The sequence below is a fragment of the Herbidospora solisilvae genome (genome assembly GCF_009901565.1).
In the GTDB taxonomy this organism is placed as follows: domain Bacteria; phylum Actinomycetota; class Actinomycetes; order Streptosporangiales; family Streptosporangiaceae; genus Herbidospora; species Herbidospora solisilvae.
The window spans coordinates 169,263-224,771 of record NZ_WXEW01000006.1 but is presented as its reverse complement, the minus strand read 5'-3'; the positions used below and the strand labels follow the sequence as shown (position 1 = coordinate 224,771).

The window sequence follows — 55,509 nt, the reverse complement described above, 5'->3', positions numbered from 1 at the left end:
CGGCCCCGCGTCCCCACGAACCGGCGGGCACCCGGACGATCCTGGTCCGGTGGGGCGCCAGCGGCGGGAGCCTCAGCGCGGGCGTGCTGCCGTCGTCGGCGACGACGACCTCGGTCAGGTCGGCCGGGTAGCTCTGCGCCGCCAGCGCGGCGAGGGTGCGGTCAAGGGCGTCCTGACACTGGTAGGCCGGGATGACGACGCTGACGGACAGACGCGGGGTCCAGGCGCCCAGCGGCGCCGGACGCAGGGAGCTCCAGTCGTTGTGCCTGACCCGTGCCGTCAACGCTCGCCCACATCGGTCCTCACCCGGGGCGGCGCCCCGGTGATGCGGCGGATCTCCTTGATTTCTGCCTCGACCTCGTTGCGCAGGAACATCGCGTTGACGCGGTCTTCGCCGAGGGCGGCCAGCACCGCGCGCAGGTCGTCGTCACGGCGGGCCGCGCCCTCGGCCAGCAGCCGGGAGGCCTCGGCCAGCTCAGCGGAGACCGTGCCCAGTGTGTCGGTGACGCGGGCGAGGTTGGTCTCGAGCTTCTTCACGCGGGTGTCGATCCGCTGGGTCTTGCCGTCGAGCCGCCGCACGCTGAACAGCACCAGCGCCAGCGCGGCCAGGCATGCCCCCGACAGCACCAGCGACAGGGCGTCGGCCACGGGAAGCGCGCCCATCAGGACGAGGGCGGCGAGGGCGGCCAGGACGACCGTTCCGGCTGCTGCGCCGAGCATCGCCAGACGGCGGAGCGTGGGCATCTTTTGTCAGCCTCCGTGTCAACAAGGAATGGATCGGGATTCTATTGGAAGATCTCTCATGATTCGTTGGCGGGAATGCTGAAATCTTGCCGTTGAATCGACATGTCATGACGTCAAACGGCGAAACAACCCTAGCCCTCGCCGCTTCTCCTGGGGCACGTCGGAGCCGGGATCGGGACCGGGCCAGAAGACCGCGGGAGGAGTCCGCCTGACCCCGTGTGTCTGGCGGATGACATCGTGGGGGGTTTCGCGAGGACCGGCCAGCAGCAGGGCGCGCGAAACCGCTTCGGTGCGTTCCATCACGGCCTCGGTCCCGGCGGGGGATTCGGTCACCAGGACGCCCAGCCGGCCGTCTGTCATCGTCCGTGTCATGCGTTCGAGGGTCTCGAAGGCGAGCGGCGCGTGCACCGACCCGCGGTAGCGGAACGGGACGGGAAAGGCCGTCGCCGGGGCCGTGTCGGCCAGGTGGACCCGGGGGTCGCCGCGCATGCTCTCGCTGATCAGCCGCAACTCGAACTCCTGGCCCGCCATGGCCTCGCCGCGCCCCGTCCTGATCGACGACCACGGCCCGATGAGCAGCACCCGCACGTCGGTGATCGACCCGGTCAGCGCCGACTCGACGGCCTCGCGCACCTCCCGCTCGCTCGCCTTCGACACGTCGAACACCACTTCGACGTACGGCGTGTGCCACGTACGCCCCCGCTGTTTGCGCAGGTCACGGCGGAGCGGGATGCGCTGCGCGTGATAGGGCTCGACGGCCTTCACGATGGCCGCCCGGTTGCGCTTCTGGGCCGGCACCCCCATGTGGACGGCCTTCGCCGACAGGTCGGGCACGAACACCGCGCCGCCTTGGGCCAGCCGGTAGGCGAACTCGGTGTCCTCGCCCCGGTGCACCTCGGCGTCGAGCCCGCCGACCGCCTCCAGCAGGGTGCGGTGCAGCGACAGGGTCGGGCCGGTGACGACGTGGTAGGGGTTGCGGCTCTTCTTCATGCCGTCGAGCCGCAGGATGGTGCGCTCGGTGCTGCTCGGCGTCGCGGCCGACAGGTCGATCAGCTCGCCAATCCGGTCGGCGGCCACCGCCTCGGCGACCTGCTCGGGGGTGAGCACGGGCGGCTCGACGAAGACCTTGGCGCCGATCGTGACCAGGTAGTCGGTCAGGTGGTGCCAGCGCAGCAGCCGTTCCAGGTGGTCGCGGTAGACGACCATGTCGGCGTCGAGCCGCTGCACGACCGTGCCCTCGGTGACGGCGATCCCGGCGTTCAGCGCGAACGCGGGCCCCCAGCCGCCGGGCCCCGAGCGGATGACCCGGGTGTTCTCCGGCCGGATTTCCGGCAGCCGCAGCGGCGGCAGGCTCCCGTCGTCGACCACGACGACCTCGGTCAGATGGGCGGGATAGGTCTGCGCCGACAGGGCGGCCAGGGTGAGGTCGACGAGCGCCTGGTTGCCGTGGGCCGGGATGACCACGCTGACCGGGAGGCGCGGCGCCCAGTGGCCGGCCTCCGGCGGCGACAGCGGCGAGTAGTCGTTGTGGCGGATCCGGGGCCGGGCGGCGGTGCCCGTCACGATGCCATCTCCTTCACGCGTACGCCGGTCTGCTGCGGAACGGTGATCGACAATAGTCAACCTCCCTGGCAGATTCCTGAGAGCGTATTAGGCGGACAAAAAGGGCGCGCTACCCCGTATTCGGGTGGTCGTCCCACCTGGCGGACGCCGAATCCCGGATCTCGAACGTTTGCCCGTAGACTCGGTGCCCGATAACGCAGGTGACATGGAGGATCCGCATGTCCAGGGTTTGGCGTGGACTCATCGAGGAATACCGCGACCGGCTTCCCGTGAGCGCGACGACGCCCGTGGTCACCCTTCTCGAAGGCGGCACGCCGCTGGTGCCGGCGCCGAAGGTCTCCGCGCTGGTCGGCTGCGAGGTGTACCTCAAGGTCGAGGGTCTCAACCCGACGGGCAGCTTCAAAGACCGCGGCATGACCGTGGCCATCAGCAAGGCCGTCGAAGAGGGCGCCCAGGCCGTCATCTGCGCCTCCACCGGCAACACCTCGGCCTCGGCGGCGGCCTACGCCGTGCGCGCCGGGCTCACCTGCGCCGTGCTCGTGCCGCGCGGCAAGATCGCGATGGGCAAGCTGGCCCAGGCGCTCGTCCACGGCGCGAAGCTGCTCCAGGTCGAGGGGTCCTTCGACGACTGCCTCGAGATGACCAAGAAGCTCGCCGAGAACTACCCGATCGCGCTGGTCAACTCGGTGAATCCGCACCGCCTCCAGGGCCAGAAGACGGCCGCCTTCGAGATCGTCGACGCCCTGGGCGCCGCGCCCGACGTCCACTGCATCCCGGTCGGCAACGCGGGCAACATCTCCGCCTACTGGATGGGCTACCAGGAATACGCCGCGAAGCCGCCGAAGATGTTCGGCTTCCAGGCCAGCGGTTCGGCGCCGATCGTCAACGGCTCGCCGGTCACCCACCCCCACACCATCGCCACCGCCATCCGCATCGGCAACCCGGCGTCGTGGAAGCTCGCCGAGGCGGCCCGCGACGAGTCGGGCGGCGTGATCCAGGCGGTCACCGACCGCCAGATCGCCGCCGCCTACAAGCTGCTGGCCCAGGGCGAGGGCGTGTTCGTCGAGCTCGCCTCGGCCGCCAGCGTCGCCGGCCTGCTCCAGGCCCACGAGCAGGGCCTGCTCCAGCCGGGCCAGCGGGTGGTCTGCACGGTCACCGGCAACGGGTTGAAAGACCCTGATTGGGCGATCTCGGGCGCGCCCGCGCCCGTGACCATCCCGATCGACGCCTACGCGGCGGCGGCCGCACTGGAACTGGCATGAGGCGCGGAATGCGAAAGACCCACCCTGTGGTGACGGCAGATCTCGGTGGTCCCGCGCCCGTGACCATCCCGATCGACGCCTACGCGGCGGCGGCCGCACTCGAACTCGCCTGATCTGCGGGAGCACCCTTTGACCGTTCTGGTGCGCACACCGGCGACCAGCGCCAACCTCGGCCCCGGATTCGACACCCTCGGCCTGGCCCTCGACCTCCACGACGAGGTGACGGCCTCGATTGGGGGTCACCCGACGGCCGTCGAGGTCGAAGGCGAGGGAGCCGGGGAGGTCGACACCGGCGAGGGGCACCTGATCGTGCGGACGATGCGCCGCACCTTCGACGAGATCGGCGTCGCGCAGCCCGAAGGGATCCGGCTGACCTGCGTCAACCGGATCCCCCACGCGCGCGGCCTGGGCTCGTCGTCGGCCGCGATCGTGGCCGGCATCCTGGCCGCCCGCGCGCTGGCCGAGCGGCTGTCGGGCGCGGTCTTCGACGACGACAAGACCCTCGCGCTGGCCACCGCCATCGAGGGCCACCCCGACAACGTCGCGCCCTGCCTGCGCGGCGGGCTGACGATCTCCTGGGACTCCGGGGTGCGCAGGCTCGTTCCCCACCCCGGCATCCGGCCGGTGGTCCTGATACCCCCGTTCCGGTTGTCCACAGAAGAGGCACGCGGGCTTCTTCCGGATCAAGTCCCGCATTCCGACGCCGCCGCGAACGCGGGCCGGGCCGCGCTGCTGGTCGCCGCGCTGACCGCCGAGCCGGACGGCTCGGTGCTGCTGGCCGCCACCGAAGACCGTCTCCACCAGCGATACCGCGCGCCCGCCATGCCGCGGACCGCCGATCTGGTAGAACGTCTGCGGTCGAAAGGGGTCCCCGCGGTCGTTTCGGGAGCGGGTCCCACGGTTCTTGCGTTTTCCACGCCGGATACGCAGGATTTGATCGAGCCCGAAGTGGGTATCGACTGGCAAATCCAGCCACTGAACGTCGACCCTTCCGGTGCGACCGTTCAGTTTCCCGAGACACGCTGATGCCTCTTCGACCTTCAGGGAATAGCTGTGTGCGCCGGTGATGTTAGGCTGATAGCCGCACCAGGTGCCCCCGTGTTGGGTGCGTGCTTGTCATTCGTACATCGCGGTTCCTCGCACAGCCGAAGCCGCCGTGGCGATTTCCCTGAACTCACCTCCTCCATCCGCCGACGCGGCAGGGGGTGGCGTGTTCGGAGACATGCGCGTTCGAGCCACCTCGACATCTGGTCGGTCGTGGCATCCCAGGGGGTCTCCCCTGGAAGCCTGCCGCTCGTGATTCTCGGCACCCGGCTCGACCGCACGAGATCCACGAAGCCCGACCCGGTCTGTCCCGCCGGGTCGCATAACCGGGACGGCGGAATCAGACAGTCCGGCGCCCGACCCCTGGGAAGGACCCTTAGTTGAGCGACACCACCGAACTCCTCGCCGACGCACCCGTCGGCGACGCCCCCACGACCGCGCGCCGTCGCCGCTCCGGCACCGGCCTGTCGGCCATGGTGCTCCCCGAACTGCAGGCGATGGCCTCCGGTCTCGGCATCAGCGGCACCGGCCGTATGCGGAAGAGCCAGCTCATCGCGGCCATCCAGGAGAAGCAGGGGGCGGCGGCGCAGCCCGCCGCGGAGAGCAAGCCCGAGCCCAAGAGCGAGCCCAAGGCGGAAGCCGCCCCGGCTGAGCGGCCCGCCCGAGCCCGTCGGGAACGTTCCTCCCGCGCCGCCGCCGCGGCGCCCGCCGAGGCCCCGGCCGAGGCTCCCGCAGAGCGTGTCGAATCCGCCCCGCCGGCATCCCTCGAGCCTACGGTGCAGACGACCCCGACCGTCGTGGAGCAGTCCGAGGCCCCGTCCGAAGGCCGTGAGCAGCGCGGCGACCGCCGCGAGCGCCGTGGCCGCGGGGAGCGCGGCGAGCGCCGTGAGCGCGGCGACCGTGGCGACCGCCAGGACCGCGGCGACCGTCAGGACCGCAGCGAGCGCGGTGACCGCCAGGACCGTCAGGACCGGGGCGACCGCAACGAGCGTGGCGACCGTGGGGGCCGCAACGACCGCCAGGACAACCGCCAGGACCGCCAGCAGGACACCCGCCAGGACCAGGGCCAGAACCAGGGCGGTCCCGGCCAGGGCGGCCCGCAGGACGACGACCCGCGCGGCCGTCGTGGCCGCTTCCGCGAGCGCAACCGCCGCGGCCGCGACCGTTTCGGCGACGCCAGCGAGCCCGTGGTCAGCGACGACGACGTCCTGATCCCGATCGCCGGCATCCTCGACATCCTCGACAACTACGCGTTCGTCCGCACCAGCGGCTACCTGCCCGGCGCCAACGACGTCTACGTCTCGCTGGCCCAGATCCGCCGCAACGGCCTGCGCAAGGGCGACGTCATCACCGGCGCCGTCCGCCAGCCGCGCGACGGCGAGCGCCGCGAGAAGTTCAACGCGCTGGTCCGCCTCGACACCGTCAACGGCATGGAGCCCGAGCAGGCCCGCCAGCGCCCCGACTTCAACAAGCTCACGCCCCTCTACCCGCAGGAGCGCCTGCGGCTGGAGACCGAGCCCAACATCATGACCACGCGGATCATCGACCTGGTCAGCCCGATCGGCAAGGGCCAGCGCGGCCTGATCGTGTCGCCGCCGAAGGCCGGCAAGACGATGGTCCTCCAGGCCATCGCCAACGCGATCACCCGCAACAACCCCGAGTGCCACCTGATGGTCGTCCTTGTGGACGAGCGTCCGGAAGAGGTCACCGACATGCAGCGGTCGGTCAAGGGCGAGGTCATCCACTCGACCTTCGACCGCCCGGCCGAAGACCACACCACCGTCGCCGAGCTGGCCATCGAGCGCGCCAAGCGCCTCGTGGAGCTGGGCCACGACGTGGTCGTCCTGCTCGACTCGATCACCCGCCTGGGCCGCGCCTACAACCTGGCCGCCCCCGCGTCGGGCCGCATCCTGTCGGGTGGTGTCGACTCCACGGCCCTCTACCCGCCCAAGCGCTTCTTCGGCGCCGCCCGCAACATCGAGAACGGCGGCTCGCTGACGATCCTGGCGACGGCCCTGGTCGAGACCGGCTCGAAGATGGACGAGGTCATCTTCGAGGAGTTCAAGGGCACCGGCAACATGGAGCTCAAGCTCAACCGCTCCCTGGCCGACAAGCGCATCTTCCCCGCGGTCGACGTCGACGCGTCCGGCACCCGCAAGGAAGAGATCCTCATGGGCAAGGACGAACTCCAGGTCATCTGGAAGCTGCGCCGCGTGCTCCACGCACTCGACATGCAGCAGGCCCTGGAGCTCCTCCTGGAGAAGATGAAGGAGACCAAGAGCAACGTCGAGTTCCTGATGCAGGTCCAGAAGACCACCGTCAGCAACGACCGCGACTAGCCCTTGACCTGAAGCTCACACGGCGATCTCCGCGATCGCCGGGAAAAAGACCCCGGACCCCGTCCGGGGTCTTTTTTCTTGCTTCCGTTACGGCTCTCGCCCACCCTGCCCCGCCCGCCGCCCCCGAATCCCGCCGTAACCGGCGCCAACCGGCCGCGCCCGCCCATCGCCGCGACGACGCCATGCGATCAGCAGTATTCGCCGGCCACCCGCTCCCGGAACTCGTCCTCGGTGACGGTGTTCCCGTCGGCGTCCATGAAGACCCCCATACGCGCGCCCGCCCGGCCGATCTCCTCGACGGTGGAAGCGGACCCGAAGCCGAGCCCGTCCGTCAGGCCGACCGACACATTGAAGATCTCCGGCAGGGGCGTGGTCATCGGTATGTCGACCGTCGCGAACCCCCGCGAGTCGCCGACCGTGATCCGGTCACCGGGCCCCGACGGCCGGGAGACCCGCCACACCGGCGTCGACGTCATCCAGTCGCTCACCGTCACCGACGCGATCCGTTCACCGGGACACAACGCGACCACCACCTTGACCCGGCCGTCGTCGGCCAGGCCGAGCCCCACGGGCCGCGGCATGGGGTCGCCGAGAACGGGCACACACGCGGCCACGGTCATCACCAAGAACGGCAGCCCGAGTAAGAGGCCGGAACGATCGCTCATGGACCGATTGTCAAGCCGCGGAGATCGGCACAGAAGGAGAAGAGGATCTCGGTTCGGCACTGACCTTCATCGCTTCGTCCTGGCTGCACAGCCGCCCGGCAGGGCGGTATACGCCTATGCGCCCTGGAGGGCGGTGCGGCTACGCCGGCCGCCGTGAGACCGGACCCGTTTCCAGGAGCAAAGGGATCCGTCGCGGTCATGTCTGACATCAAGGGGCAAATCGGGGGGTTAGCCCCACCCCGTTCGCTCCATACCCTCGGCGGCCTGCACTTTGGCATCCTCGACGCATGGAGCGAAGGTTGCGGGACAGGGTCCCCTTCGGCCCATGGGGCCCCCTGGGCATCGCCGTCGACCCGGTCACGTGGAAGGCGGCGCCCTACTTCGTCGTCGCCCCCGCCGTGGGCACCGCCTGTTTCGTCGGCCTGGGCCTGGCGTTGCCGCTCTCGCTGGTCCTGGTCCTGATCTGGGTCGGGCTGCCCATGCTGGCGGTGCTGATCCTGCTCTGGCGGGCCGTTGCCTTCGCGGAGCGCCGGTTCGTGCGCTGGACGCTCGGTGTCGACATCCCCGACCCCTACCGCCCCCGCCCCGACGGCGGCCTCTACGCCCACCTGCGGTGGCTCTTCGTCGACCCGGCCACCTGGAAGGACCTCGGCTACGTCCTGCTGCTCTGCCCCCTGGGCCTGCTGGAGTTCTTCGTCGTCTTCGGCCTGTGGTCGCTGGGCCTGGAGCTCCTCGCCCTCCCGTTGCCGCTCGTCCTGACCGACCGCACCATGACGGCCTGGTTCGTCGAGGTGTCGACCGTCCCGGAGGCCGTGCTGGTCATGCTGGTCGGCGTGGTCTCCCTGGTCGCGTCCCTGTACGCCCTCAGAGGCGCCGCACTGGCCCACGGCTGGGTGGCGCGGGCGCTCCTGGGCACCGATGACCGCACGCTGCTCCTGGCCCGCAACGAGGATCTGAGGGCCAGCCGGGCCCGGGGCGTGAACGCCGCCGAGGCCGAACGCCGCCGCATCGAACGCGACCTCCACGACGGCGCCCAGCAGCGCCTCCTGTCGGTCGCCCTCGATCTGGGCCGCGCCCAGGCCAAGTTCGACGACGACCCCGTACAGGCCAGAATCCTGGTCGAGAGCGCCGCGGCGGGCGCGAAAGCGGCGATAGCCGAGCTCAGAGACCTGGCCCGAGGCATCTACCCGGCCATCCTCACCGACAGGGGCCTGGACGCCGCCCTCTCGTCCCTGGCCGCCCGCGCCCCCGTGCGGGTCGAGGTCACCGTCGAGATCACCGACCGCCCCCCGGCCGCCGTCGAGAGCATCGCCTACTTCGTCGTGGCGGAGGCCCTCACCAACATGGCCAAATACTCGGAGGCCACCGAGGCGAAGGTGAAAGTGAGCAGAGCGGCCGACAGGGTCGTCGTCGAGATCGCCGACAACGGCGTCGGGGGAGCCGTCGTCCGCCCAGGTGGGGGCCTCAACGGCCTGGCCGACCGGGCGGCCACCATCGACGGCGTCCTCACCGTCGACAGCCCGCCCGGAGGTCCCACCCTCATCAGGGCCGAGCTGCCCTGCGTATGGTGACGGCATGCGTGTCGTGATCGCCGAAGACTCGGTGCTGCTGCGCGAGGGCCTGTCCCGGCTCCTGGCCGACGGCGGCATCGAGACCGTCGCCGCGGTGGGCGACGGCCCGTCGCTGGTCGAGGCGGTCGACGTACACAACCCTGACCTGGCCGTCGTCGACGTGCGCATGCCCCCCTCCCACACCGACGAGGGCCTGCGCGCCGCCCTGGAGATCCGGTCGCGGCGCCCCGGTTTCCCGATCCTGGTGTTGTCGCAGTATGTCGAGGAGCGCTACGCCACCGACCTGCTCGGCGCCGGCGCGCAGGCGGTCGGCTACCTGCTCAAGGAGCGGGTGGCCGAAGTGGCCGAGTTCCTCGACGCGGTGAGGAGGGTCGCCTCAGGGGGCGCGGTGATCGACCCGGACGTGGTGGTCCAACTCCTGGGCCGCCGCCGGCTGCCCCACGAACGCCTGACCGGCCGCGAGACCGAGGTCCTGGCCCTCATGGCCGAAGGCCGCTCCAACAGCGCCATCGCCGCCCGCCTGGTCGTCTCGGAGGGCGCGGTGGAGAAACACATCTCCAGCATCTTCCTGAAGCTCGCCCTCGACCCGGCGCCCGACGACCACCGGCGTGTTCTCGCAGTTCTGGCCTATCTCGGGCACCGGCCCTGAAATCTTTCCATCCGTTACGGCTCCGCCCACCCCGGCACCGCCCGCCGCTCATTCCTCGCCGCATCCGGCGCCAACCGGTCGCGCGTGGTGCCCGCCGAAACGGCGGAGAAGTTTGGCGCGAAGAGGCAATAGGGACGCGTGGGGACGAGCGGGCTCGACGTTCGGCCTTTGCGACGGACGCGGTCATGTGTGGCGATCAAGACGATGCAACCCTATGTCGGCCGCTTGAAGTCGGGGCCCACCCACCCGGGGGCCAGGTCATCTTCGTCCGCGCGGCTGACACTTTCGCCCGTGGGGACCAAGCCTTGTGGAAAACGCTGTCGCCGGCTTCGGCCGCGAGCCAGGGTCGTCAGGTCGGCGAGGAGTCGCTGCATCCGTGGTGTGCGACCTGGTTGCGGGGTGCGATGTGTACGTCCCACCACGAACACCCTCTCGCCATGCGCTACGTGGACGTCCTCGGCCGCCCCGGAGGACCTGATTCCGGTGCGCGCCCTGGCTGAGCTGCCGTTCAGGGGCCCGCCAAACTCGCGATGGGTTCGCACTCGCCTGCGCTTCTGAGGCTCTGCGGACACTGCCAAGCCCTGAGGGACGTACGTCGCCAACCTGGTCGTCAGGTGTGGGAGGAGTTGGCCGCTTGGGAGGTGCGCATCTTGGGTTGGGTGCCTTTCCGGGGCCCGCCCACCCGGATTCGGGGTCACTCTTGTCCTTACGACTGACGTCTGGCGGGACGTGGTCAAGCCCTGTGGAGAGGCTGTCGCCTGGGTTGTCAGGTGTGCGAGGAGTGGCCGCTGGGGAGGTGCGCATCTTGGGCCGGGTGCCGCTCCGGGGCCCGCCCACCCGGGTTCGGGCCAGTCTTGTCCGCACGACTGACGTCTGGCGGGACGTGGCCAAGCCCTGTGGAAAGGCTGCCGCCGGCCTGGTCAGCTCGTCGGCGGCATGTCGATCGCTTCGGTGATCCTCTTGGGCGGCCGCTCGTGAGCCCGCCCACCCGGGAGCCACGCCAGTTTCGCCGCCCGGACCGACGTTGCCGCCCAGCTCGCCACTCCCTGTGGAAAACGGCTCGCGTCGTCAAGAGGTCAGGCATCGCCCAGCCGCCCCGCGTCCGCATCGGCTCTGAGGCGACTCCAGGCGAAGCCCGCCCCTTTGGGCAGGCACGGAAAAGGGGCGCCCCGTGCGGGACGCCCCTTTCTCGTAGAAGCCTTGGTTCAGCCGGAGGACGTCAGCGGACGTCGACCAGCTTGTACGGCGACAGCGACGAGTTGGTCGCGCTGGTGCTGGTCGCCTGGAGACGCCAGTAGCCGTCGTACTTGGGCTTGACGGTCTTGCTGTACTTGCCCGTCGAGTTGGCGCCCACGTAGCCGACGAACTTCCAGGTCTTGGTGCCCTTCTTCTTGAAGTAGAGCTTGAGGATCTTCTTGGACCACGCGCCCCACTTGCTGGTGCCGCGGTAGACCGTGCCGTAGATCTTGACCGTCTTGCCCTTCTTCACCTTCGCGGGCGAGACGGCGATCGTGATCTTCGACTTGGCCTTGGCCGCCGCGGAGGCGCCCTTGACCGAGAAGCCCTTGACGAAGCTGTAGGTCTTGGAGCCACGCGTGACGGTGACCTTCAGCTGCCAGGAGCCCGCGGGGGCCTGGTAGTCGAAGGAGGCAGAGCCGTGGTAGCTGTCGTCGGCCTCGAGGCCGGTGGGCAGCGTGTAGTAGTCGCCCGAGGAGTGCTCGTAGCGGACGTTGGTGACCTTCTCGTCGCCGTACTTCTCAAGCTTGAAGTTGGCGAAGACGTCGACCTCTTCGCTCTTCTTCAGCACGACCGGGTCGGGGTCGACGTTCGCCGAGGTCACCCGGGTCGCCGTGGCGACGGTGATCGACTGCCAGGGGTTCGTGAAGGTCGGTGCGGCCGTCACGCCGTTCGCGGTGAAGGCCGTGCGGTACTTCCAGGTGCCCGGCTTGTCGCTCGCCGAGAGCGGGATGGAGGCCGCGACGGTGACGTCACCGGTGGGGGCGGGGGTGGCCGTCGAGGTCGGGATGTCCGCCGCGGTGCCCGCGTGGGGCGTCCCCGACTCCGCCTCGTCTGGCTTCAGGAACTGCACGTGGATCTTGCCGGGCTTGTCCGGCGCCGCGTAGACGTCGGTGGCCTTGATCTTGAAGGTGATCTTGTCACTCCCGCTCGGCGGGATGAACAGGTCCGCGAAGTCGGTACCGGTCGCCGACACGGACCCGGCGGCGAAAGCGGGCGAGGCGGCGACGATCCCGCCGGTGGCGAAGAGCACCGCCCCCGTGGCGGCCGCAACCATGAGCCGCAGGCTCTTGCGCATGTAAGGCCCCTTACATGAGTGAGTATTGGGAGAAAATAGAGCTTGTGAGAATAACGTGACATGGGCCCACGTGTGCACACATGGGCCCATTCGTCGCCTGTACGGCCTGCGCCAGGGGTTGGTGGCGCAAGCCGTACAGGATCAGCGAACGTCGACGAGCTTGTACGGCGAGTACGAGGACTTCGTGGCCGACGTCGAGGTCGCCGCCATCCGGTACCAGCCGTCGTACTTGGGCTTGACCGTCTTGCTGTACTTGCCGGAGTTGTTGGCGCCCACGTAGCTGACGAACTTCCAGCTCTTGGTGCCCTTCTTCTTGAAGTACAGCTTGAGGATCTTCTTCTTCCACGGACCCCACGACTTAACGCCGCGGTAGACCTTGCCGTAGACCTTGATGTACTTGCCCTTCTTCACCTTGGTCGGCGAGATGGACATCGTGATCTTCGACTTGGCCTTCGAGGCCGGGGCGGAGGTCTTGCTGACCTTGAAGCCCTTGGTGAAGGCGTAGGTCTTCGTGCCGCGCGTGATCGTGAACTTGATCTGCCAGTCACCGGCCGGAGCGTCGGTGCCCATGGTCACGAAGTTGTAGTAGCTCTTGTCGTCGCCCTCGAGCGAGGTGCCGAGCGAGTAGTACTCGCCACTCGACGGGTGCAGCGCGCGCACCTGCTTGAGCGTCTCGCCGCCGAACTTCTCGATCGTCGCGCTGAAGCCGACGTCGGTCGCGCCCTTGAGCACGACGGGGTTCGGGTCGATGCCGACGTTGGAGACCCGGGTGGCCGGGGTGACCGTGAAGGTCTTCACTTCCTGCCAGGTGTCCGGCGCGGCCGTCGCGGTGGGAGAAGGCGACGGAGACGCCTGGGTCGGCGCGGCGATCGGCTCGGCCGAGATCTGCAGCCTCCAGCGGTCACCGGGCTTGTCGTTGTTCTGCACGGTGAAGCTGCCGGTGACCCTCGAGGTCGCGCCGGGCTGAGTGGTGACCTTGGCGAGCTGGGTGACGTTGGCGGTGCGCCAGTTCACCGTGACTCCGGCGCCGGGGTTGTAGTCGGGGGTGACCCGCGCCCAGATCTTGTACTTGGGAGACCAGGAGTCGCCGAACTTCTCGTGATAGGCGCCGGCCAGATCGAACGAGAACGACATGGTGTCCTGAGAGACCGGCGGGATGAAGGTGTCGTTGACGACGCCGTTCGTCACCGTGACGGTCACAGCTGAAGCGGGGGAGGCGGCGATGGCCACACCGCTGGCGAAGAGTGCCACCCCGCTGGCGCCTGCAATGAGCAGTCGCAGGCCTTTCCTCATCGAATCCCCTAACTAAGGTAATTTTGAGGGAAAAGCTCGGGTTTGAGCAGGGCGAGCCTAGTGGGGCCCCTGTGACCAGTCCACATGCGCGGTGACCTTCTCACGGACTTCCCAGGCATCGTTCGGCGACGACCCCGGGAATGCGCCATGGCCTGGGACGGTTCTCCGATCTGGCACACTGGTAGCCGAACCGTTGCGGTTCCGGTTCCCGCCCCCCTGGTCTCCAGGCTGACAGAGGCGATCCGGCGACCGCGCCCCGGAGAGGAAAAAGGTATGAAGGCCGACATCCACCCCACGTACGTCGTCACCAATGTGACGTGTTCGTGCGGTAACACGTTCACCACGCGCAGCACCGCCAAGAACGGCGCGATTCACGCCGACGTCTGCTCGGCGTGCCACCCGTTCTACACGGGCAAGCAGAAGATCCTCGACACGGGCGGCCGTGTGGCGCGCTTCGAGGCCCGGTTCGGCAAGAAGGCCGCGGGCAAGTAGCTCCTTCCCAGACGCCGGCTCGGAACCGTCCTTCTCTCGCAGGGGGCGCGCCCGGGTCGGCGTTCGTGGTGAAAGGGCCTACTCGATTCGACCAGCAGGAGGGGACGCGCGGTGAACCTCGACGAGCTCATCAGCGAATACGCCGATCTCGAGCTGAAGCTCGCCGACCCGGCGGTGCACGCCGACCAGGCGAAGGCCAGGCAGTTCGGGAAGCGTTACGCCCAGCTCACGCCGATCGTCGGCACCTACCGCGAGCTCGGCCAGGTGCGCGACGACATCAAGGCGGCCCGCGAACTCGCCGGCGAAGACCCCTCGTTCGCCGAGGAGGCGGCCGAGCTGGAGGCGCGCGTCCCCGCGCTGGAGGAGCGGCTGCGCCACCTGCTGGTGCCCCGCGACCCCAACGACGACAAAGACATCATCATGGAGATCAAGGCCGGCGAAGGCGGCCAGGAGTCCATGTTGTTCGCCGGCGACCTGCTCCGCATGTATCTGCGGTACGCCGAACGCGTCGGCTACAAGACCGAGATCATCGACGCCCAGCATTCGGATCTGGGCGGCTACAAGGACGTCACGGTCGCCATCAAGGGCCGCGAAGGCGCCTGGGGGCGGCTCAAGTTCGAGGGCGGCGTCCACCGGGTGCAGCGGGTGCCCGCGACCGAGTCGCAGGGGCGCATCCACACCTCCGCCGCCGGGGTGCTCGTCTACCCCGAGGCCGAGGAGGTCGACGTCCAGATCGACCCCAACGACCTGCGGATCGACGTCTACCGCTCCAGCGGTCCCGGCGGCCAGAGCGTCAACACGACCGACTCGGCGGTGCGCATCACCCACATCCCGACCGGCGTCGTGGTGTCGTGCCAGAACGAGAAGAGCCAGCTCCAGAACAAGGAGTCGGCGATGCGCATCCTCCGGGCGCGGCTGCAGGCCATCGCCGAGGAGGAGGCCAACGCCGCCGCGATGGCCGAGCGCAAGTCGCAGGTCCGCACCGTGGACCGGTCCGAGCGGGTGCGCACCTACAACTACCCCGAGAACCGCATCTCCGACCACCGGGTCGGGTTCAAGGCCTACAACCTCGACCAGGTGCTCGACGGCGACCTCGACGCGGTGATCCAGGCCCTGCTCGACGCCGAACTGGCAGAGAAGCTCGCCGCCGCCGCGACCTGAGCCCATGACCTTCCTCCTGGACGAGATAGCGCTGGCCACCGCCCGGCTCGCCGAGGCAGGTGTGCCGTCGCCGCGCGCCGACGCCGAGGAGATCGCGGCGTTCGTCCACGGCGTGACCCGCGGCACCCTCCACACGGTGAAGGACTCCGAGTTCGACGCCCTCTTCTGGGAGGGGGTCTCCAGGAGGGAGTCGCGCGAGCCGCTGCAGCACATCACCGGCCGCGCCTTCTTCCGCTACCTGTCGCTCGAGGTCGGCCCCGGGGTGTTCATCCCCCGGCCGGAGACCGAGGTCGTGGTCGGCTGGGCCATCGACCGCCTCAACGAGATGGACGTCGCCTCCCCGATCGTGGTCGACCTCGGCACCGGATCGGGCGCGATCGCGTTGTCGATCGCCCAGGAGGTCGCGCTCGCGCAGGTGCACGCCGTGGAGATCGACCCGGCCGCCTACCGCTGGGCCAAGCGCAACATCCTCGAACACGGCCAGGGCCGCACCTCCCTCCACCCGGAGGACCTGGCCGACTGCCTGCCCGAGCTCGAAGGCCAGGTCGACCTGGTCATCAGCAACCCGCCCTACATCCCGCCGGGGGCGGTGCCGCGCGACCCCGAGGTGCGCGACTACGATCCTCGCCGTGCCCTCTACGGTTCGGGCGACGACGGCCTGGGAGAGGTCCGGGCGGTCGAGGCCACGGCCCGCCGGCTCCTGCGCCCCGGTGGCCTGGTCGCGGTGGAGCACGCCGACGAGCAGGGCAACGCGGTCTACTGGTTGTTCCCTGAGAGCAACGGCTGGCGCGACGCCCGCCTGCGTCAGGATCTGACCGGCCGCGACCGCTTCGTGACGGCCAAGTTCGGCCTGGAGTGACAAGGGAGATCACATGACCCGCCGATACCTCTGTTCCAACCCCGGCGAGCGCGAGTCGGGCCTCATCGACGCCGCGTCGGTCATCAGAGCCGGCGACCTGATCGTCCTCCCGACCGACACCGTCTACGGCATCGGCGCCGACGCCTTCACGCCCTCGGCCGTGCGGGCCCTGCTGACCGCCAAGGGCCGCGGCCCCGACATGCCGGTGCCCGTCCTCGTCGGCACCGTCCGGGCCGCCGGTGCGCTGGTCGAGTCGCTCGGCACCCATGGCCAGGACCTCATCGACGCCTTCTGGCCGGGCCCGCTGACGCTCGTCTTCAAGGCCAACCGCTCGCTCAAGTGGGACCTCGGCGAGACCAAGGGCACCGTGGCCATCCGCATGCCGCTCCACCAGGTGGCCCTCGACCTGCTCAAGGAGACCGGCCCGATGGCCGTCTCCAGCGCCAACCGCTCGGGCAACCCGCCCGCCACCACGGCGGCCGAGGCCGAGGAGCAGCTGGGCCAGTCGGTGGCCGTCTACCTCGACGCGGGGCCGTGCAACGACAACACCCCGTCGACCATCCTCGACCTGACCACCTCGGTGCCCCGCGTGCTGCGCAAGGGCGGGATCCCGGTCGACAAGCTCCGGGGCGTCGTGGGGTACCTCGCGACCGAGGAGTAGATCCATACCGTCTGGCTATCGCACCGGGTCACCGGGGGCGTGGCGGCCTAGCGTGAGTCGAGGTTTTCGACCCCGGGAGGCTGGCGCATGCCCAAGATCGATGGGATGGACCCCAAACTGGTCCGCGATCTCCTGGCCGAGCTTCGACGCGCGGCCAAGGAGATGGAGACCATCGAGGCCAAGGCGACCACCACGGTCCGCAACGCGGGCGTGCCCGCCGCGGTGACCTACCGTCCGTCGGCGGTGGCCGACGCCATCGCCGAAATGGACAAGGACGTCACCGCCCGCCTGGCCCTTTTGGAGAAGCGCGAACGCGAACCGCGCACCCAGCCCAACCCGACGACGTCCGGCGACGCCAACCCCGCCCCCAAGCCGACGGCGGGCGAGACCGAACCGCCGCCGAAGAAACCGGCCGGGGAGACCGAACCACCCAAGCAGCCGTCCGGCGACCCGGAACCTCCGAAGAAGCCGGCGGGCGAGACGGAACCTCCGAAGAAGAGCGACACCGAGACCTCCGCCCCGAACAGGGGCGACTCGGACCCGCCGCCCAAGAAGAGCGACACCGAGACCGAGCCGCCGAAGAAGGGCGACACCGAGACCTCCGCCCCGAACAGGGGCGACTCGGACCCGCCGCCCAAGAAGAGCGAGGGCGAGACCCCGCCGCCGAAGGGCGAGACGCCTCCTCCGAAGCAGGAGCCGATCGACACCCCGAAGAAGGACCATCCCGACGACATCGACCAGACGAAGGGCCGGGTCGTGCTCGACGTCGACGGGACCAAGGTGGTGTCCTACCCCCTCAACCAGGACCTCGACGTGGTCCGCCCGATCGACGACACCGCCCAACCCGCCGGTACGCAACCCTCCGGCGGCCCCCAGCCCGACGGCAAGCCCGGCTACGTCGAACCGCTGGAGCCCACGGTCAAACACCCCGCACCCCAGCCGGGCCTCGACCCGGGCGACCCCATGGGCCCCTACGTGGGCACGGCGGCCGACAACGTCACCGAAGACCCGTTCCTCAAGAACAACCCCGCCGCCGCCCAGCCCGCTCCCCAGCCGGGCCTGGCCCCCGGCGACCCGATGGGCGCGTATGTGGGCACGGCGGCCGACAACGTCACGGAAGACCCCTATCTCAAGAGCAACCCCGTGACCCAGCCCGCGCCGCAACCGGGCCTGGCCCCCGGCGACCCGATGGGCGCGTATGTGGGCACGGCCGCCGACAACGTGACGGAAGACCCCTTCCTCGCCTCCGCCCCTCAACTGCCGGCGGACACCACGCTGGTGAGCGGCGACGCCGTCGACCCGAAGGCCCTGGCCGCCGCCCAGCCCGGCGACGTGCTCTCCGCCCCGGCCAACCCGATCTCCGACCAGGCCCTCGGCACCCTGCTGAACAACGACTCGCAGATCGGCCCCCAGGGCATGCCGACGGTCACCGACGGGAGCGGCTCGGCCTCGGGCGCAGGCGGCAACCCGGGGGCAGCCGGTCATGGCCCGAACGACGGCGGCTCCCAGCAGACGTCTGCCGGTGGAAACTCGGGCAACCCGCACAGCGGTGGTTATTCCGGCTCGCAGGGCGGAAACGACGGCGGCTCTCAGCAGACGTCTGCCGGTGGGAACTCGGGCAACTCGCACAGCAGTGGTCCTTCGGGCTCGCAGAGCGGAAACGACGGCGGTGCCCAGCAGACCGGCAATCCGGGCGACTCATCCGGCCAGCAAGGCGGAAAAGAGGGTCAGTGCGGCCCGCAGGGCGGTAACAATCCGGCGGCGAATGGTTCGACCACTGGGCAGGCGGGGCTCACGACCGGCCCGACCATGGCTCACTACGGCCCCGCCGGTCTGTCGGCCGACGGCCACTACGGTGCGGCGGGTCAGCCGGGGTCTGCCGGCCAGCCCGGCACCGCCGATCAGTCCAGCCCCGCAGGTCAGGCCGGATCCGGGGATCACGGCGGTTCGGCCGGTCAGGCTGAAATCGATCCCAAGAAGCTGGCCGCCGAGCAGCCCGGTGACGTCCTGTCCGCCCCGGCCAAGCCGATCTCCGACCAGGCCCTCGGCGCGCTGCTGAACATCGACTCCCAGATCGGTCCGCAGGAGATGCCGTCCATGACCGGCGGAGGATCGGGGACCGAAGGCGGCCCCGGCCACGCCCCCTCCGACAATGGTTCAGACCATTCCGCGTCAGCCCCCCAGACCCCCTCGGCAAGCCAGGCCGGCGGCGACTTCGACCCGAGGCGGCTCGCCGCCGAGCAGGCCGGTGACGTCCTGTGGGCGCCGGCTGACACCATCTCCGACCAGGCACTTCGTGCCCTGTTCGGGTTCGACGACCAGATCGGGCCGCAGGAGACGCCGTCCATGGGGGCCGGTTCGGAGGGCGGTCCCGGGCAGGGGCCCGCCGGTGGCGGACCCGGCCAGGGCGCGGGCCCGGCGCCGGGGGCCGCGGGTGATGGTCCAGACCAATCCGACCCCAGGCGGCTGGCCGCCGAGCAGCCCGGTGACGTTCTCTCCGCGCCGGCGAAACCGGTCTCGGACGAGGCGATCCTCGCCCTGATGGACGTCCACGCACAGATCGAGCCGGTCGACATGCCGAGTGTCTCCGTACCGGCAGGGGAGTGGGGCACGGGCGAATGGGTGCCCGAGGACATCGAGCCCGACGGCCCCGCCGGTTCCGTCGCCCCCGGTCAGCCCGCGTAAGGAGATCCGATGAGCTATCTCGACCCACCCGCGCCCCGGCCGCTGCAGCCGGGGGAGACCCCGCCCGCCGCGAACGGGAACGACCTGCTGATCCCGGGCGGCCAGGCGACGACCTGGGTGTTCAACCCCGAATACCAGCGCCTGGTCGACCTGTGGTTCCAGGTCATGCCGTTGATGGAGAAGATTTCGACGTTGCTCGACCGGCCGTACACGCTGGCCAGGAGCCCCGACACGTGGGATGCCCCCGTCGCGAAACGGTATGTCGAGCAGATCTCCGAATGGCGCACCCGCCTGGGGCTCTACCGGCAGGCCGTGCTCACCTCGATCAGCGACGAGGCCGCCGACACCCCCCGTTGGGTGCCGAGCAAGGCCGGCGCGCCGCACGCCTACTCGTAAAGCTGCGCTAGCGTCGTCGCAAAGAGATGGTGTGGGTATTTCGCCCGTCTCAACTGGTCCGTTGATCCGGGAAACTGGTGCCGTGCGCGAATACTTCTTCGTGGGCCTTGTCACTGCCGTTGTCACCTACCTGCTGGTGCCTCCGGTCCGGGCCTTCGCGTTGCGCATCGGCGCCGCTCCCGAGGTCCGGGAACGCGACGTGCACAAGGTGCCGACACCCCGGCTGGGTGGCCTGGCCATGTTCGGCGGCATGGCCGCCGGGCTGCTGGCCGCCTCCCACCTGCCGTGGGTCGGGTCGGCGCTGGCCGGCGAACAGTCCGGTCAGACCACGATCGCGCTGCTCGCCGCCGGTGGGCTGATCGTGGTGACCGGCTTCCTCGACGACTGGCTGGGCATGGACGCCCTGGTCAAGCTGGGCGGCCAGGTCGCCGCCGGCGGCCTGCTGGTCTACTACGGGGTGTCGCTGCGGTCGTTGCCGCTGCCCGAGAGCATGGGCGGCAACGTGTTCCTCGACTCGAACCTGCAGGCCGTGATGACGATCCTGGTCGTGGTGGTCGCCATCAACGCGGTCAACTTCGTCGACGGGCTCGACGGCCTGGCGGCCGGCATCGTCGGCATCGCGGCGATGGCCACACTGGTCTACTCCATGGTGTTGTCACAGGACCAGCAGCAGACCCGCATCAACCTGACCGCCGTGGTCGCGGCCCTGCTGGTCGGCATGTGTCTCGGTTTCCTGCCCCACAACTTCAACCCGGCCAAGATCTTCATGGGCGACACCGGCTCGATGCTGATCGGGCTGGTCCTGGCCACCTCGCTGGTGACCATCACGTCGTCGGTGCCGACGACCGCGCTCGACGTCAACCGGTTCGCGCTGGTCCTGCCGCTGCTGCCGCTGGCGGTGGTCGTGTTGCCGCTGACCGACCTGATCATGGCGGTGATCCGGCGTACGAGCGAAGGTCTGTCGCCGTTCGCGCCCGACCGGGGGCACCTGCACCACCGGCTGCTCGACATCGGCCACTCCCACCGGCGGAGCGTCCTGATCATGTACGCGTGGACGTTCATCTTCGCGTTCACGATCGTGGGCCTGTCGCTCGAAGGGGTGCCGCTCATCCTGTTCCCGCTGATCAGCGTCGTCGCGATCGCGGTGCTGGTGGTGTTGTCGAGGCCGAAGGGGCGCAAGGGGGCGCACGCCGCCGACCGCCCGGGGGGCCCGCCGGCGAACCATCCCCCGGCGACAATCGGGTGAATTCGCCGCGAAAAGCCAGGTAAAGCCTGTGTCGCGGAGCTTGTGATAGCTTTCACTAACAGCAGCCCATAGTCTGGGCGAAGCAAACGCTCGGTTGACAACATGTTCTGGAGTCGTCCATGCAGGCCAACGACGTGCGCGTTCTGAAGGGCGCCGCCGTGCCAACGGTGGCGGTGGGGGTGATCGCGGCCATCGTGTCGGCGATCTTCGCCGGATTCACGGGCGCGCTCGGCGCCGTCATCGCGCTGGGCCTGGTGGCCGCCTTCTTCACCGTCGGGCTCATCGTGGTCACCTGGGCGGGCCGCATCTCGCCGATGGCCATGTTCGCCTCGGCCGTTTTGAGCTATCTCGTCAAGGTGATCGCTATCATGATCACACTCAGGGCATTCGAGACGACCACCGTCTTCGACCCCAAGGCATTCGCTTGGAGTGTGATCGTCCTCACCGTGGTGTGGACGTTCGGCGAGATGCGCGGCTTCATGAAGCTGAAGCTCCTGTACGTCGAACCGGACTCCAAAGTTCCCGGTCAGGGGAACTGATGGGGTCCGATATGACTAGTCCTTGCGGTGCCTGCTATCGTCGTGCCCGCGATGAGCGAGAAGCAGCGCAGGCCCGAGGACGACGGCCGCGACTTCGCCGACGCCGCCTGGTCAGTACCCAGCTATCTGCTGTCGGGAATGCTGCTTTGGGGTGGCCTCGGCTGGTTGCTGAGCCATTGGACGGGCGTGCACGCGTTCATCCCCATAGGTGTGGTTATCGGGGTAGGGCTGGCCTGCTGGCTCGTCTACCTCAAGCACGGCCGCTGAACGCGCCCGCACAAGCTCTGATTCTTCCAATGATGGTCCACGACGTTGAAGGGAACGCCGCGTGACTACGCTGACGCTCCTCGCCGCTGACGGAGAATTCCAGGCTCCCGGGCCGGAGATCTTCGATTTCCCCCCGCTTTACTCCGGGGCGCCCGTCTGGCTCACCAAGCCCGTCATCCTGGCGGTCATCGGTGCCCTGATCATCTGCGTGCTCGCCTGGACCGCTTTCGCCAAGCCGAAGCTGGTGCCGCGCGGCATCCAGAACATCGGTGAATACGGCTACACGTTCGTGCGCGACCAGTGCGCCCGCCCGTTCCTGGGCAAGGACGCCGAACGCTGGATGCCGCTGCTGCTCTCGCTGTTCCTGCTGATCCTGCTGTGGAACTTCTTCGGTGTGATCCCGGTGCTGCAGATCCCGGTGAACTCCCACATCGCCTACCCGATCATCTTCGCGGTCACCGTCTACGTGATCAAGATCTACCTGGGCATCAAGCACCAGGGCGGTCTCGGCTACTTCAAGAACATGATGTTCCCGCCCGGCCTGCCGAAGCCCGTGTACGTGCTGATGGCGCCGCTGGAGCTCATTTCGAACCTCGTTCTCGCGCCGTTCACCCACGCGGTCCGACTGTTCGCGAACATGTTCGCCGGCCACCTCATCCTGGCCTTCTTCGCGAGCGTCGGCTTCCACTTCCTCTTCGAGCAGCTCACCCCGCTTGGTGCGCCGCTCGGGCTGGTGGGCGTGGTCATGACGACGATCATGACCGGCTTCGAGATCTTCATCCAGTTCCTGCAGGCGTTCCTCTTCACGATGCTGGCCGCGATGTACATCGGCGGCTCGCTGCACGCGGACCACTGAACCATCCCACTGACGTGACCAGACCGGTGAGCAAGACAGCTCACCGGCCGACCAGTAAAGGAAACCGCAATGAGCGTTCTCGCTGAAGTCTCCGGCAACATCGGCGCGATCGGTTACGGCCTCGCGGCGATCGGCCCCGGCGTCGGCGTGGGCATCATCTTCGGCCAGGGCGTGCAGGCCATCGCCCGCCAGCCCGAGGCGTACGGCCTCATCCGTCAGAACATGCTGCTCGGCTTCGTTCTGACCGAGGCTCTCGCCCTCATCGGTCTCGTCGCGCCGTTCATCTACGGCTGACGCGTTAACCCATCTGACGGAAGGCTGCGCCCATGACTCTGGCAGCTAAGGTGCTGGCGGCGGAGGCGAACAATCCGCTTATCCCGCACGACTACGAGCTGGTCATCGGTGGTCTCGCGTTCCTGCTCGTCTTCATCGTCGTCGGTAAGATCCTCACCCCGCGCATTCAGAAGACGCTGGCCGAGCGCACCGAGGCCATCGAAGGCGGTCTGCAAAAGGCGGAGAACGCCCAGGCCGAGGCTCAGGCAACACTCCAGCAGTACCGCGACCAGCTCGCCGAGGCCCGCCAGGAGGCTGCCCGCCTCCGCGAGGAGGCTCGTGAGCAGGGCGCGCAGATCAAGGCCGAACTCCGCGAGGAGGCCCAGGCCGAGGCCCGGCGCATCGTCGAGGCCGCCCACGCCCAGATCGAGGCCGACAAGGCGCAGGCGCTCGCGCAGCTGCGTTCCGAGATCGGCCGCCTGTCGACCGACCTCGCCGGCCGCATCGTCGGCGAGTCGCTGGAGGACGAGGCCCGCCAGCGTCGCGTCGTCGACCGGTTCCTCGAGGAGCTCGAGGGCTCCGGGACGACGGCGGTCCGCTGATGCAGGGCCTGAGCAGGACCTCTCTGGTCGACGTCGAGGAGCGTTTCAACAGCGTGGCCGGGTCGGCCGACCTGGGCACGCTGGCCGACGAGCTCTTCGCGGTCGCCTCGCTCTTCGACCGGGAGCCCGGTCTGCGCCGTTCGCTCTCCGACCCGTCGCGTCCGGCCGAGCAGAAGGCGCAGACCATCCGCGCCCTGCTCGAGGGCAAGGTCTCGGCGGCGGCGATGGAGACGACGGTGGCCGCGGTCGAGGCCAAGTGGTCGCGCTCCGGTGACCTCGCCGACGCCGTGGAGCGGCTCGGCGTGATCGCCGCCGCGAGCGAGGCCGAAGGGGCCGGCCGTCTCGACGACGTCGAAGACGAACTGTTCCGGTTCGGCCGCATCCTCGCCGCCAACCCCGACCTGCGCCGCGCGCTGGCCGACCCGGCCGCGACCGGCAAGGAGTCGCTCCTCGCCGACCTGCTCGGGGCCAAGGTCGCGCCGACCACCCTGCGTCTCGTCTCCCAGGTCGCCGCACACCCGCGCGGACGTAGCCTGGAACGAGGCCTGGAGGAGTTCGGCCGCCTCGTCGCCCTCCAGCGGCAGCGACTGGTGGCGGTCGTCACCAGCGCGGTGCTGCTGTCCGACGCGCAGAAGCAGCGGCTGGCGAACTGGCTGCGGGCCACCTACGGCCGTGACGTCCACCTGAATGTCGAGGTGGACCCGAAGGTGCTCGGTGGGTTCTCGATCAAGATCGGGGACGAGATCATCGACACCACCATCGCCGCACGTATTGAAGAAGTCCGCCGCCGGTTGGCCGGCTAGGCGAATAGGGAGACAGGAAGAGATGGCGGAGCTGACGATCCGGCCGGACGAGATCCGGGACGCGCTTGAGCGCTTCGTCCAGGCGTACGAGCCGGAAGGCGCGGCACGTGAGGAGATCGGGACCGTCGTCGACTGTGGCGACGGTATCGCCCATGTCTCCGGCCTTCCCTCGACGATGGCGAACGAGCTGCTCGAGTTCGAGGACGGCACGCGTGGCCTGGCACTGAACCTGGACGTCCGGGAGATCGGTGTCGTTATTCTGGGCGACTTCAGCAAGATCGAGGAAGGCCAGTCGGTGCGCCGCACCGGCCAGGTCCTCTCGGTCCCGGTGGGCGACGGGTTCATGGGCCGCGTCGTCGACCCGCTGGGCAACCCCCTCGACGGCAAGGGCGCGATCGAGGCCGAGGGCCGTCGTGCCCTCGAGACCCAGGCGCCGTCCGTGGTTCAGCGGCAGCCGGTGAAGCAGCCGCTGCAGACCGGCCTCAAGGCGATCGACGCCATGACGCCGATCGGCCGTGGCCAGCGCCAGCTGATCATCGGTGACCGCGGCACGGGCAAGACGGCCATCGCGGTCGACACGATCCTCAACCAGAAGGAGAACTGGCTCTCCGGCGACCCCGAGAAGCAGGTCCGCTGCGTCTACGTCGCCGTCGGCCAGAAGGGCTCGACGATCGCCCAGGTGAAGGGCCGCCTCGAAGAGGCCGGCGCGATGGAGTACACCACCATCGTGGCCGCTCCGGCGTCCGACGCCGCGGGCTTCAAGTACCTCGCCCCCTACACCGGTTCGGCCATCGGCCAGCACTGGATGTACCAGGGCAAGCACGTCCTCATCATCTTCGACGACCTGACCAAGCAGGCCGACGCCTACCGCGCCGTGTCGCTGCTGCTGCGTCGTCCGCCGGGCCGTGAGGCGTTCCCCGGTGACGTCTTCTACTTGCACTCGCGTCTGCTCGAGCGCTGCGCCAAGCTCTCGGCCGACATGGGCGGCGGCTCGATGACCGGTCTGCCGATCATCGAGACCAAGGGCAACGACGTCTCGGCGTTCATCCCGACCAACGTCATCTCCATCACCGACGGCCAGTGCTTCCTGGAGACCGACCTGTTCAACGCCGGCGTCCGCCCGGCGATCAACGTCGGTGTCTCGGTCTCCCGAGTCGGCGGCTCGGCGCAGATCAAGGCGATGCGCAAGGTGGCCGGCACGCTCCGTCTGTCCCTGTCGCAGTACCGCGACCTGGAGGCGTTCGCCGCCTTCGCGTCCGACCTCGACGCGGCCTCCCGCGCCCAGTTGGAGCGCGGCGCCCGCCTCGTCGAGCTGCTCAAGCAGCCGCAGTTCTCCCCGTTCCCGGCCGAGAAGCAGGTCGTCTCGGTGTGGGCGGGCACCTCCGGTGAGCTCGACGAGGTTCCCCTCGAGGACATCCGCCGCTTCGAGTCGGAGTTCCTCGACTACGTCGGCAGCACCCAGAAGGGCGTCTTCGACGGCATCCGCGAGAGCGGTGAGCTCACCGACGACACCGTCACCGTGCTGAAGGACTCGATCACCGAGTTCAAGAAGGGCTTCACCACCTCCTCCGGCGACCTGCTGGTCAAGGACGAGCCGGTGGCCCCGCTCGGCGCCGACGAGGTCGGCCAGGAGAAGATCGTCAAGCACGTCCGGAAGCCTGAGGTGAAGTAGCCGATGGGCGCCCAGCTCAGACTGCTGCGGCGGCGGATCAAGTCGGTCAAGTCCACGGCGAAGATCACCCGCGCGCAGGAGCTCATCGCCTCGTCGCGCATCGTCAAGGCGCAGCAGCGCATGCAGGCGGCCGTGCCCTACGAGCGGGAGATCACCCGCGCCGTCACCGGCGTCGTCAGCAACACCTCCTCCGTCGACCACCCGCTCACGGTGGCCAAGGAGAACCCGGCCCGCGCCGGTGTGCTGATCATCACCAGTGACAGCGGCTTCTGCGGCGGCTTCAACGCCAACCTGCTGCGCGAGGCCGAGGCCCTGCGCGGCCTGCTGGAGTCACGCGGCATCCAGGTCACGCCCTTCGTCTCCGGACGCAAGGGCGTGGGCTGGCACGCCTTCCGCCATCGCGAGATGGGCGGTCAGTGGGTGGGCTTCTCCCGTCGTCCGTCGTACAGCGACGCCAAGGAGATCGCCGACGCGCTGATCGAGTCGTTCAAGGCCGAAGACGGGATCGACGAGATCCACATCGTCTCGACCGAGTTCGTCTCGATGCTGACGCAGAACGTGGTGGTGAACCGCATCCTGCCGCTGGAGGTCGTCGAGACGACCGAGGCGCCCAAGGACGGCCCGCTGCCCTACTTCGAGTTCGAGCCCTCGGCCGGTGCCGTGCTCGACTCGCTGCTGCCGCGCTACGTGGAATCGCGCATCTTCTCCGCGCTGCTGCAGTCGGCCGCCTCCGAAGAGGCCAGCCGGCGCCGCGCGATGAAGTCCGCGACCGACAACGCCAACGAGCTCATCCGGGTCTTCACCCAGCAGATGAACCAGGTTCGCCAGGCGGAGATCACCCAGGAAATCAGCGAGATCGTCGGTGGCGCCAACGCGCTGGCCGACGCCGCCGCGGGGAAAGAGTGAAATGACCGCACAGACTGTTGAGACCGGCGTGGGCCGTGTCGCCCGTGTCACCGGTCCCGTCGTCGACGTGGAGTTCCCCGTCGAGGCGATGCCGGACATCTACAACGCCCTGAACGTCGACGTAACCCTCGAGGTCGAGGGCGAGTCGCAGTCCAAGACCCTGACCCTGGAGGTCGCCCAGCACCTGGGCGACAACCTGGTCCGGGCCATCTCCATGCAGCCCACCGACGGCCTGGTCCGCGGCGCGGCGGTGTCCGACTCCGGCGCGCCGATCTCGGTGCCGGTCGGCGACGTCGTCAAGGGCCACGTGTGGAACGCCCTCGGCGAGTCGCTCGACGTGCCGACGGCCTCCCTCAAGGTCAGCGAGAAGTGGGGCATCCACCGCCCCTCTCCCGCCTTCGACCAGCTCGAGTCGCGCACCGAGATGCTGCCCACCGGCATCAAGGTCATCGACCTCCTCACCCCCTACGTGAAGGGTGGGAAGATCGGTCTGTTCGGCGGCGCGGGCGTCGGCAAGACGGTTCTGATCCAGGAGATGATCCGTCGAGTCGCGCTGAAGTTCTCGGGCACCTCGTGCTTCGCGGGCGTCGGCGAGCGCACCCGTGAGGGCAACGACCTCTGGCTCGAAATGGAGGAGGCCGGCGTTCTCAAGGACACCGCCCTCGTCTTCGGCCAGATGGACGAGCCCCCGGGCACCCGTCTGCGCGTGGCGCTGTCGGCCCTGACGATGGCGGAGTACTTCCGCGACGTGCAGAAGCAGGACGTGCTGCTCTTCATCGACAACATCTTCCGCTTCACTCAGGCCGGTTCCGAGGTCTCCACGCTGCTCGGCCGCATGCCCTCCGCCGTGGGTTACCAGCCGACGCTGGCCGACGAGATGGGTGTGCTCCAGGAGCGCATCACCTCGACGCGTGGTCACTCGATCACCTCGATGCAGGCGATCTACGTGCCCGCCGACGACATCACCGACCCGGCCCCGCACAACGCGTTCGCCCACCTCGACGCTCAGACGGTTCTGTCCCGTCCGATCTCCGAGAAGGGCATCTACCCGGCGGTCGACCCGCTCGACTCCACCTCCCGCATCCTCGACCCGACCGTGGTCGGCGAGGAGCACTACGCGGTGGCCCAGGAGACCAAGCGGATCCTGCAGAAGTACAAGGAACTGCAGGACATCATCGCCATCCTGGGCATCGACGAGCTCTCCGAAGAGGACAAGGTCACCGTTCAGCGGGCCCGCCGCATCGAGCGTTTCCTGTCCCACCCGATGTACGCCGCCGAGGCGTTCACCGGTCAGCCCGGCGAGTTCGTCCCGCTGGACGAGACCATCGCCTCCTTCAAGGGCCTGTGCGCGGGTGAGTACGACCACCTGCCCGAGCAGGCGTTCTTCATGGTCGGCGGCATCGAGCAGGCCATCGCCAAGGCGAAGGAACTGACCCGCTAATCATGCGGCGCCGGCGCGGCCTCCGGGCCGCGCCGGTGTTCTTGGAGGGAAGAGATGGCAAAGCTGCAGGTGGGCGTGGTCTCACCGGAGCGTGAGATCTGGTCTGGCGAAGCCGACATGGTGATTGCCAAGACCGTCGAGGGCGAGATCGGTATTATGCCGAATCACGCGCCCGTTATCGGCGTCCTCGTCGAGGGTGGCGTGCTTCGCGTGAAGCGTGACGGCAACGCCGACCTGGTCGCGGCCGTGCACGGAGGCTTCATCTCGGTCGCCGCCAACGAAGTGTCCGTCCTCGCCGAAGCGGCCGAGCTCGGTTCCGAGGTCGACGTGGCGGCGGCGAAGGACGCTCTCCAGCGGGCCCAGGCCGCGATCGAGTCCAGCCAGGACGACGCGGACGCCCAGCTGGAGGCCAAGCGCAACGCGGCCCGCCTCCGGGCGGCCGGCGAAGAGGTCTGAGTTTCAGAAGGAGGGGCAGCGGTGGAGCTACTCATAGGGTTGGCTCTGCTCGCTGCCCTGTTCTGCGTTCGTGTCGTCGCCCTGGCCTCGCGCCGGGGGACGGTCGTCTGTTGTGTACGAACCGGCTCCCGGAAATGGCAGAGCGGAGTAGCCCGCTACGCCGGAGGAGAGCTCCACTGGGTGCCTTTCGCCGGAATCCGTCTGAGGCCGCGCCACGCGATTGCGAGGCGCGGCCTCGTCGTTTCCCGCCGCCGCCCTCTTGAGGCGGGCGAGGGCCCGGAGGGTTACTGGACGGTCGAAGCCGGCGCGATCAGCCTGGCGATGAGCGAAGACGCGCTGACGGGCTTCCTGGCCTGGCTGGAGTCAGCCCCGCCGAGCGCCCACCTCGACGCCGTCTAGGTTCCAGGTCGCGAAGGCCACCGCCAGCCTGCGTGCCCCCGCCACCAGGACAGGCAGCGCGATGAACCAGCACCGGAGATGGGCATAGGCGCCCTGGTTGACGTGCTGGCCGTTGCCCTGGACCGTCGGTGCCAGGTCCGCGGCGATCACGGGGATGAGGAAGAGCGCGATGGCCGTGAGCACGAGGGCCGAGCCCGCGCCGATGGACTGGGCCCGGCGGTGGCCGCGCGCCGCCAGCAGGGTGATCGCCGCCGCGCACACCACGGCCGGCGGGACCTCTTTGGTCGCCCAGTGGACCAGCATCGTCGTGCCGAACCACTCGTCGGCAGGCATCGCGGGCACGTAGTAGATGATCGGCGCCGGTGAGCCCTGGACGTCGTTGTAGGTGCCGTGCCAGACGCCGCCCGCGAACGCGGTCAAAAAGACGATCCAGGTTCTCGCGCCCGTGGCCGCCGCGACCGCGGCGGCGCCGCCGGCGAGCAGGCCGAGGACGACGCCCTTGCTCACGCCGTTGGCGAACGGGATCCACTGGTTCCACGGGTAGTTACCGACCGTGAGGGCGGTCCAGGCGCCGACCGCGCCCCAGGCCGCCGCACCCGAGGCGATCCCGGTGGCGAGTAAGTTGCCGATCCGGTTCCTGGGCAGCATGTCAGCGGGTGCCGCCCGGCTTCCACAGGATCTCGTTGCCGTCCGACGACACCCGGCACAGGATGAACAGCAGGTCGCTCAGCCGGTTCAGATACGTCGCCGTCAGCGGGTTCATGTCGTCGTGGGCCGCGAGCGCCGCCCACGTCGAGCGTTCGGCCCGCCGGACGGCCGTGCGGGCCACGTGCAGCAGCGCGGTTCCCGGTGAACCGCCCGGCAGGATGAACGACCGCAGCGGCTTCAGCCGGGCGTTGAACTCGTCGCACTGCGACTCCAGCCACTCCACATAGGAGGCCTCGACCCGCAGCGGGGGGAACTCGGCGTCGGGCACGACCGGGGTGCACAGGTCGGCCCCCACGTCGAACATCTCGTTCTGGACGCGCAGCAGCACCGCCCCGATCTCCTCCGGCGGGTTGCCCATGGCCAGGGCGACGCCGATGGCCGCGTTGGCCTCCTCCACGTCCGCGTAGGCCGCCAGGCGGGGGTCGGTCTTCGCGGTGCGGGACATGTCGCCGAGGGCGGTCGTGCCGTCGTCGCCGGTCTTCGTGTAGATCTTCGACAGCACGACCGGCTGGTCGTTGTGGTCAGGCGTCATGCGGCCAAGCGTAGCCATGTGGCAAATGTCATCCCGATCGGCTGCGGAATCCCCGGCAAGCCGCTGATATCCACGTCTACGCGTCATCGGCGGGTAAAGCCAGGATGGTGCCATGTTGGAGATCAGGGGTTTGCGCAAGGTGTTCGGGGCCGGGAAGGTGGCCCTCGACGGGGTGAGCTTCGCGGTCCCCGCCGGGCAGATGTTCGGCTTCGTGGGCGCCAACGGGGCCGGCAAGACGACGACGATGCGCATCGTCATGGGCGTCCTCCAGGCCGACGAGGGCGAGGTGATCTGGAACGGGCGTCCGCTGACCTTCGCCGAGCGGCGGACCTTCGGCTACATGCCGGAGGAGCGCGGGCTCTACCAGAAGATGCGGGTCGGGGAGCAGATCGACTACTTCGGGCGGCTGCACGGGCTCGACGCGGGGGCGGTCGGCAAGGCGCGGGACGCGCTCATCGGGCGGCTCGGGCTGACCGAGCGGGTCAACGACACCGTCGAGTCGCTCTCGCTCGGCAACCAGCAGCGGGTGCAGCTCGCCGTCGCCCTCATCCACGACCCGGAGCTGCTCATCCTCGACGAGCCGTTCTCGGGGCTCGACCCGATCGCGGTCGACGTGCTGGCCGAGGTGCTGCACGAGCGGGCGCGCGGGGGCGTGCCGGTCATCTTCTCCAGCCACCAGCTCGAACTGGTCGAGCGGCTCTGCGACGCCGTCGGGATCGTCTCGGCCGGGAGCATGGTGGCGAGCGGGACGGTCGACGAGCTGCGCGACGCCGAGGGGCGGCGGCTGCGGGTGGTCGTCCGCGAGCCCAAGCCGGGCTGGGCCGACGGCCTGCCGGGTGAGCTGAGCAAGGACGGCGACCGCGACGTGCTGACGGTCGTCGGGGGTGACGACCAGGCGGTCCTGCGGAGGGCCGTCGAAGCGGGCCACGTCGAGTTCTTCGGCGTCGAGCGGCCCACGCTGGTCGAGATCTTCAGGGAGGCAGTGGCGTGAACGGTCTGTTGATGGTGGCCGGGCGGGAGATCCGCACCCAGGTCAGAACGCGGGCGTTCGTCATCGGCCTGATCGTCTCGGCGCTGCTGGTCGGTGGCATCGCGTTCGCGCCCAAGCTGTTCGGCGGGCCCGACGAGTACAACCTCGGCCGGGTTGGCGGTCAGGAACTGGCCGTCCAGGCGCTCGCCCCCGAGGCGAAGATCACGTGGAAGACCTATCCCGACGAGCGGGCCGCCACGACGGCGGTCCTTGACGGCGACGTCGACGTCGCGCTCGTCGACGGTACGCGGGTGCTGACCAACGGCGAGATCGACGACGAGCTCGGGCTGCTGCTGCAGAGCGCGAACCGGGAGGCGCAGATCGGCGCGGCCGGGGTGACCGTGACGCCGCTTCAGGTCCAGTCGGTCGGGGCCGACACCCGCTATGAGGCGGCCCGGCAGGGCATCGCGAACGTGGTCGTGCTGCTGCTGTTCTTCATGATCATAAGTGCGGTCATGACCGTCGCCATGGGCGTGGTGGAGGAGAAGGGCAGCCGGATCGTCGAGATCCTGCTCATCTCGATCAGGCCGTGGCAACTGCTCGGCGGCAAGATCCTCGGGCTCGGCGTCGTCGGGTTCATCAACCTCGTGGCGGTGGTGGCGGCCGGGCTCGTCGGCGCGTTCCTCTCGGGGTTCGCCGCCGACTTCCCGCCCGGGATGGCCGGCATCGTGGTCAACGCCGTGGTCTGGTGGATTCTCGGTTACGCCTTCTTCGCCGTCCTCGCCGGGTCGCTCGCGTCCCTGGTGTCGCGGCAGGAGGAGGTCGGCAACGTGCTGCAGCCGATGATGCTGCTCTTCCTGATCTCGTACGGGGTGTCGTTCTTCGCCTCGGCCAACCCCGGGCACCCGGTGTCGGAGATCCTCTCGTTCGTGCCGCCGTTCTCCTCGATGGTCATGCCCGTGCGGATGGCCGCCTCGGACGTGGCCCTCTGGGCGATCCTGCTGTCGGGCGCCCTCATGGTCGTCGCGGTCGCGGCGGTGCTGATGGTGGGCGGGCGCATCTATGAGCGCGCGGTGCTGCGTACCGGCAGGCGGTTGAAGGTCTCCGAGGTTCTCCGCACGAAGTGACCCACCTAAGATGGGGCAGGCCATGATGGACAAAGCGATCAAAAGAGTCCGGCGAGTCGTCTACTGGACGCTCAACACGACTCTTGGGCTGGTCTGGTTCGTCCTCGGCATCGGCCTGCTCGCGGAGCAGGAGGCCGGGCCGGTCGAGTGGTGGCGGCTCGGCCCCTCGGTGGCCCTCCTCGTCGTGTTCAGCGTGCTGTTCCTCCGCGTCACCAGAGCCATCCTCGACCGGCGCTACGCCCAGCGTGAGCTGGTGGCCGGCGCCGGCATCGCGGTGGTGGTGGCGGTCCTCGGCACCGGCGCCCCGACCTCGTGGTCGTTCGTCTCCTTCGCCTGGTTGTCGGTCGCCTCGGTCGGGGTGCGGGCCCGCACCGCCTGGATCATGGCGGTCACCACCCTGGTGGTGATGTGGCCGCTCAACGCCTATCGGATGATCGAGTTCACGGCCGAGACCGACCCGGCCACCCGGGCCGGGATCGTCGTCGGCTCCTTCCTCTACACCGCCCTCATGTGCGGGACGCTGCCCTGGGCCAACCGCCTGTGGGTGTGGATCTGGCACATCGCCGAGGAGGCCCACGAGGGCCGCGAGGCGCAGGCCCGCCTGGCGGTCGCCGAGGAGCGCCTGCGGTTCGCCCGTGACCTCCACGACCTGGTCGGGCACCAGCTCTCGGCCATCGCGGTCAAGAGCGAACTGGCCGTCCGGCTCGGCGGCGACAGCCCGGCGAGCGCCGAGATGGCCGAGGTGCGCGGCCTGGCCCGCACCGCCCTGCGCGAGCTGCGCGAGGCCGTCAAGGGGTATCGCCAGCTCGACCTGGCCGCCGAACTGGCCAGCGTGCGGGGGGTGCTGGAGGCGGCCGGCATCACCTGCGACCTCAAGCTGCCCTACCGCGACGCCCCCGGCGAGACCGCCCCGGTGTTCGCCTGGGTGGTCCGCGAGGCCGTCACCAACGTGCTCCGCCACAGCACCGCCACCACCTGCGAGATCACCCTGCGGCTCACGCCGGAGGAGACGATCCTGGAGGTGCGCAACAACGGCGTGCAGAAGGACGCCGTCAAGAACGGCGAGGGCAGCGGCCTGGCCGGGCTGGCCGAACGGCTCGGCGCCGTCGGCGGGAAGCTGACGGCCGAGCCCGACAGGAAGGGCGGTTTCGTCCTGCGGGCGGTCGCGCCGACGGCGAAGGAACCCGCGCTGGCGGGCCGGCCGTGATCAGAGTCCTGCTGGCCGACGATCAGCAGCTCATCAGGCAGGCCATCGCCACCCTGCTCGACCTGGAGCCCGACATCACCGTCGTGGTCCAGGTCGGCAGGGGCGACCTCGTGGGGCCCGCCGTGGCCGAGCACCGGCCCGACGTGCTCGTGCTCGACGTCGAGATGCCCGGCATGGACGGCCTGACCGTCGCCGAGTCGATGCCCGGCCAGGCGATGCTGATCCTCACCAGCTTCGGCCGCCCCGGCTACCTGCGGCGCGCGCTGGCCGCGGGGGTGCGCGGCTTCGTCCCCAAGGACGCCTCCGCCGAGGAACTGGCCGCCGCGATCCGGAAGGTGCACGCCGGCGGCCGTTACCTCGATCCCGAGATGGCCGCCTCGGCGATGATGGCCGGGGAGTCGCCGCTGACCGAGCGCGAACGCGACGCGCTCGCGCTGGCCGCCTCGGGCGCGTCGGTGAGCGAGATCGCCGCGTCGCTGCACCTCAGCGAGGGCACGGTGCGCAACTACCTGTCCAACGCGATCGCCAAGCTGGGCGCGGTCAACCGGATCGGGGCGATCCGGACGGCTCAGGACATGGGCTGGATCTGACGGGTCGTTCCGGGCCCGTGGCGGCTTTCTGTGTCATGGTGTGACTACGGAACGTGATCTCGTTTCGCCCGCTCCGGGGCGCCGGTCCCGGTGTTCACATATTGCGGTCCCTGGCCCGCTCCCTACTACAGGTGGGCCAGGGACCGCGGATGCGCGGTCAGGCCTGGAACGACCGCCGGAACACGTGGACGGCGGTGGCGACCAGCAGGTCCTTCTCCGGCCGGTCGTCCGACAGGACCCATTCGATGAGCAGCTCCGTGAGCGCCCCTATCAAGGCCAGCGCCAGCAGGTGGAGCTCGGCGGGCAGCTCTTCCTGGAGCCCCTTGAGCGAGCTCTCGATCATGTGGGTGAACCCGGCGACCGCCTTCTGCCGCGACCCCGACAGCACGTCGCCCGCGCGGCGCACCTCTAAGTGCATGATGCGGGCGCGGCGCACGTCGAGCGTCACGTAGCGCACGTACTCGGTGATGCCGGCGACGATGCGGCCTTCCAGGGTGGGCGGGGCGTTCTCGATGGCGGCGCCCACCGCGTTCAGGGTGTCGTCGACGCAGCGTTCGTAGACGGCCCGCATCAGCTCCTCGCGGCCGGAGAAGCACTCGTAGAACGCCCGGTTGGAGATGTGGGCGGTCGAGCAGAGCCGCTCGATCGTCGTCGCGTGGAAGCCGGGATTGGCGAACAGGCCGTAAGCGGCGTTGATGAGCCGCTCCCGGCGGTCGGCGACCCGTTCGGCCGCCGACATCCCCCGATATTCTCGTCCCGTCACCGTTTCACCTCGCCGTCCGGCCCCCCAGAAGGCACCATTATGGACGCAAGATCTTTTTAACGGAAGTATCGGGAAATTAGCTTCTTTTATGCAAGTTGGTTATCGGACGCCACTAAAGCAGACCCCGGTTGAGCGCGGTGGTGACGGCGGCGGTGCGGTCGGAGACGCCCAGCTTGCCGAACACCCGCAGCAGGTGGGTCTTCACGGTGGTCTCGCTGATGAACAACTCCCGCCCGATCTCGGCGTTGGTCAGTCCGCGCGCCACCAAAGACAGTACCTCGGTCTCCCGGGGTGACAGCGACTCGATTACGGGCGCTCTCATTCGCGTCACCAGCCTGGTCGCCACGCTGGGGGAGAGCACCGTCTCGCCCCGCGCGGCGGCCTTGATCGCGCCCAGCAGATCGGCGCGCGAGGTGTCCTTCAACAGGTAACCGGCCGCGCCCGCCTCGACGGCCCGCACGATGTCCTGATCGGTCTCGTACGTGGTCAGCACGATCACCCGGACGCCCGGCTGCCCCACGAGGATCCGGCTGGTCGCGCCCACGCCGTCGCCGCCGGGCATGCGCAGGTCCATCAGCACCACGTCGGGCGTGAGGTCGCGGGCCCGGACGACGGCCTCGTCGCCCGAGCCGGCCTCGCCGACCACGGTGATGCCTTCATGGCCGTCGATCATCCCGCGCAGGCCCTCGCGGACCACGGGGTGATCGTCGACGATCATGAGCCGGATCATCTCTCTCCCATCGGCAGCGTCACGTTCAGCGACGCCCCTTCTCCGGGCGCGCTGACGACGTCCAGGCGCCCGCCCTGCTGTTCGATCCGGGCGCGCATGCCGCGCAGCCCGAACCCGTTGGAGGCGGCCGGATCGAAGCCGACGCCGTCGTCCGCGACGGTCAAAGTGACGTCATTACGGCCATATCCCACCACGACCCGGACCGAGGACGCCCCGGCGTGCTTGCGGATGTTGGCCAGCGCCTCCTGGGTCGTCCTGATCAGCACGACCTCGCTGCTCGGCGGCAGCTTGCGCGACTCGCCCTCGACCGCGTGCGTCACCTCCACGCCGATCTCCTCCGACAACCGCAGCGAGAGCCGCCGCAGCGCGTCGTCGAGGGTGGAGCCGTCGAGCGGCGCCGGGCTGAGCGCCGCGACCAGCGCGCGGGCCTCAGCCAGGTTCTCCCGGGCCGTCTGCACGGCCAGACCCAGATGCCGCGCCGGGTCGCGACCGGCCTGCGCGGCCTGGATGAGCATGATGATGCTGGTGAACCCCTGGGCGATCGTGTCGTGGATCTCCCCGGCGAGCCGTTCGCGCTCGGTCAGCGCGCCCTTCTCGATCGACAACCGTTCGACCTCGGCCCTGCTCGCCTCCAGCTGCCGGATCAGGTCGGCCCGCTCGGCGCTCTGGCGGATGATCCGTGTTATCCACGGCCCGAACACCAGCGAGAAGGTCATCGCGATCAGGGTGGTGCCGGTGAACCTGACCAGGTCGGGGACGGCCAGGTCGGTCTGCCGGATGAACCACAAGGCCGGGGACATGTTGAGCAGCACCACCGCCGCGGCGGCCAGCCGGCCGCTGAGCAGCATGAACACCTGCGGGCACAACGTGAACAGACCGAACGACGCGTTCGGCACGATCAGCGTCGCCGGGATGAACGCCAGGCAGAGCAGGGCGATGTAGAGGATCGCCCGGGGGCTGTCCTCCTCGTCGCCGATGATCAGCTTGCGGCCCATGAGCAGGTAGGCGGCCGCGCAGCTGAGCATGAGGCCGATGGTGACGGCCCGTTCCACGGGGGAGGCCTCCTCCTCGTACACGACGAAGAGGAGGGCCGTCGTCCAGGCCAGGCCGAACAGGATCTCCCAGCCGCGGAAGGACTCCCAGGCGTTGGTCTCCTCGGGGAAGGCGGCCCGCACCTCGGGCCGCCTGCCCATGAAGGACCTCAGCCTTCGCCGCGGTTGGTCCACCGGAACGTCGCCAGGCAGAGCACCAGCCCGCCCACCAGCCAGAGCCCCAGCACCAGCGCCACCTTCGGCAGCTCGTAGGACCCCGTCAGTTCCAGCGCCGCCCCCGCGTCGCCCAGGAACACCGACCGCAGACCCTGGCACATCCACTTCAGCGGGAAGATCGCCGCGACGTCGTTCAGCCATGAGGGAAGCTCCGTGAAGGGGATGTAGACACCGGAGATGAACTGGAGCAGCACGTAGGGCATGGAGACCACCGCGGCGGCGCTCTTGGCGTTGCGCGGCAGGCTGCTCACCGCGATCCCCAGGAGGGCCGCGCCGGCCAGGCCGAGCGTGAGCACCCAGGCCAGTGTCGCCCACCGGGCGGGGTCGGTGGGAAGTTCGAGGTCGAACAGGAGCACCGCGACCGCCAGCAGCAGCGCCACCTCGATCACCGCGAGCACCAGCGAGCTGACCAGCTTCCCGACGAAGTAGGCCGCGCGCGGCATCGGCGTGCCCGCCAGGCGCTTCAGCGTGCCGTCGTCGCGGTCGATGGCGATGCCGATCGCGAGGTTCTGGAACGCCACGCCCATCACGCCCGCGCCGATCAGGCCGGCCGAGTAGAGCTGGGCGACCGTGATGCCGGTGCCCTCCAGGTCGCCCTCGAAGATCGACCCGAACAGGACCAGCAGGATGATCGGGAAGGAGAAGGTGAAGATGACGGCGTCGCGCTGGCGGAAGAAGAGCTTGGTCTCCAGCGACGCGCGGGCCAGGCCGATGTTCAGTGTGGCGGTCATTCCGTGCCCCCGATCAGGTCCAGGTAGACGTCTTCGAGTGAGGGCCGCACGATCTGCAGGCCGGGGATCTCGCCGTCGTACTTCTCGGCGAGGGTGCGCACCAGCGCGGTGGGGGTGTCGGTCTCGGCGTAGCCGTCGGCCCACGTGACCCGGGCGCTGGCGGTGGCCCGCCCGCCCAGCGTGTGAGGGGTGCCCTCGGCGACGATGCGGCCCTTCGCGATGACCGCGACCCGGTCGGCGAGCGCCTCGGCCTCGTCGAGGTAGTGGGTGGTCAGCACGATCGTGGTGCCCTCGGCGGCCAGCGACCTGATCAGGTCCCAGAACTGCCGGCGGGCCTCCGGGTCGAAGCCGGTCGTGGGCTCGTCGAGGAAGACCAGTTCGGGACGCCCGACGATGCCCAGGGCGACGTCGACCCTCCGGCGCTGGCCGCCGGAGAGCTGGCGGATGCGGGCCCCGGCCTTCTCGCTCAGCCCGACCTTGGCGATGACCTCGTCGGGGTCCTTGCTGTGCGGGTAGTAGCGGGCGAAGTGGCGGACCGTCTCACGGACGGTGAGCTCGGCGGCGTCGTTGGCGGTCTGCAGCACGATGCCGACCCTGGCCCGCCACGCGCTCGTCGCGTGGCCCGGATCGACGCCGAGCACGGAGACCTCGCCGCCGTCGCGCTTGCGGTAGCCCTCGAGGATCTCCACCGTGGTGGACTTCCCGGCGCCGTTGGGGCCGAGGATGGCGAACACCTCGCCGGTGTGTATGTCGAGGTCCAGGCCCCCGACGGCCTGGACCTCACCGTAACGCTTGGTCAGGCCGCGAACGTGGATCGCTGTCGTCATGGATCAAATGTCGCGAAAACCCGTGATCCACGGGACCTACGACCGGCCGACCGGGTTGTCGTCCGAACGGAGGACGGCGGGGGTCGTCCGGTCGGGCCTCGATCCTCCCAGCGGCTCCCGGACGGAGGCCGGATCGTTGACGAAGACCACGTCCACGGGGATGTTCCCCGCGCCGCCGCCCGCTTGGAGGGCGGCGTCTCTCAGCTCGGCCTCGTCGACGGTCGCGCCCTCTTCGATCGCGTAGCGGATCCTGATCGAGTCGTCCCGTGGATCGACCCCGGCGCTGCCGCCTCGGATCCCCGGGAAGTCGCCGACGACGCCGAACATCCTTTCCTTGATCTTCACGAGGGCGGCGGAGCCGAGCGGGGTTCCGTATTGGACCTCCACGTCGTAGGGCGTGGCCCGGATCCGGTCGAGGAGGGGACGGTCGGGCTCACGCGTCAGCCGCAGCCACACGTCGGCCGGGCCGTCATCGACGTAGCCCGCGCTGACGTACAGCTCCGGCTGGTCGGTGGCCAATTGGGAAACCAGGGCCTGGAAGGTGGTGTATCCCCGGTATTTGCGGAGCAGGGTCTCCAGCTTCTCGCCCGACTGCTCGGCCGAGCGGGTGAGGTCCTGTAACTCGGCCTTGGTCGGCTTGTCGGGGGCGGCCGTGCCGTGCACCACGAGCGTGGTGACCGGATAGTCGGGCGCCTCGACCCGCACCTCGCCGCCCGCGCCCGGGGTCGCGGTGCCGCAGGCGGCGATCGTCAGGGCGAGCAGCGGGGCCAGTCGTCTGATCATTCCCCTATGACGCGTCAGAAGAGCGTGGGGTTCTCGGGCTCGATGCCGCGCAGGCCGTCGTAGTCGAGGGTCACGCAGTCGATGCCGCGGTCCATGGCCAGCACCTTGGCCTGGGGCTTGATCTCCTGGGCGGCGAAGACGCCGCGTACCGGCGCGAGCAGGGGGTCGCGGTTGAGCAGTTCGAGGTAGCGGGTGAGCTGCTCGACGCCGTCGATCTCGCCCCGGCGCTTGATCTCGACGGCGACCGTCGCGCCGCTCTGGTCGCGGCAGAGGATGTCTACCGGGCCGATCGCGGTCATGTATTCACGCCGGACCAGCGTGTAGCCCGGGCCGAGCGTGGTGATGTGCTCGGCCAGGAGCTCCTGGAGGTGGGCCTCCACGCCGTCTTTCTGCAGGCCGGGGTCGACGCCGAGCTCGTGCTTGGAGTCGTGCATGATCTCGTCCATCGTGAGGATCAGCTTCTCGCCGGTCTTGTTGTGGGTGACCGTCCAGATGCCTTCGTCCTCACGGATCTTGCAAGGCGGGTTCATCCAGTTGAGGGGCTTGAAGGCGCGGTCGTCGCAGTGGATCGACACGCTGCCGTCGGCCTTGATGAGGATGAGCCTGGGCGCCATCGGCAGGTGTGCCGTCAACCGTCCCACGTAATCCACGCTGCATCGCGCGATGACCAGCCGCATGCCCGAACCTTACCGGCGAAAGCGGCTCTGGGAGACTCGGAGCCGGAGGTGGTCTCGTGGAGACGGTTGGGGTTGCCGGGCTCGGCACGATGGGGGCGGGCATCGCCGAGGTCTTCGCCCGCGCGGGGCTCGCGGTCGTCGGCGTGGAGGCCGACGAGGCGGCGCTGGCCCGGGGGCGCGGGCACCTGGAGAGGTCGACCGGCCGGGCCGTCGACAAGGGGAAACTCAGTCCGGAGGAGCAGGAGGCGATCCTGGCGCGGATCACCCTGTCCACCGACCGGGCCGCCTTCGCCGACGCCGACCTGGTCGTCGAGGCGATCCCCGAGCTCATGGAGCTCAAGCTTCCCTTGTTCGCCGACCTCGACCGCGTCTGCAAGCCGTCGGCGATCCTCGCCACCAACACCTCGTCCCTGAGCGTCACCGAGATCGCCCGGCACACCGGCCGCCCGTCGCGGGTCGTGGGCATGCACTTCTTCAACCCGGCCCCGGTCATGCGGCTGGTCGAGGTGGTCGGCACGGCCGACAGCACCGTCACCGACGACGTCGCGGCCCTGGCCCGCAGGATCGGCAAGCGCCCGGTCGTGGTGGGCGACCGTCCGGGGTTCGTGGTCAACCGGCTGCTGCTCGGCTATCTCAACCACGCCTGTCAGTTGCTCGATCGGGGAGTGGCCTCCAAGGAGGCGATCGACACGGCGATGGTCGTCCAGGCCGGGCTGCCGATGGGCCCGTTCGTGCTGCTCGACCTGATCGGGCTCGACACGGCGTACGAGATCTGCGGCGTGCTGCACCGCGACGGCGGCGACCCCCGGCACGAACCGGCCAAGGTGCTCGCCGACCTGGTCGCCCGGGGCCGCCTGGGCCGCAAGACGGGCGGCGGCTTCTACGACGGCAAGCCGGGCACGGAGGAGGGGTTCGACGCCATGGTGCTGCTGCGGCCCTACCTGGTCGACGCCGTCGAGATGTTCCGCAGCGGTTACGCCTCCCAGGACGACATCGACGAGGCGATGAAGCTGGGCTGCGGCTATCGGTCGGGGCCGTTCGAGACCATCGCCGCCCTCCGGACGCGGTCGCTCGACGATTTCCCCGAGCTGGAAGAATAGGACGTATGAGCCCCCGCCGTGCCCGCCGAGCCGACGAGTCCCCCAAAGGGCCGATCCGCCCTGCCGGGATCGACCGCGTCGAAGAGGCGGCCGACGGCGACTGGGTGGTCCGCACGGTCACCGGCCGTTCCGCCGACCGGCCCTACCGATGCCCGGGATGCGACCAGTCGATCCGCCCGGGTGTGCCCCACATCGTGAGCTGGCCCCACTGGGCCGGCGGCGAGGAGGAGCGCCGCCACTGGCACACCGCCTGCTGGCGCAACCGCCTCAACCGCGGCCCCGGCCGCACCCGCTACTGAAGAGGAGACGACGACAGTGGAGATCCGGGCGTCGACGGTGCTGCCGGCCCGCCGCAGCGACATCGAGCTGCAGACCGCCGACGAACTGACGCTGGTCGGTGAGCTGGCGCTGCCCGAGACCGCGCCACCGGTCGCCACGCTGATCTGTCTCCACCCGCTGCCGACCCACGGCGGCATGATGGACAGCCACGTGCTGCGCAAGGCGTCGTTCCGGCTGCCCGCCCTGGCCGACGTCGCGGTGTTGCGGTTCAACACCCGGGGCACCTCCTCCGAGCGCGGCACCTCCCAGGGCGCGTTCGAAGAGGGCGTCGGCGAGCGGCTCGACGTCGCCGCCGCGCTGGAGTTCGCCGAGTTCAACGACCTGCCCCGGCCGTGGCTGCTCGGCTGGTCGTTCGGCACCGAACTGGCGCTGAGGTGGGGCCGCGACCCGCTCGTCGAGGGCGCGATCCTGCTGTCGCCGCCGCTCAAGCGGGCCACCGACGCCGACCTCGACGCCTGGGCCGAGTTCGGCAGGCCGCTGGTCGCCCTGGTGCCCGAGTTCGACGACTATCTGCGCCCCGCCGAGGCGGCCGACCGCTTCAAGCGGGTGCCCCAGGCCGAGGTCGTCGGCGTCGACGGCGCCAAGCACCTGTGGGTGGGGGAGCCGTACGTCCGGATCGTCCTGAACCACATCGTCGAGAGGCTGAACCCGGCGGCGGCGCCCCTGCCCACCGAAGTACCGTGACCCCGTGAGGTTGTATACCCGGACGGCCGGATCCGGCCTCCCCCTCGTGCTGCTGCACGCCTTCCCGCTGTCGTCGGCGATGTGGCTGGCCCAACGCGGCGGCCTGGCCGCCGGATGCCACGTCGTCACGCCCGACCTGCGCGGCTTCGGCGGCTCACCACTCGGCGACGACGAACCGTCGGTCGACGCCATGGCCGACGACGTGGCCGAGCTCCTCGACACCATGGGCCTGGACAAGGCCGTGGTCGGCGGCCTGTCGATGGGCGGCTACGTGGCGATGGCCCTGGCCCGGCGCCACCCCGGGCGGTTGTCGGGGGTGATCCTGGCCAACACCAAGGCCTCGCCCGACACCCCGGAGGCCGCCGCCAACCGCGAGACCATCGCTCAACGGCTCCTCGACGGCGGCGACCTCCTCGACACGGTCCCGAACCTGCTCGGCACGACGTCGCTGGAGCGCAGGGGCATGGTCGTCGGCCGCGTGCGCGGCCTGGTCGGCTCGGCCCCCGCAAGGGCGGCGGCCTGGGCCCAGCGCGCCATGGCCGCCCGCCCCGACTCCTTCGACACCCTGCGTGGCCTGAACGTGCCGGCCCTGGTCGTCGCGGGCGACGAAGACAAGATCACCCCGGTCGGCGACGCCGAGGCCATGACGAAGGCCCTCCCCGACGCCCGCCTGGTGGTCATCGGCCGGGCCGGCCACCTGTCGGCCATCGAGACCCCGGAGACCTTCAACCGCGCGGTCGCGGACTTCCTGACCGAACTCGCGTGAAGCTCGGCCCAGGTCTGGGGTGGCGGCTTCGCGGCCGTTCCACGTCGAGCACATCGAGCCCCGCGTCTACAGCTCCTTCACCATGACGTCGGCGAGCATCGTGTCGGGGGCCGGTCGGCAGGTGCCCGCCACCTTCCAGCCCCAGTGCTCGTAGATGTCGTGGGCGGCGGCCTCGGGCAGCGACAACAGCGTCGCGTAGCGTTCAGGGCGGCCGTCGAGCAGTTCGGCGAGCAGGCGTCTGCCGATTCCCCGGCCGCGATACTCCGCCCGCAGGTTCAGTTCGATCACCGCGAACTTGTCGGCCGCGACGACCTCCGGCGGGCCGGGGGTGGTGTCGCCGCCCCACCAGCGGCCGGCCGGCATGGTGAAGCCGAACGCGAAGCCCGCGAGCGTCGCTCCGTCTTCGACGGCGACGAGCGTGAAGCCGGGGCGGTCGAGCTGGTTTCCGGTGCGTTCGCGATAGCGGTCGGGGTGGTAGAGGGGGCCCGAGTTGTACGGGGGTTCGGCCCTGATGAGGGTGTAGACGGCGGTGTAGTCGTCGTCGACGACGACGGCCGCGTCGGGGCCGGTCAGGTGGGTGAAGATGACGTTCACGACATGCCTCCGCGTAAGCCGGCGACCCGGTCGCGGAAGGAGTGCAGTGCCTCGTGTCCGGCCGGCGCCTGATCCGCGACCATAGTCGCCAGTTGCCGTACATAGTGGGAATATCCGGCAGATTGCGCGGCGGTCAACGCCTGTTCGGCGTGCGCGAGGCCGGCCACGACCTCGCCGCCGCGTACGGCCGACATCGCCTCGTGCAGCCTGATCTGCGCGATCGGCCTGACCGCGGCAGACGGGTAGGCCGCGACGGCCTCGGCCTGGGCGGCGGCGGCGCGGGGATGCCCGGCCAGGGTGTAGACGAGCGAGCGGCTGTGCAGCAGGCGGGTGACCGGCCAGCCCTCGGCCGAGGCGGCGTCGCTGGTCACGTCGGCGGGCAGCCGGTCGAAGACGCGGGCCTGTTCGTCGAGGTCGGCGTAGGCCGCCGCGAGGTCGCCGAGCAGCACCTTCGCGTGGGCCCGCGCGCCCAGGGCGCGGGCGCGCGCCACCGACGGCCGGTCTCCGGCGAGGGCCTCCCCGGCGCGCGAGAGCACCAGGGTGAGGGGCCTCTTCTCGTACAGGGCCTGGATGGCCTCCTGCGCCACGACGAACGCCCGCATGTCGTCGCCGGCCGCGACGGCGGCGCGGCGGGCGGCGGCCCACCAGTGCCGCGACTCGTGCTCCCGCCCGGCCGAGCCGAGCGCGTAGGCCAGCAGGTAGAGCAACCGGGTGCGCACCCGCGCCCAGGCGGGCGGGTTGCCCTTGACGTGGGTGAGCGCGGTCTCCAGCGCCAGGACGTCGGCCGACAGACGCCCTATTCCGTCGGTGGCCGGGTGGGCGCCGACGCCGTGGGCGTGTTCCCACGCCACCTCTTCCCAGAACCCCAGGTCGGGGCCGCCCAGGCGGCGCTCGACCAGCATCCGGATACGTTCCAGCCCGTCGGTCGCTGGAAGGGCCCCGGACGCGCCCCCCAGCACGATTCCGATCAGGCCGAGCGCCTCTCGTCGTTCCGTCGGACCCACCTCCATGTCGTGCAGCCTGATCAGTTCACCGCCGGCTCCCAGTGCGGCGTCCAGGGCCGACACCACAGCCGAACTCGGGATGTTCTTCCCGAATTCGAGCGCGGAGATGTAACTGGGAGAACAGTTGGCCCGGCGGGCGAGGCCACGAATGGAGAGGTCACCTCTCAGGCGGCGAAGCGCCTCCCCGAATGACTCCATAGTGCGCACAGCTCCCTGCCGTAAGGGGGGAACGCTGTCCTGTCCTTGACCGGACACGACTGGACAGCCGGTGAATGGACGCTGACTCCGAGTGTAGAGATGCTTACGCTCAGGAATATGGCAAGCGGCGGAATGTAATTCTCGAGGCAAATGTCGTACAACGAGGCTTACGATCGGGCGGGTGGTATGCGCACATGGCACTCGAAGTCGCGACGCGATACGAATTGTTCCCCGCGCATCCGAGGTCGGCCGCCCTGGCCCGTGACCGTGTCGGCGCCCTGCTCGCCCACTGGGGCCGGGGCGATCTGGCGGGCACGGTCGAGCTGGTCACCGCGGAGCTGATCTCCAACGCGGTGAAGGTGAGCGAGCCAGGCGGCCAGGTCGGACTGGGTGTCTACCGCTCGGGCGACGCGGTCGTCGTGGAGGTCTGGGACGGCGAGCGCCTGCCGCCCCGGCTGCTCGACCCGGGCCCCGACGACATCGGCGGCCGGGGGCTCATGCTCGTCGGGGTGCTGACCCGGCGGTGGGGATATCGCTGGCCCGTCACAGGCGGCAAGGTCGTCTACGCGGTGATCGACACGCCCATGTGAAACGACTCACAGATCCGCCGGCAAAAAGAACGGCCGGCGCCTCCCTCAACGCCGGCCGAACCTGTCTTCCTCCCTCTAGGACCGGCGCGACCGGTCTGAAGACGATTCAACGATGACGTGAATCCCGCATGGATTGCGCGATTTGCGGTGGCCGGTACCGGTCAGTGACCGGAATCTGCCAAGGTTGTCCCATGTGGGAAGCCATCGGCCTGAGCTCCCTCGAAGAGCGCCTCTACCGGCTCCTCCTGCGTGACCCCAAGATCACGCCGGACGAGGCGGCCCGGCGCCTGGAGTCCTCCCCCGAGACGGTGGGGGCCGCGCTGGCGCGCCTTCAGGACACCGGTCTCATGGAGTCCGACCCCCTTTCCGGCTTCCGGCCCGCCGACCCGCGGATGGCCATCGGATCGGCGATCCGGCGCCGCCGGGCCGAGCTCGACCGGCTCGCCGTCGAGGCCGAGGAACTGGCCACCGACTTCCAGGAGGGTCTGCTGCGGGCCGACCCCGGCCGGGTCATCGAGGTCGTCGAAGGGGCCGCCGCGGCCGGGCGCAAGGTCGCCGAACTGCTCGCGCAGGCGCAGGAGGAGATCCTCGCCATCGACACCCCGCCCTACGCCACCAGCGGCACCTCCATCGCCGCCGAGTCGGCCGCGCTGGCCCGGGGCGTGCGGGTGCGGGCGCTCTACTCCTCGCTGGTGCTCGACATCCCCAAGAAGCTTGACGAGATCCGCCAGGTGACCGCCGTGGGGGAGCAGGCCCGGATCCTGGCCGAGGTGCCCATCAAGCTCATTCTGGTCGACCGGTCCACCGCCCTGCTGCCGCTCACCGACCGGGAGGAAGGCGTCCGGTTCACCTCGGTCGTGGTCGGACGCAGCGCCCTCACCAACGCCCTCGTCGCCCTCTTCGAGACCCTGTGGCGCGAGGCCTCCCCGGTGTGGGGCAACGGCACCGGCGCGATCGACGGCGCCGACCGGCAGATCCTCGAACTGCTCGCGGTCGGCATGAAGGACGAGGCGATCCTGCGCCAGCTCGGCATGTCGGAGCGCACCCTGCGCCGCCGCATCGCCACCCTGCTGAACAGGCTGGGCGCCACGGGCCGCTTCCAGGCGGGGGTGCAGGCCGCGCGCAAGGGCTGGATCTGAATCTTCCGTTACGGCTCCGCCCGGCCGGCGCCGCCCGCCGCCTTCGGTCCGCGCCGCAGCCGGCGCCGACCGGCCGCGCCGCCGGTCGTACCGACGAGAAAAGGCCCGGCGGGAAACCCGCCGGGCCCTTCTCATGTCCTGCAGCCGTTCGCCCCGAGTCGATGCCGAGTGGTTACTCCTGCCACCACTCCGCGTCGTCGTCGGCCTTGGCGGCAACGGGCTCGGCCGGCTTCGGCACGGGCTTGTGCTCGACCGGCGGGGCCGCCGACAGGGCGGGCTTGACGGGGGCGGCCACGACGGGCGCGGGCTCCGGCTCCATGCCGGGCAGGGCGGCGCCGCCGAGCAGCTGGCGGAGCTGGGCGAGGTGGCTGGTGATGCTGTCGCGCTGACGGGTCAGCTCGTCGACCTGGCGCTGCATCGCGGTGCGGGTGCGCTCGGCCTCGTTCTTGGCGTCGGTCGTGATCGACTCGGCGCTCGTCTTGGCCTCGGCGACCAGCTGGTCGGCGTTCTTGCGGGCGTTGGCGAGCAGCTGCTTGGCGTGGGTGTCGGCCTCGCGCCGGGTCTGCTCGGCCTGCTGGGTGGCCTTGGTGGCGCGCTGCTCGGCGGTGGCCGCGCGCTGCTCGGCCTCGGCGACCAGCTTCTGGGTGTTGGCCTGCGCGGTGGCGTGGCGCTCGGCCTCCTGGCGCTCGGCCTCCTCGCGGCGGCTGGCGAGCTGGATCTCGAACTCGGCCTCGTCCTGGGCGCGCTTGGCCTCGGACTCCTCGAGCACCCGCTGGGCCTGGGCGCGCATCTCGTCGGCCTGGCGCTTGGCGGTGGTGAGGATCTCGTCGCGCTCGCGCTTGGTGCTGGCGCGGAGCTGGGCGACCTCACGCTCGGTGGTGGTGCGCAGCTTGGCGATCTCGCGCTCGGCGTCGGCGCGCTTCTCGGCGACCTCGTGGTCGGCGGTGGCGCGCTGCTTGGCGACCTCGCGCTCCGTCGTGTTGGTCAGCTCGTCGGCCTCACGCTTGGCCGTGCCCCGGATCTCCTCGGCGTCGCGCTCGGCGGCCGTGCGCATCTCGTCGGCCTCACGCGTCGCGAGCGCCCGCTTCTCGGCGGCCTCGTTCTCGGCGGCGGCCCGGGTGTCGGCGGCGTCGACCTTGGCGGCGGCCTTGATCTCGTTGGCCTCCGACCGTGCCGCCTGCACCAGTTCGGTGGCCTGCTCTTCAGCGAGACGAAGGAGCTGCTCGATCCGGGCGCCGAGGCCCGAGTAGGTCGGACGCTCCTGCTCCTGCAACTGACGCTGCGAGTCGGACAACTCGCGCTGGAGCGAGCCGACCTGCTCGCGCGCCTGCCGCAAATCGGTGTCGAGCTGCTTCAAGTGGTCGTGGACCTGGTGCCGGTCATAGCCGCGAAGCACCACGTCGAATTCCCGGGAGGGGGCGTCTTCGAAGAAATTGTTGAGCTGGGCATCGATGTCGGACTGCATGAGGCTCGATCCTGGGTTGTCGAGACGGCTACACGGGCCGGACGGGGGGTTTGGGACATCCGAGGCGAGGAGCCCAATAGGGTGGGATCCACGTCCGGTGGAAGGCCAGCGTACTCCGAGCGTGCGCCGTTGGAGGCCTCCACGGACTTTCTGCGCGACTTGTTACGTATGAACCTTTCTTACGTTCCATTACTGCCTCGGAGCCTCGACCAGCTCTGTCAGCACTCCTCCCACATCCTTGGGGTGGAGAAACGCGATTGAGGCACCCATAGAGCCGTGACGTGGGCGTTCGTCAATCAATCTGACACCTTTTGCGGCGATTTCCGCCATTGCCTTGCTCACGTCTTCCACCCCGTAACCGATGTGGTGCACCCCCTCGCCGCGCTTCGCCAGGAACTTGCCGACGGCCGTCTCAGGGCTCAGGGGTTCCAGCAGTTGCACGTAGCTCGTCCCGCCCTCGCCGTCGGCCACGTGGAGCATCGCCTCGCGCACGCCCTGGGCCTCGTTGACCTCGCGGCTCACCACGACGAGCCCGAACGTCGACTCGTAGAACCCGATCTTCTCCTCGAGGTTGTGACACGCGATGCCCACGTGGTCGATCCGCAGAAACATTGCCCGGCCCTCCTTGACTATCCGCTGAACGCTGCTGGGTATGGTGACACCGTCGCCCCCATATCGCGTAGGAGGCCCTCCAATGTCCGGTTCCGTCATCGTCGCCGGAGCTCGCACGCCGATCGGCCGCTTGCTCGGCGCCCTCTCCGGTATGACCGCCGTCGAACTCGGCGGCGTCGCCATCGAGGCCGCACTTCAGCGGGCCGGTGTCGCCCCTTCCGACGTACAGTACGTGATCATGGGGCAGGTCCTCCAGGCAGGCGCGGGGCAGCTTCCGTCGCGTCAGGCCGCCGTGAAGGCCGGCATCCCGATGAGCGTGCCGTCGCTCACGATCAACAAGGTCTGCCTGTCGGGCCTCGACGCGATCGCCCTGGCCGACCAGCTCATCCGCGCCGGTGAGTTTGACATCGTCGTCGCCGGCGGCATGGAATCGATGTCCAACGCGCCCCACCTCCTGCCGGGACTGCGGAAGGGCGTCAAGTACGGCACGGCCGAGGTGCTCGACTCGATGGCCTTCGACGGCCTCACCGACGCCTACGACCAGATCGCCATGGGCGAGTCGACCGAGCGCCACAACGCCCGCCTCAAGATCTCCCGCGAGGACCAGGACGCCTTCGCCGCCCGGTCCCACCAGCTCGCCGCCGCCGCCATCAAGAACGGCGTCTTCGACGACGAGATCGTCGCCGTCGACGACTTCACGGCCGACGAGGGCGTGCGCCCCGACACCACGGCCGAGAAGCTGGCGAGACTGCGTCCCGCCTTCACCAAGGACGGCACCATCACCGCCGGTTCGGCCTCGCAGATCTCCGACGGCGCGGTCGCGGTCGTCGTCATGTCGAAGGCCAAGGCCGAGGAGCTGGGCCTGACCTGGCTGGCCGAGATCGGCGCCCACGGCAACGTCGCGGGCCCCGACAACTCGCTGCAGTCGCAGCCGGCCAACGCCATCGCCCAGGCGCTGGCCAAGCAGGGCCTCACGGCCGATGACCTCGACCTCGTCGAGATCAACGAGGCCTTCGCCCAGGTCGTCATCCAGTCGGCCAAGGAGCTGGGGCTCTCCCTCGACAAGGTGAACGTGAACGGCGGCGGCATCGCGCTCGGCCACCCCATCGGCGCCTCGGGCGCCCGGATCGTGCTGGCCCTGGCCCACGAGCTGCGCCGCCGGGGCGGCGGCCTCGGGGCGGCGGGCCTGTGCGGCGGCGGCGGACAGGGCGACGCCCTGATCATCCGCGTCCCCGCGTGAACGACCTCGTCGGGAAGGTGCGCGCCGGCAACGTCCGTGCCGTCGCGCGCCTCATCTCGCTGGTCGAGAGCGGCTCCGACGCCGAGCTGCGGGAGGCGGCCAAGCAGCTGAGGGCGCCGGGCCGGGCCCGGGTCGTCGGCCTGACCGGGTCGCCGGGCGTCGGCAAGTCGACCTCGACGGCCGCGCTCGTCAAGGCGCTGCGTGCGCGGGGCGAGAGGGTGGGCGTGCTGGCCGTCGACCCGTCGTCGCCGTTCACCGGCGGCGCGCTGCTCGGCGACCGGGTGCGCATGCAGGACCACGCGCTCGACGACGGCGTCTTCATCCGGTCGATGGCGACGCGCGGTCACCTGGGCGGGTTGTCGTGGGCGGTGCCGCAGGCGCTGCGGGTGCTCGACGCGGCCGGGTTCGACGTCGTCCTGGTCGAGACCGTGGGGGTCGGGCAGGCGGAGGTGGACGTCCGCGCCCTCGCCGACACCACGATCGTGCTGCTGGCCCCCGGCATGGGCGACGGCGTGCAGGCCGCCAAGGCGGGCATCCTGGAGATCGCCGACGTGTTCGTGGTCAACAAGGCCGACCGCGACGGCGCCCAGTCGACGGTGCGCGATCTGCGCAACATGATCGCGCTCGGCGGCGGCTCCTGGCGGCCTCCGGTGGTGTCGACGGTGGCCGTCCGGGAGGAGGGAATCGGCGACCTCCTGAAAGCGCTCGACGACCACGCGCGTCATCTGGGTGAAACGGGAGAGGGAAGGGCCAGAAGGCTCGCGCGGGCCCGCGACGAAATCACCGCGGCGGCACTTCGCGCATTGCGGGACAGATTCGGCGATCCGGCCAGTGACCTGCGGCTATATCGCCTCGCGCAAGACGTGTTGGACGGCCTCGCCGACCCTTATACTGCGGCTGACGATTTGATTGCGGAGCTTTGACGGTCTTCGAAGTTTCCCAGTCGAAGTTAACCCTCGATTAACTTGGTGTCCCTACGTTGCCAGCCATGAAGTGGAAGCAAGTGGTCAATACGACCCTTGAGGGCGTGACCGGGTACACGATCCAGCGTCAGAAGTTGCCCACCCGGCCGGCTCCGTCGCCGAAGCCGATGGGGACTCCGATGCCGGCACGTCTTGAGGGCGACGTCGCGCGTCCCCCGACCGACCTCGAAGCAGACCGGTTGTTGCGCGCGCCCGTGTTCATCCTGTCGCCGCCCCGCTCGGGGTCGACCCTGCTGCGGTCGATGATGAACAGCCACTCCCAGTTGCACTCGCCCATCGAGACCCACTTCCGGCGCATCTCGACCAACCTGAACACCGACCCGGTCCGCCAGGCCGTCGTGGCGCTCGGCCACAACCAGAGTGACGTCGAACATCTGCTGTGGGACCGGCTGCTGCACCGGGAGCTGGTGCGCTCGGGCAAACCGACCCTGGTGGAGAAGACCCCGAGCAACGTGTTCGCGTGGAAGCGCCTGTCGATCTGCTGGCCCGACGCGCGATTCGTCTTCCTGTTGCGCCACCCGCTCTCGATCGCCCGTTCGTGGCACGAGGCCGACCCGGTCAAGCGGCCGATGCACGAGGCGGTGCGACACACCTTCCAGTACATGAAGTACCTGGAGGAGGCCCGCCACCGCCTGCCCGGCCACGAGATCACCTACGAGAGGCTGACCGCCGACCCCGAGAACGAACTGCGGGCGCTCTGCGCCACGCTGAGCATCCCGTTCGAAGACGGGATGCTCGACTACGGCCGCCACAACAAGCCGACCGACTTCACCAAGGGCATCGGCGACTGGCGCGACAAGATCCAGAGCGGGAGGGTCCAGCCGGGCCGCGAGCTGCCGGCCCCCGAAGAGGTGCCCGAGATGCTCCGCGACGTCGCTCAGAAGTGGGGCTACCTCTAGCGGGCGAACGAGGCCTCCGGGCCGGAGGCCTCGTCACCCCTTATGGCTGGGGACCGAATTTCACCGTGATGTCGGTGAAGCCGAGGGCCTTGAGCATGCCCTCGACGGCGGCCTTGGTGTTCTGGTCGGCGCGGTTGCGCAGGTCGCTGGCGGTGGCCGCCTCGGTGATCTTCTTCTCGGCCAGCAGGTAGAGCTCCTTCTGGTCGGGCGGGTTCGACGACAGGAAGTCCTGGGCGCGGTCGATGAGGCCGCGTTCCTGCGCGTAGACGTAGGAGCGGCTGTTGTCGAGGCTGGGCTTCTCCAGCGCGGCGTGCGGCAGGGTCACGGTCACCGACTTGCGGTCCTCCGAGACCGTGATCGCCTCGCCGGTGAGGCCGCCGAACTCGACGTAGGCGTCGACCGTGCCGGCGCCGACGAACAGGGTGCGGGTGCCCTTGACGGCGTCGGGCAGGAAGGCGGCGTCCTTCTCCAGGTCGACGATGACCTGGAAGTTGCCGGTGGCCGCCTGGTAGCGGCTCATGTTCTGGATCGACTGGAGCAGCGCGGGCTGGCTGCGGTCGATGTTCTGCTCCCCGAACGGGTCGAGCCACGTCCAGGCCAGCCGGCCGCCCACCACGAGCAGCAGCGCGGCGAACAACAACCCGGCGAGCCAGCGCCAGGCGCGGCGGGGGCCGCGCCGCACGGGGGCCGGGTGAGCGAGCGGTGCGCGAGTCTGTCCGGTCACGGTGGGACATCTTCCCGCAAAGCCCGCCGTTTCACCTCGCCTGCGGGCCAGACATCACCGTCGGGCTCGGCACGGGATGGGTGTAGGCCGCCGCGCCGAAGTGGGCGGCCTGCAGACGGCAGTTGGCGAAGTCGGCGTAGTACATGCGCAGCCACTCACGCCGCTGCTGTTCGGTGAGCACCGCGAACCAGGCCGAGGCCGTCTGGTGTTCGGGGTAGTCGCCCGGCGGGAGCGGTTCGCCGCGCAACCAGGCCAGCACGATCTCGCGGTAACCGGCCGACCGCTGCGCCGGGCACGGCCGGGACAGGCGCTCGACGAACTCGCGGGCGGCGCGGTCGGCGTAGCCGGTGTCGAGGTCGTCGACGTGGATCGGGACCACCCCGCCCTGGAGGGTCTCGTCGGTCTTGCGGGAGTGCTGCTCGACCCGGTGGAAGGCCGCCGGGGTGCCGCTCAGGCGGGCCGCGATGCCGGTGAAGGTGGTGCCCAGCTCGGGGAGACCGTCTCTCAAGCCGGGGTGGACGCACACCGTGATCGGCCAGTCCTGGCACGAGTAGGCGACCTGGCCCGGATGGGGACGGTGGTCGGCCACCAGCCGGGCCACCCCGACCCCGGCGGTCAGCACCGCCACCATCGCCGCCGCCAGCGCCACCGAGTGGCGGGTCACCGCGGCCGTCCAGCCCATGAGCAGGGCCAGGCTGATGCCCAGCAGCCAGAGCGTCTGGTCGACGAACGCGGTGGTGCTGAGGCCCTCGAACAGGTCGTAGGGCTCGCGGGTGCCCGGCGCGAGCCGGTCGGCCCAGGTGGTGCGGGCGGAGATCCAGGTGAAGACCGCGTAGACGGTGAAGCCGGCGAGCATGGGCGTGATCGGATAGGGGATCAGCCAGCCGATGATCCAGCCGAGGACGACGTAGAGCACCAGCCCCGCGGCGCCCATGGCCAGGCCGCTGGGCAGCAGCCTCCCGGCCTGCTCGTCGGCGACGGCGCGCAGCGACAACACCATCACGGTCGCCCCGAACGAGCCGGTCACCACCGCGAGGATCGCCAGCGGGGCCTTCAGCACCCGCCACGACTCGGGGCGGTTCTTCGACCGGCGTTTGCGCACCGCCACCCAGGCCGCGAACGCGCACGCCACCGGGCCGGTCAGCCGGACCGAGCCGATCACAGCGATCACGATGTTGTCCCAGGCCATCACCCCGGGGATGAGCACCGTCCAGGCCGTCACCAGACCGAGGGCGAGCAGCACGGTCACCGTCACGACCGCGCTCTGCTTCAGCTCCTCGCGTGACACGCCCTTGTGCTCACGCCCCATGTAGGACCCCCCGTCGAACCCCGATAACCATAACGGAGCGTAATGTTTGGGGGGTGCTTCTTCTGGTCAAGGACTGAGTTTGGTCACGGTCCGTGAAGTCCCAAACCGGACTATCGCCGCGCTACGGTAGGCGCGTGCCCCTCAACCTGCCGTTCGACCCCATCGAGCGGGCCGCCGAGACCTGGCGAGAGCGGTTCGGTCCGTCGTCCGCCATGGCCGCGGTCACCTCGATCATGAGAGCCCACCAGATCCTTATCGCGCAACTGGACGCGCTGCTCAAGCCCTATGACTTGACCTTCGCCCGCTACGAGGCGCTGGTGCTGCTCACCTTCAGCCGGACCGGCGCGCTGCCGCTGTCGAAGATCGGCGAACGGCTCATGGTCCACCCGACGAGCGTGACCAACACCGTCGACCGCCTCGAGAAGGCGGGCCTGGTCCGGCGCATGCGCAACCCCAACGACGGGCGCGGCGTCCTGGCCGAGATCACCGACGCGGGGCGCGCGGCCGTGCGCGGGGCCACGGCCGACCTGATGGGGGCAGACTTCGGTCTCGGCATGTACGACGAGACGGCACTCAAGGAGATGTTCGACAACCTGCGGACTCTCCGCGTCGCGGCCGGTGACTTCCACGCCGGAAGCGACTCGCCCGCCCACTAGCGGAGCGGCCGGGCATCGGGAAGGGCCCGCCCCGCGGTGGCGGAACGGGCCCTCTTCGAAGGCTGACGGGGCTTAGTGGCCCACGGCCTTGAGCGCGTTCACGATGCCGGAACCGTAGAAGCCGTTCCGGAGGGTGTTGCCCTCACAGATGTGCGTCGCGGTCACGGTGTTGCCGGCCGGCAGGTGCCGGGTGTAGGTGTAGCTGCCGCCGGGCGGGCACGGCGTCTTGACCGCGCTCGCCTTCAGGCGGGCCTCCACCACGTCGGGGTTGAGGCCGAAGCCGCCGCCCCGCTGGGCGTGGCCGTACTTGCTGACGATCAGGGCGGCGACGCCGGCGGCGCGCGGCGAGGCCATCGAGGTGCCCTGGAGGTACTGGTAGTAGGCGCAGGTCGAGCCCTTGCAGTCGCGCACCACGTAGTCGACCGTCGGGACGCCGTTCTCGTCGATCTCCTCGTTGGCGCGGGCCAGCGACTCGGGGTAGGCCGACAGGGTCGCCCTGGTGACGTCACGGGTGTTGCCCGGCGTGTCGTAGGTGTCGCCGCCGGGGGCCGCGACGTCGATGTACCCGTTGCCGTAGCTGGAGTAGTACGACTTGCGCTTGCTGATGCCCGTCGAGGAGACGGAGATGACGTGCTCGCCCTCGCCGGGCATCGAGACGCAGCTCGGCGGGATCGTCCGGTCGTAGGCGACCTCGCCCGGCTCGCTGGCGAAGTCGGGGCTGCCCGAGTCGACGTTGGTCTTGGTGTAGTCGATCGCCTCGTTGCCGGCCGCGCCCACCAGGGTGACGCCCTTGCGGTGCGCGTAGTTCAGCGCCCGCTGGGTGGCCTCGATGATGGTCGCCTGCTCCGCGCGGTTGGCGGGGGAGTCGGCCGGGTTGTCGACGCAGTTGAAGAGCCACGGGTCGATGTAGTAGCTCATGTTGACCACGTCGACGCCGATGTCGCCGGCGTAGGTGAGGGCGTCGACCGAGGGCTGCAGGAAGAAGTAGCCCGAGTCCTGGCCGGCCCGGATGTTGACGATCGTCACGTTCGGGGCCACGCCCGCGATGCCCAGCTTGTTCAGCGGCGAGGCGATCGACGAGGCGACGTGGGTGCCGTGGCCGTCTTCGTCGACGTTCGCCGGGTCGTTGCACGACT

The 55,509-nt window shown here is 69.8% G+C and carries 59 protein-coding genes (2 of these 59 running past the window's edge); 37 read left to right on the top strand and 22 right to left on the bottom strand.

Going from position 1 to position 55,509, the window contains the following annotated elements:
* From GT755_RS21120 to GT755_RS21110, 3 genes are all read right to left on the bottom strand, one after another.
* On the bottom strand, positions 1 to 283 hold the beginning of the coding sequence (locus GT755_RS21120) for a glycosyltransferase family 2 protein (protein ID WP_161481390.1). Its footprint begins 1,244 nt before the window's first position; 283 of the gene's 1,527 nt are visible here — the first part of the coding sequence; it begins with the start codon at positions 281 to 283; the stop codon falls past the left edge of the window.
* Positions 280 to 744: a hypothetical protein gene (locus GT755_RS21115; RefSeq protein WP_161481389.1), complete on the bottom strand. Its 465-nt coding sequence runs from the start codon at positions 742 to 744 to the stop codon at positions 280 to 282. Before GT755_RS21115 ends, GT755_RS21120 begins: the two co-directional genes overlap by 4 nt.
* 105 nt (positions 745 to 849) lie before the next feature.
* Positions 850 to 2,307 (bottom strand): glycosyltransferase, encoded by a 1,458-nt coding sequence (locus GT755_RS21110; protein ID WP_161481388.1) that lies wholly within the window; start codon positions 2,305 to 2,307, stop codon positions 850 to 852.
* A gap of 218 nt (positions 2,308 to 2,525) precedes the next feature.
* Between GT755_RS21110 and thrC the strand changes: the two genes are divergently transcribed.
* The 3 genes from thrC to rho all read left to right on the top strand — a co-directional run bounded on the left by thrC (position 2,526) and on the right by rho (position 6,952).
* Positions 2,526 to 3,569 (top strand): threonine synthase, encoded by a 1,044-nt coding sequence (thrC, locus tag GT755_RS21105; RefSeq protein WP_161481387.1) that lies wholly within the window; start codon positions 2,526 to 2,528, stop codon positions 3,567 to 3,569.
* A 129-nt stretch (positions 3,570 to 3,698) separates the two neighbouring features.
* Positions 3,699 to 4,595, top strand: coding sequence for a homoserine kinase (thrB, locus tag GT755_RS21100; RefSeq protein WP_235967004.1), 897 nt, complete (start codon positions 3,699 to 3,701; stop codon positions 4,593 to 4,595).
* A gap of 398 nt (positions 4,596 to 4,993) precedes the next feature.
* A complete protein-coding gene (rho, locus tag GT755_RS21095) occupies positions 4,994 to 6,952 on the top strand; it encodes a transcription termination factor Rho (RefSeq protein ID WP_161481386.1) in 1,959 nt (652 codons plus the stop codon).
* A 188-nt stretch (positions 6,953 to 7,140) separates the two neighbouring features.
* On the opposite strand, the gene GT755_RS21090 is transcribed toward rho, so the two are convergent.
* Positions 7,141 to 7,617 (bottom strand): hypothetical protein, encoded by a 477-nt coding sequence (locus GT755_RS21090; RefSeq protein ID WP_161481385.1) that lies wholly within the window; start codon positions 7,615 to 7,617, stop codon positions 7,141 to 7,143.
* A 287-nt stretch (positions 7,618 to 7,904) separates the two neighbouring features.
* Here GT755_RS21090 and GT755_RS21085 point away from each other — a divergent pair, with 287 nt between their 5' ends.
* Complete coding sequence (locus GT755_RS21085) at positions 7,905 to 9,188, top strand: sensor histidine kinase (protein WP_161481384.1); 1,284 nt, start codon at positions 7,905 to 7,907, stop codon at positions 9,186 to 9,188.
* 4 nt (positions 9,189 to 9,192) lie between these two features.
* Entirely contained in the window at positions 9,193 to 9,837 is a 645-nt protein-coding gene (locus GT755_RS21080) for a response regulator transcription factor (protein ID WP_161481383.1), read from the top strand.
* A gap of 1,219 nt (positions 9,838 to 11,056) precedes the next feature.
* Here GT755_RS21080 and GT755_RS21075 read toward each other — a convergent pair.
* Positions 11,057 to 12,151, bottom strand: coding sequence for a hypothetical protein (locus GT755_RS21075; protein WP_161481382.1), 1,095 nt, complete (start codon positions 12,149 to 12,151; stop codon positions 11,057 to 11,059).
* A 141-nt stretch (positions 12,152 to 12,292) separates the two neighbouring features.
* Positions 12,293 to 13,444: a hypothetical protein gene (locus GT755_RS21070; RefSeq protein ID WP_161481381.1), complete on the bottom strand. Its 1,152-nt coding sequence runs from the start codon at positions 13,442 to 13,444 to the stop codon at positions 12,293 to 12,295.
* A 273-nt stretch (positions 13,445 to 13,717) separates the two neighbouring features.
* Between GT755_RS21070 and rpmE the strand changes: the two genes are divergently transcribed.
* From rpmE to GT755_RS20980, 18 genes are all read left to right on the top strand, one after another.
* Entirely contained in the window at positions 13,718 to 13,936 is a 219-nt protein-coding gene (gene rpmE / locus GT755_RS21065) for a 50S ribosomal protein L31 (protein WP_030451008.1), read from the top strand.
* 111 nt (positions 13,937 to 14,047) lie between these two features.
* Entirely contained in the window at positions 14,048 to 15,097 is a 1,050-nt protein-coding gene (prfA, locus tag GT755_RS21060) for a peptide chain release factor 1 (protein WP_030451007.1), read from the top strand.
* A 4-nt stretch (positions 15,098 to 15,101) separates the two neighbouring features.
* On the top strand, positions 15,102 to 15,956 hold the full coding sequence (gene prmC, locus GT755_RS21055) for a peptide chain release factor N(5)-glutamine methyltransferase (protein WP_030451006.1): 855 nt from the start codon (positions 15,102 to 15,104) through the stop codon (positions 15,954 to 15,956).
* Positions 15,957 to 15,969: 13 nt separating this feature from the next.
* Positions 15,970 to 16,617, top strand: coding sequence for an L-threonylcarbamoyladenylate synthase (locus GT755_RS21050; RefSeq protein WP_030451005.1), 648 nt, complete (start codon positions 15,970 to 15,972; stop codon positions 16,615 to 16,617).
* An 87-nt stretch (positions 16,618 to 16,704) separates the two neighbouring features.
* Complete coding sequence (locus GT755_RS21045) at positions 16,705 to 19,302, top strand: hypothetical protein (RefSeq protein ID WP_161481380.1); 2,598 nt, start codon at positions 16,705 to 16,707, stop codon at positions 19,300 to 19,302.
* Between the two features lie 9 nt (positions 19,303 to 19,311).
* Positions 19,312 to 19,698, top strand: a complete 387-nt coding sequence (locus tag GT755_RS21040; RefSeq protein WP_161481379.1) for a hypothetical protein — start codon at positions 19,312 to 19,314, stop codon at positions 19,696 to 19,698.
* A gap of 82 nt (positions 19,699 to 19,780) precedes the next feature.
* Positions 19,781 to 20,944, top strand: coding sequence for a glycosyltransferase family 4 protein (locus GT755_RS21035; RefSeq protein ID WP_161481378.1), 1,164 nt, complete (start codon positions 19,781 to 19,783; stop codon positions 20,942 to 20,944).
* Positions 20,945 to 21,063: 119 nt separating this feature from the next.
* The gene (locus GT755_RS21030) at positions 21,064 to 21,483 is read left to right on the top strand and encodes a hypothetical protein (protein WP_161481377.1); all 420 of its coding nucleotides are present in this window, start codon (positions 21,064 to 21,066) and stop codon (positions 21,481 to 21,483) included.
* Positions 21,484 to 21,534: 51 nt separating this feature from the next.
* Positions 21,535 to 21,750, top strand: coding sequence for a hypothetical protein (locus tag GT755_RS21025; RefSeq protein WP_051759411.1), 216 nt, complete (start codon positions 21,535 to 21,537; stop codon positions 21,748 to 21,750).
* A 61-nt stretch (positions 21,751 to 21,811) separates the two neighbouring features.
* On the top strand, positions 21,812 to 22,606 hold the full coding sequence (gene atpB / locus GT755_RS21020; protein WP_161481376.1) for a F0F1 ATP synthase subunit A: 795 nt from the start codon (positions 21,812 to 21,814) through the stop codon (positions 22,604 to 22,606).
* Positions 22,607 to 22,675: 69 nt separating this feature from the next.
* Complete coding sequence (atpE, locus tag GT755_RS21015) at positions 22,676 to 22,900, top strand: ATP synthase F0 subunit C (RefSeq protein ID WP_030450998.1); 225 nt, start codon at positions 22,676 to 22,678, stop codon at positions 22,898 to 22,900.
* 32 nt (positions 22,901 to 22,932) lie between these two features.
* A complete protein-coding gene (locus GT755_RS21010) occupies positions 22,933 to 23,481 on the top strand; it encodes a F0F1 ATP synthase subunit B (RefSeq protein ID WP_030450997.1) in 549 nt (182 codons plus the stop codon).
* On the top strand, positions 23,481 to 24,284 hold the full coding sequence (locus GT755_RS21005; RefSeq protein WP_161481375.1) for a F0F1 ATP synthase subunit delta: 804 nt from the start codon (positions 23,481 to 23,483) through the stop codon (positions 24,282 to 24,284). Before GT755_RS21010 ends, GT755_RS21005 begins: the two co-directional genes overlap by 1 nt.
* 22 nt (positions 24,285 to 24,306) lie before the next feature.
* Positions 24,307 to 25,956 (top strand): F0F1 ATP synthase subunit alpha, encoded by a 1,650-nt coding sequence (atpA, locus tag GT755_RS21000; protein WP_161481374.1) that lies wholly within the window; start codon positions 24,307 to 24,309, stop codon positions 25,954 to 25,956.
* 3 nt (positions 25,957 to 25,959) lie between these two features.
* A complete protein-coding gene (locus GT755_RS20995; protein WP_161481373.1) occupies positions 25,960 to 26,862 on the top strand; it encodes a F0F1 ATP synthase subunit gamma in 903 nt (300 codons plus the stop codon).
* 1 nt (position 26,863) lies between these two features.
* Positions 26,864 to 28,303 (top strand): F0F1 ATP synthase subunit beta, encoded by a 1,440-nt coding sequence (atpD, locus tag GT755_RS20990; protein WP_062344258.1) that lies wholly within the window; start codon positions 26,864 to 26,866, stop codon positions 28,301 to 28,303.
* A 54-nt stretch (positions 28,304 to 28,357) separates the two neighbouring features.
* Positions 28,358 to 28,759 (top strand): F0F1 ATP synthase subunit epsilon, encoded by a 402-nt coding sequence (locus GT755_RS20985; protein ID WP_030450992.1) that lies wholly within the window; start codon positions 28,358 to 28,360, stop codon positions 28,757 to 28,759.
* A 21-nt stretch (positions 28,760 to 28,780) separates the two neighbouring features.
* Positions 28,781 to 29,158, top strand: coding sequence for a DUF2550 family protein (locus GT755_RS20980; protein ID WP_161481372.1), 378 nt, complete (start codon positions 28,781 to 28,783; stop codon positions 29,156 to 29,158).
* On the opposite strand, the gene GT755_RS20975 is transcribed toward GT755_RS20980, so the two are convergent.
* Both GT755_RS20975 and GT755_RS20970 read right to left on the bottom strand, forming a co-directional pair.
* Positions 29,123 to 29,806, bottom strand: coding sequence for a hypothetical protein (locus GT755_RS20975; protein WP_161481371.1), 684 nt, complete (start codon positions 29,804 to 29,806; stop codon positions 29,123 to 29,125). The two genes, GT755_RS20980 and GT755_RS20975, sit on opposite strands and share 36 nt — an antisense overlap.
* 1 nt (position 29,807) lies before the next feature.
* The gene (locus tag GT755_RS20970; RefSeq protein ID WP_161481370.1) at positions 29,808 to 30,398 is read right to left on the bottom strand and encodes a cob(I)yrinic acid a,c-diamide adenosyltransferase; all 591 of its coding nucleotides are present in this window, start codon (positions 30,396 to 30,398) and stop codon (positions 29,808 to 29,810) included.
* Positions 30,399 to 30,510: 112 nt separating this feature from the next.
* Here GT755_RS20970 and GT755_RS20965 point away from each other — a divergent pair, with 112 nt between their 5' ends.
* The 4 genes from GT755_RS20965 to GT755_RS20950 are packed head-to-tail and all read left to right on the top strand — an operon-like array spanning position 30,511 to position 34,292.
* Complete coding sequence (locus tag GT755_RS20965) at positions 30,511 to 31,389, top strand: ABC transporter ATP-binding protein (RefSeq protein ID WP_161481369.1); 879 nt, start codon at positions 30,511 to 30,513, stop codon at positions 31,387 to 31,389.
* Positions 31,386 to 32,495 carry an ABC transporter permease gene (locus tag GT755_RS20960; RefSeq protein ID WP_161481368.1) on the top strand — a complete coding sequence of 370 codons (1,110 nt, stop codon included), beginning with the start codon at positions 31,386 to 31,388 and terminating at the stop codon, positions 32,493 to 32,495. The genes GT755_RS20965 and GT755_RS20960 overlap by 4 nt, the downstream gene beginning before the upstream one ends.
* 22 nt (positions 32,496 to 32,517) lie before the next feature.
* Positions 32,518 to 33,702, top strand: coding sequence for a sensor histidine kinase (locus tag GT755_RS20955; protein WP_161481367.1), 1,185 nt, complete (start codon positions 32,518 to 32,520; stop codon positions 33,700 to 33,702).
* Complete coding sequence (locus tag GT755_RS20950) at positions 33,699 to 34,292, top strand: response regulator transcription factor (protein WP_161481366.1); 594 nt, start codon at positions 33,699 to 33,701, stop codon at positions 34,290 to 34,292. The genes GT755_RS20955 and GT755_RS20950 overlap by 4 nt, the downstream gene beginning before the upstream one ends.
* A gap of 157 nt (positions 34,293 to 34,449) precedes the next feature.
* Here the strand turns inward: GT755_RS20950 and GT755_RS20945 are convergent, their stop codons facing one another.
* The 7 genes from GT755_RS20945 to nucS form a co-directional block, all read right to left on the bottom strand.
* A complete protein-coding gene (locus GT755_RS20945; protein ID WP_285589151.1) occupies positions 34,450 to 35,055 on the bottom strand; it encodes a TetR/AcrR family transcriptional regulator in 606 nt (201 codons plus the stop codon).
* A gap of 112 nt (positions 35,056 to 35,167) precedes the next feature.
* Complete coding sequence (locus GT755_RS20940; protein ID WP_161481365.1) at positions 35,168 to 35,785, bottom strand: response regulator; 618 nt, start codon at positions 35,783 to 35,785, stop codon at positions 35,168 to 35,170.
* Positions 35,782 to 36,978: a sensor histidine kinase gene (locus GT755_RS20935; protein ID WP_161481364.1), complete on the bottom strand. Its 1,197-nt coding sequence runs from the start codon at positions 36,976 to 36,978 to the stop codon at positions 35,782 to 35,784. Before GT755_RS20935 ends, GT755_RS20940 begins: the two co-directional genes overlap by 4 nt.
* 8 nt (positions 36,979 to 36,986) lie before the next feature.
* Complete coding sequence (locus GT755_RS20930) at positions 36,987 to 37,784, bottom strand: ABC transporter permease (protein ID WP_161481363.1); 798 nt, start codon at positions 37,782 to 37,784, stop codon at positions 36,987 to 36,989.
* Positions 37,781 to 38,611, bottom strand: a complete 831-nt coding sequence (locus GT755_RS20925) for an ABC transporter ATP-binding protein (RefSeq protein WP_202610324.1) — start codon at positions 38,609 to 38,611, stop codon at positions 37,781 to 37,783. The genes GT755_RS20930 and GT755_RS20925 overlap by 4 nt, the downstream gene beginning before the upstream one ends.
* Before the next feature lie 36 nt (positions 38,612 to 38,647).
* Entirely contained in the window at positions 38,648 to 39,394 is a 747-nt protein-coding gene (locus GT755_RS20920; RefSeq protein WP_161481362.1) for a hypothetical protein, read from the bottom strand.
* Positions 39,395 to 39,408: 14 nt separating this feature from the next.
* On the bottom strand, positions 39,409 to 40,071 hold the full coding sequence (gene nucS, locus GT755_RS20915) for an endonuclease NucS (protein WP_161481361.1): 663 nt from the start codon (positions 40,069 to 40,071) through the stop codon (positions 39,409 to 39,411).
* Between the two features lie 56 nt (positions 40,072 to 40,127).
* On the opposite strand from nucS, the gene GT755_RS20910 reads away from it, so the two are divergent.
* From GT755_RS20910 to GT755_RS20895, 4 genes are read left to right on the top strand one after another with little or no spacing between them, the layout of a single operon-like run.
* Positions 40,128 to 41,171, top strand: coding sequence for a 3-hydroxyacyl-CoA dehydrogenase (locus tag GT755_RS20910; protein ID WP_328794440.1), 1,044 nt, complete (start codon positions 40,128 to 40,130; stop codon positions 41,169 to 41,171).
* 5 nt (positions 41,172 to 41,176) lie between these two features.
* Entirely contained in the window at positions 41,177 to 41,470 is a 294-nt protein-coding gene (locus tag GT755_RS20905; RefSeq protein ID WP_161481360.1) for an ATP/GTP-binding protein, read from the top strand.
* Between the two features lie 16 nt (positions 41,471 to 41,486).
* Entirely contained in the window at positions 41,487 to 42,194 is a 708-nt protein-coding gene (locus GT755_RS20900) for an alpha/beta hydrolase (protein ID WP_161481359.1), read from the top strand.
* A gap of 4 nt (positions 42,195 to 42,198) precedes the next feature.
* Complete coding sequence (locus tag GT755_RS20895; protein WP_161481358.1) at positions 42,199 to 42,960, top strand: alpha/beta fold hydrolase; 762 nt, start codon at positions 42,199 to 42,201, stop codon at positions 42,958 to 42,960.
* Between the two features lie 66 nt (positions 42,961 to 43,026).
* Here GT755_RS20895 and GT755_RS20890 read toward each other — a convergent pair whose 3' ends face one another.
* Together GT755_RS20890 and GT755_RS20885 are read right to left on the bottom strand one after the other, a co-directional pair.
* Positions 43,027 to 43,554, bottom strand: coding sequence for a GNAT family N-acetyltransferase (locus GT755_RS20890; protein WP_161481357.1), 528 nt, complete (start codon positions 43,552 to 43,554; stop codon positions 43,027 to 43,029).
* Complete coding sequence (locus tag GT755_RS20885) at positions 43,551 to 44,756, bottom strand: helix-turn-helix domain-containing protein (protein ID WP_161481356.1); 1,206 nt, start codon at positions 44,754 to 44,756, stop codon at positions 43,551 to 43,553. Before GT755_RS20885 ends, GT755_RS20890 begins: the two co-directional genes overlap by 4 nt.
* Before the next feature lie 194 nt (positions 44,757 to 44,950).
* Here GT755_RS20885 and GT755_RS20880 point away from each other — a divergent pair, with 194 nt between their 5' ends.
* Both GT755_RS20880 and GT755_RS20875 read left to right on the top strand, forming a co-directional pair.
* Entirely contained in the window at positions 44,951 to 45,346 is a 396-nt protein-coding gene (locus GT755_RS20880; RefSeq protein WP_161481355.1) for an ATP-binding protein, read from the top strand.
* A 191-nt stretch (positions 45,347 to 45,537) separates the two neighbouring features.
* Entirely contained in the window at positions 45,538 to 46,485 is a 948-nt protein-coding gene (locus GT755_RS20875) for a LuxR C-terminal-related transcriptional regulator (RefSeq protein ID WP_161481354.1), read from the top strand.
* Positions 46,486 to 46,657: 172 nt separating this feature from the next.
* Here GT755_RS20875 and GT755_RS20870 read toward each other — a convergent pair whose 3' ends face one another.
* Together GT755_RS20870 and mce are read right to left on the bottom strand one after the other, a co-directional pair.
* On the bottom strand, positions 46,658 to 47,950 hold the full coding sequence (locus tag GT755_RS20870; RefSeq protein WP_030455553.1) for a DivIVA domain-containing protein: 1,293 nt from the start codon (positions 47,948 to 47,950) through the stop codon (positions 46,658 to 46,660).
* Between the two features lie 189 nt (positions 47,951 to 48,139).
* Positions 48,140 to 48,562: a methylmalonyl-CoA epimerase gene (mce, locus tag GT755_RS20865; protein ID WP_030455554.1), complete on the bottom strand. Its 423-nt coding sequence runs from the start codon at positions 48,560 to 48,562 to the stop codon at positions 48,140 to 48,142.
* An 82-nt stretch (positions 48,563 to 48,644) separates the two neighbouring features.
* On the opposite strand from mce, the gene GT755_RS20860 reads away from it, so the two are divergent.
* The 3 genes from GT755_RS20860 (at position 48,645) to GT755_RS20850 (ending at position 51,684) form a co-directional block, all read left to right on the top strand.
* Positions 48,645 to 49,802 carry an acetyl-CoA C-acetyltransferase gene (locus GT755_RS20860; protein ID WP_161481353.1) on the top strand — a complete coding sequence of 386 codons (1,158 nt, stop codon included), beginning with the start codon at positions 48,645 to 48,647 and terminating at the stop codon, positions 49,800 to 49,802.
* Positions 49,799 to 50,725, top strand: coding sequence for a methylmalonyl Co-A mutase-associated GTPase MeaB (gene meaB / locus GT755_RS20855; protein WP_328794439.1), 927 nt, complete (start codon positions 49,799 to 49,801; stop codon positions 50,723 to 50,725). Before GT755_RS20860 ends, meaB begins: the two co-directional genes overlap by 4 nt.
* A 65-nt stretch (positions 50,726 to 50,790) precedes the next feature.
* Entirely contained in the window at positions 50,791 to 51,684 is an 894-nt protein-coding gene (locus GT755_RS20850; RefSeq protein ID WP_161481351.1) for a sulfotransferase family protein, read from the top strand.
* Positions 51,685 to 51,724: 40 nt separating this feature from the next.
* Here the strand turns inward: GT755_RS20850 and GT755_RS20845 are convergent, their stop codons facing one another.
* Positions 51,725 to 52,408, bottom strand: a complete 684-nt coding sequence (locus GT755_RS20845; RefSeq protein WP_328794438.1) for a DUF4230 domain-containing protein — start codon at positions 52,406 to 52,408, stop codon at positions 51,725 to 51,727.
* A 31-nt stretch (positions 52,409 to 52,439) separates the two neighbouring features.
* Positions 52,440 to 53,717 (bottom strand): hypothetical protein, encoded by a 1,278-nt coding sequence (locus GT755_RS20840; protein WP_161481350.1) that lies wholly within the window; start codon positions 53,715 to 53,717, stop codon positions 52,440 to 52,442.
* 134 nt (positions 53,718 to 53,851) lie between these two features.
* Between GT755_RS20840 and GT755_RS20835 the strand changes: the two genes are divergently transcribed.
* Positions 53,852 to 54,373, top strand: coding sequence for a MarR family transcriptional regulator (locus GT755_RS20835; RefSeq protein WP_161481349.1), 522 nt, complete (start codon positions 53,852 to 53,854; stop codon positions 54,371 to 54,373).
* A 72-nt stretch (positions 54,374 to 54,445) separates the two neighbouring features.
* On the opposite strand, the gene GT755_RS20830 is transcribed toward GT755_RS20835, so the two are convergent.
* Positions 54,446 to 55,509, bottom strand: the 3' portion of a protein-coding gene (locus GT755_RS20830; RefSeq protein ID WP_161481348.1) for a S8 family serine peptidase. It continues 673 nt past the right edge of the window; 1,064 of the gene's 1,737 nt are visible here — the last part of the coding sequence; its start codon lies beyond the right edge, outside the window — the gene reads right to left on this strand; its stop codon occupies positions 54,446 to 54,448.

Excerpts from the sequence above, each read along its gene's own strand:
- GT755_RS20850 (WP_161481351.1), top strand. The coding sequence starts at position 50,791 with ATGAAGTGGAAGCAAGTGGTCAATACGACCCTTGAGGGCGTGACCGGG.
- GT755_RS21005 (WP_161481375.1), top strand. The coding sequence starts at position 23,481 with ATGCAGGGCCTGAGCAGGACCTCTCTGGTCGACGTCGAGGAGCGTTTC.
- GT755_RS20880 (WP_161481355.1), top strand. The coding sequence starts at position 44,951 with ATGGCACTCGAAGTCGCGACGCGATACGAATTGTTCCCCGCGCATCCG.
- GT755_RS21040 (WP_161481379.1), top strand. The coding sequence starts at position 19,312 with ATGAGCTATCTCGACCCACCCGCGCCCCGGCCGCTGCAGCCGGGGGAG.
- mce (WP_030455554.1), bottom strand. The coding sequence starts at position 48,562 with ATGTTTCTGCGGATCGACCACGTGGGCATCGCGTGTCACAACCTCGAG.
- GT755_RS21070 (WP_161481381.1), bottom strand. The coding sequence starts at position 13,444 with ATGAGGAAAGGCCTGCGACTGCTCATTGCAGGCGCCAGCGGGGTGGCA.
- atpD (WP_062344258.1), top strand. The coding sequence starts at position 26,864 with ATGACCGCACAGACTGTTGAGACCGGCGTGGGCCGTGTCGCCCGTGTC.
- GT755_RS20885 (WP_161481356.1), bottom strand. The coding sequence starts at position 44,756 with ATGGAGTCATTCGGGGAGGCGCTTCGCCGCCTGAGAGGTGACCTCTCC.
- GT755_RS20935 (WP_161481364.1), bottom strand. The coding sequence starts at position 36,978 with ATGGGCAGGCGGCCCGAGGTGCGGGCCGCCTTCCCCGAGGAGACCAAC.
- GT755_RS20970 (WP_161481370.1), bottom strand. The coding sequence starts at position 30,398 with ATGACGCCTGACCACAACGACCAGCCGGTCGTGCTGTCGAAGATCTAC.
- rpmE (WP_030451008.1), top strand. The coding sequence starts at position 13,718 with ATGAAGGCCGACATCCACCCCACGTACGTCGTCACCAATGTGACGTGT.
- GT755_RS21090 (WP_161481385.1), bottom strand. The coding sequence starts at position 7,617 with ATGAGCGATCGTTCCGGCCTCTTACTCGGGCTGCCGTTCTTGGTGATG.
- GT755_RS20920 (WP_161481362.1), bottom strand. The coding sequence starts at position 39,394 with ATGATCAGACGACTGGCCCCGCTGCTCGCCCTGACGATCGCCGCCTGC.
- GT755_RS21115 (WP_161481389.1), bottom strand. The coding sequence starts at position 744 with ATGCCCACGCTCCGCCGTCTGGCGATGCTCGGCGCAGCAGCCGGAACG.
- thrC (WP_161481387.1), top strand. The coding sequence starts at position 2,526 with ATGTCCAGGGTTTGGCGTGGACTCATCGAGGAATACCGCGACCGGCTT.
- GT755_RS21010 (WP_030450997.1), top strand. The coding sequence starts at position 22,933 with ATGACTCTGGCAGCTAAGGTGCTGGCGGCGGAGGCGAACAATCCGCTT.
- GT755_RS20995 (WP_161481373.1), top strand. The coding sequence starts at position 25,960 with ATGGGCGCCCAGCTCAGACTGCTGCGGCGGCGGATCAAGTCGGTCAAG.
- GT755_RS21085 (WP_161481384.1), top strand. The coding sequence starts at position 7,905 with ATGGAGCGAAGGTTGCGGGACAGGGTCCCCTTCGGCCCATGGGGCCCC.
- GT755_RS21075 (WP_161481382.1), bottom strand. The coding sequence starts at position 12,151 with ATGCGCAAGAGCCTGCGGCTCATGGTTGCGGCCGCCACGGGGGCGGTG.
- GT755_RS20905 (WP_161481360.1), top strand. The coding sequence starts at position 41,177 with ATGAGCCCCCGCCGTGCCCGCCGAGCCGACGAGTCCCCCAAAGGGCCG.
- GT755_RS20840 (WP_161481350.1), bottom strand. The coding sequence starts at position 53,717 with ATGGGGCGTGAGCACAAGGGCGTGTCACGCGAGGAGCTGAAGCAGAGC.
- GT755_RS21025 (WP_051759411.1), top strand. The coding sequence starts at position 21,535 with ATGAGCGAGAAGCAGCGCAGGCCCGAGGACGACGGCCGCGACTTCGCC.
- atpE (WP_030450998.1), top strand. The coding sequence starts at position 22,676 with ATGAGCGTTCTCGCTGAAGTCTCCGGCAACATCGGCGCGATCGGTTAC.
- GT755_RS20940 (WP_161481365.1), bottom strand. The coding sequence starts at position 35,785 with ATGATCCGGCTCATGATCGTCGACGATCACCCCGTGGTCCGCGAGGGC.
- GT755_RS20975 (WP_161481371.1), bottom strand. The coding sequence starts at position 29,806 with ATGCTGCCCAGGAACCGGATCGGCAACTTACTCGCCACCGGGATCGCC.
- GT755_RS20965 (WP_161481369.1), top strand. The coding sequence starts at position 30,511 with ATGTTGGAGATCAGGGGTTTGCGCAAGGTGTTCGGGGCCGGGAAGGTG.
- GT755_RS20985 (WP_030450992.1), top strand. The coding sequence starts at position 28,358 with ATGGCAAAGCTGCAGGTGGGCGTGGTCTCACCGGAGCGTGAGATCTGG.
- GT755_RS20860 (WP_161481353.1), top strand. The coding sequence starts at position 48,645 with ATGTCCGGTTCCGTCATCGTCGCCGGAGCTCGCACGCCGATCGGCCGC.
- GT755_RS20870 (WP_030455553.1), bottom strand. The coding sequence starts at position 47,950 with ATGCAGTCCGACATCGATGCCCAGCTCAACAATTTCTTCGAAGACGCC.
- GT755_RS21050 (WP_030451005.1), top strand. The coding sequence starts at position 15,970 with ATGACCCGCCGATACCTCTGTTCCAACCCCGGCGAGCGCGAGTCGGGC.
- GT755_RS21080 (WP_161481383.1), top strand. The coding sequence starts at position 9,193 with ATGCGTGTCGTGATCGCCGAAGACTCGGTGCTGCTGCGCGAGGGCCTG.
- GT755_RS20925 (WP_202610324.1), bottom strand. The coding sequence starts at position 38,611 with ATGACGACAGCGATCCACGTTCGCGGCCTGACCAAGCGTTACGGTGAG.
- atpA (WP_161481374.1), top strand. The coding sequence starts at position 24,307 with ATGGCGGAGCTGACGATCCGGCCGGACGAGATCCGGGACGCGCTTGAG.
- GT755_RS21045 (WP_161481380.1), top strand. The coding sequence starts at position 16,705 with ATGCCCAAGATCGATGGGATGGACCCCAAACTGGTCCGCGATCTCCTG.
- GT755_RS20930 (WP_161481363.1), bottom strand. The coding sequence starts at position 37,784 with ATGACCGCCACACTGAACATCGGCCTGGCCCGCGCGTCGCTGGAGACC.
- prmC (WP_030451006.1), top strand. The coding sequence starts at position 15,102 with ATGACCTTCCTCCTGGACGAGATAGCGCTGGCCACCGCCCGGCTCGCC.
- GT755_RS20955 (WP_161481367.1), top strand. The coding sequence starts at position 32,518 with ATGATGGACAAAGCGATCAAAAGAGTCCGGCGAGTCGTCTACTGGACG.
- nucS (WP_161481361.1), bottom strand. The coding sequence starts at position 40,071 with ATGCGGCTGGTCATCGCGCGATGCAGCGTGGATTACGTGGGACGGTTG.
- GT755_RS20875 (WP_161481354.1), top strand. The coding sequence starts at position 45,538 with ATGTGGGAAGCCATCGGCCTGAGCTCCCTCGAAGAGCGCCTCTACCGG.
- GT755_RS21030 (WP_161481377.1), top strand. The coding sequence starts at position 21,064 with ATGCAGGCCAACGACGTGCGCGTTCTGAAGGGCGCCGCCGTGCCAACG.